The organism is Oscillibacter sp., assembly GCF_040505565.1.
Lineage (GTDB): Bacteria > Bacillota > Clostridia > Oscillospirales > Oscillospiraceae > Oscillibacter.
The window spans coordinates 57,672-115,342 of record NZ_JBEUWZ010000009.1 but is presented as its reverse complement, the minus strand read 5'-3'; the positions used below and the strand labels follow the sequence as shown (position 1 = coordinate 115,342).

Below are 57,671 nucleotides of genomic sequence, written 5' to 3'. Positions count from 1 at the left end.
CGGCGCCCGCAATTCGTCCCCGCCACTTCTCGTCCATTTTCATTCTCCTCCGTCCTTATATGTATTCCCGGAGGCGACCCTCCGGGAATTTTGCGATTGGAGCCGCAAAGGCCCTGATCCGCGCTTGGCGGAGCTTTGTTATGACTTCAGCTTGAAGCTCTCGCAGTCCACGCATTTGCACTCGGTGGGATTGGACTCATGGGTCCCCACGGAGATGGTGTTCAGACCGCAGTACTGCTTGTCCTGGCAATGATGGGCGCAGTTGTTGACCGAGCACTTAACACTGGCATTGGGAGTGCATTCACAGCCGCCATTGGTACAGTCATTCGTCATAAAAAGGCCTCCTGATTAAAAAAAATTTGAAAGAACGCCGTTTTTGATCGCGGTTATCGATGAAACCGGCAATTCTTTGGCTTTCGCCGCAAATAGTCTGTGCGCTAACGGACCTTTTATGCGAAAAAGCAAAAATTGCGACATAGACGAACAGAGGAAAACGCCCGAAGGCGTTTTCCTCTGTCTAAATACCGGCATCAGCGGACGCTTTTTTCACTTTTCATTTCGCCCAGAGCGGAAAGCACCCCTTCCACCGCGCTGTTGACCAGACGGTCCGCCAGCTGAACCAAATCCTCTCTGGGAATGACCATATCCTGATCAAACCACGTTTTAATGAGGCCGATTAGCCCATACCCGATGAAGTTGATTAAAAAATCCATCTGGGATGAGGCGACCCCATGAATCTTCGCCTGTACAAGACTGACGCCATTGCGGTGGATCAGATCCTGTAATCGGTCGGTAAAATTGCTGGTCGAATTGGTTGCAAACAGTGCCTCGAATTCCGGACGGTGCTCCACGATATAGTCCAGAATCGGCTTAAACACTGGACGCAGGGAACCGCCTGCCTCAAATTCCGCCAAATGCTCGTCAATCAGAATTTGTGCCTCCGCCAGCATGTCCGTCTCCACACTCTGAAGCAGCGAGGTGGTGTCCGGATAATGAAGATAAAAAGTTCCGCGGTTCATGTCGGCTCGCTCCGTCACGTCCCGCACCGAGATCGCGGAAAACTTTTTTTCCCGCATCAGCTCCAGCAGCCCCTTCTTCAGCAATTTTTGAGAGCGCCGCGACCGCCGGTCCTCCCCTTTTTCCGTCATGTTTATGCCCCTTTCACAGAAGACGGAACCGCGGCTGGTTTTCACCGCAGGTGTCCGTACAAGCCTGAGTCACCAAACCTGTGCCGCGGCAGCTGCCTGAGATTCAGGCAACCTTTGCGCAAAATGCGCCGCAGTACCGTACAATGACCGTTTGCGGTTATTATATTCCGGTTGTGTTTAAAAATCAACAAAAATTTATTATTAGAAAAATGTTCATTAAATTTCGGGAATGCTATTGCATTTTTACATAGGCCGTATTATAATCCTCTCTGACATAAAAATTGACATAAATTCATTATTGGACAAACGTCTATAATTGAGAGGAGCATTTTCATGGTTCAGAAACCCCATTTCCGCGCCCCCCGGCATACTCGCGCGTTTGCGCTGCTATTGGCAGCAGCGTTGCCGGTAACTCTTGTTCCCGTCGGGGCGGCGGAAAAGATTGGCGACGGCGTAACCCCTACTTATGACGAGGCGTATTATGCAACGCTCGACTACTATGGCAACCTGACGGAGGGCAGTGTGGTCAAGAGCTACGCGCTCAACGGCGCCACGGCCCTGACAGATTACGGTACATATGACGAAGTGGTAAATTTAACAGACGGCACCGTTCCCGCTACGAAAAACGGCACCACCACCTTTGATTTCAGCGGAGAGGACGCGCCGTCCCACTTTTATTTTGAGGGAAAGACCGCCGCGCCCTTTACCGCTCTGCCCTGGACGATCACCATGTCCTATACCCTGAACGGCGTCCCCACGAAGGCGGAGGACCTGGCGGGGAAGACGGGTACGGTGGACATCAACCTGAATATCCTCCCCAATAAGGACGCCAGCGACTACGCGAAAAACAACTATACGCTGGAGGCCATGGCCATGTTCAATCAGGACGACATCCTCTCCTTGAAGGCGGAGGGCGCGCAGGTCCAACTGGTAGGCAACCTGCGGACGGTGCTGTTTCTGGCTCTGCCGGGAGAGGAACAGCACTTCACCATCGAGGTGGGCGCTGAGGATTTCACCTTTGGCGGAATGACGTTTTTGATGGTCCCGGCGACTTTGGCCCAGCTGGACCAGATCGCGGAACTAGGCGACCGCAAGAACGAACTGGAAAACGACTACGAAAAGCTGAACAACAGTCTCGACACCACGCTGGACGCCCTGAACAATATGACCGGCAGTCTCAATGCCAGCGCCAAAGGGCTCGACGAGCTGAACAAAGCCCGCGGTACCATCTCCGCCGGAAAGGGGTCCATCTACGACGGGATTGACACCTCCAAGCTGGACATGGAGAGCATCGCGGCCCTGCTGGACCCGGTGGCGGCGCAGGTGCAGGCCGCCAGCGAAACGCTGAAGGATTCCAAGGACATTCTGCAAACCATGAACGACGTGACCGTCTCCCTGCGGACGGAGTTGTCCCAGACCCGGAACGCATTGAAAAGTCTGGAAGACAACAGTGATGACCTCAAGGACATAGCCTTCGAGACGGAAAGGCTCAAGGGCAGCCTGAGCAGCTTGGAGAGCGCGCTGAATGGAATCAGCGATGTTTCCACCGGCAGTTCCGGAAGTGGAGATTCTCTTAAAACGGTAGTCGGCCTTCACAACGCATTTACAGGCGCAGCGGGAGACTCATCTGCGACCTCTTTGGACGACGCTCATTTTGTAGCCGCCCTTGCGCTTGCCGGCGGTGAAAATTCCACCACGGCTACGGCATTGGCAACCGCGCTTGCAACCAATGATTCCACCAGCCCTTATTATGAAAAAGCAATGCAGCTCCATGCTCTGCACCAGCAAGCAGGCAGTGATGGCAGTTTTGAAACTTTTTGCAAAGCTGTTCTGCTCTCTCAGAAAAAATCTACCGACCTTGCCTCCCAAATGAATAAAATTTGGATTGCATACAGCACAGGCGATCCAAACGACCAAGCCACTCTAGACCTGCTTCTTTCCACTATGGATAGCACTTTAGCGGAATTGAATACCACCACCACTGGCGTCAACGACACACTGGGCAAGATCAAGGCCCCCACTGCCGATGTCATGCATCATCTGGCCACCATCTGTGGCGATATGAACGCCCTGAGCAATCTTATTGACGACGGCCAGACTCTGGCCCATACCGGACAGTCCGTCACGCAGAAAGCAGACGTGATCCTCAGCGACCTGAACGGACTGGAAAACCTTCTGAACGCCTATGAACCCAAGGCGCAGGAGAGCCTGAAAACGCTGGAAGATCTAAGCACCACCGCCGCCGGTTCCATCCGCAACGCGGAAAAGCTGATTACCGACACGGAAAATTTGGCCCGAACCTCCGGCGCGCAGCTGGACGCCGGAACCAAGCAGACTCTGGAAGGCCTTGCCTCCACCCTGCGCCGGACCGCCACCGCCCTTGCCACCAGCAAGGACATCAAGGTCACGAAAGACAACCTGGACAGCATCATCACCGACACTTGGAACGAACACACCGGCGACGTGGACAATCTGCTGAACATGGATTCCACCGCCCCGGCGGAGTCGCTGACCTCCGACCAAAACCCCACGCCCCAGAGTGTACAGGTCCTTATCCGCTCACAGGAGATCAAGGTCCCTGACAAGGATGAGGACGAGACGGCTGCCGCCGCCGCGGACAAGGGCAGCTTTTGGAGCCGGGTGGGCCAGATGTTTAAGGATTTCTGGTCCTCAATCACCGGGATTTTCCACTGAGGGAGTGCCGGTATGAAAAAGGAAGGTGACTCCCTGTGATTCAGAAAATTGCCCACGGGCTGACCCGGAAGCCCAAGCTCATCGCGCTGATCGCCGTTTTACTGCTGATTCCATCCGTGCTGGGATTTGTGGCTACCCGCATCAACTATGATATTTTGTCGTATCTGCCGCAGGACGCGGAGTCCTCTCAGGGAGAAAAGCTGCTGGAGGAGCCGTTTAAGATGGCGGCAACCAGCATGCTGATCGTGGAGGATATGCCCGCCGGATACAGCAATCAGCTGATTCAGGAGATTCAGGACATTCCCGGCGTCAGCAATGCCATTTGGGTCAGCAATATGGTGGGTGTTCAGATTCCCACCGATTTTATCCCCGCCGACCTGAGAGAAATGTTTTTCTCCGGGGACGCCACGATGATGATCATTCAGTACAGCCACCCCGGTGCTTCCGATGAAACCATGGAGGCCATCGATCAAGTGCGGTCGGTATGCAACAACAAGTGCTTTCTGGCGGGCTTCTCCGTGGTCATCAAGGACACCCGTGACGTGATGGACAGCGAGCTTCCGCTCTTCGTAGGTCTGGCTGTTCTACTGGCGCTGGTGGCCATGTCCGTGACGCTGGAATCCACGGTGCTGCCCTTTATATTTCTCGCCAGCATTGGACTTGCCATCATTTATAATTTCGGTTCCAATATTTTCTTAGGGGAAATCTCCTACTTAACAAAAGCGATTGCAGCCGTATTGCAGTTGGGTGTTACGATGGATTACTCCATCTTCCTCTACCGCCGTTACGAGGAGGAGCGCGAGAATCACGAGGATAAGCGCGATGCCATGGCAAGCGCCATTGTGTCCGCGTTCACTTCCCTATCCGGCAGCAGCCTGACCACCATTGCCGGCTTTCTGGCCCTGTGCTTCATGCGTCTGACGCTGGGCCGCGACATTGGTATCGTCATGGCCAAGGGCGTGGTGCTGGGCATTGCCACGGTCATTCTGGTACTGCCGTCTCTGGTGCTGATTTTCGACAAGCAGATCGACAAGCACAAGCATAGGACGCTGATTCCCAGCTTTGACAAAATCAACGTCCGCATCCTGAAGCATCGCTGGGTCTTTGTGGGGCTGACTCTGCTGCTGTTCCTGCCCGCCATCTATGCGCAGAATCACGCGGGAATCTACTACAAGCTGGATGAGTCCCTGCCTCAGGACCTGCCCTCCATCGTAGCCAATGAAAAGCTCAAGGACGACTTTGATATGGCAACGTCTCACTTTGTGCTTTTGCGGGACGATGTCTCCGCCACGGACATGAACAAACTGGAAAACGCGCTCAAGGATTTGCCCGGTATCACCTCAGTGCTGTCCTATCATTCCATGCTGGGGGCGGGCATTCCGGAATTCTTTGTTCCCGATGAGGTCCGCACCATGCTCAAGCAGGGCGGCTGGCAGATGATGATGGTGAACTCCAAGTACGCCACCGCGTCTGATGCCGTATCCAACCAGCTGCAGCAGATGCGGAGCATCATCAAACAGTACGACCCGAACGGCCTGATTACCGGTGAGGCGGCCATGACGAACGATTTGATCGAGACCTCCGCCGTGGACTTCAAAGTCACGAATTACATCTCCATCGCGGCGATCTTTCTTATCATCGCCGCTGTGTTTCAGTCCATCTCCATTCCTGTGGTACTGGTGGGCACCATTGAGCTTGCCATCTTTATCAATCAGGGCGTACCCTATTTTACCGGGACGGACATTCCGTTTATCGCTCCCACCATCATTGGCTGTGTGCAGTTAGGCGCCACGGTCGACTACGCCATCCTGATGACCACCCGCTTTCAGGAGGAGCTGCGTGGGGGAAAGAGCCGAGATGAGGCCATCCATATAGCCGCCACCTCCTCTGACCCCTCCATCATCACCAGTTCCCTGGTGCTCTTCTGTGCCACGCTGGGCGTGTCCTTTGTCTCCAGCATCGACCTGATCGGCACGATCTGCGTGATGCTGGCCCGGGGCGCATTGATTTCCGCCGCAATCAGCATCTTTATTATGCCCTCAATGCTCAGCGTGTGTGAGCCGCTGTTCAACAAGACCACCCGGTACTGGCGGACCATGCCCCCGGTGAAGCCCTCCCGTGTCGCAAAGGCGCTGCAATCCGCTGCGAAAAAGCTCCCCGCCGGAAAGAAGCCAGGCAAAGACGGCGACGCCGTTTTGGCCCATGGCGAAGAGGATACGCAATGGGAAGAAGCGAGCGCACCGGAGAACTCGGGCGCAGGAGATACACCCGAAAAGGAACCCGCGCAGACGCATTAACCGGAATACAGCTACTTCAACACCTGGGCCGCGCTTTTTTCTGCGATATATGGCGGTGAAACGACAAATGCTCTTGAATTTACGAAAAGATACGCAAACTAAAAGAAATTTTTGTTGCCTTTTTTACCTGTTTTTCTAAACTTTTAGTTGACCGTCTTTTTGAGATGTGTATAATGAGAGAGGTATGGAAATCGTGCAGAATTCGCCGTTTCAGTAATTTATTGGAGGAAAAAAGCATGTTTGAATTTCTAATTAACAAACTGAAGGCTCGTCCCCGCAAAATCATCTTCACCGAAGGCACCGATGCCCGCATTCTGGAGGCGTCCGCCCGTCTGCTGTCCGGTACGTTCCTGACTCCCGTTCTGGTGGGCAATCCCGATACCGTATCCGCCGCTGCCGAGGAAGCCGGTTTCAATATCCGGGGCGCTGAAATCATCGACCCGGAGAATTTTGCCGAGATGGACAAGATGGTCGCCACCCTGTTTGATCTGCGCAAGGGCAAGATGGATGAGGCAGCGTGCCGCAAGGCCCTGAAGCAGGGCAACTACTTTGGCACCATGCTGGTGAAGATGGGCTATGCCGACGCTCTGCTGGGCGGCGCCACCTACTCCACCGCCGACACCGTCCGTCCCGCGCTGCAGATCATCAAAACCAAGCCGGGCAGCAAGATCGTGTCCTCCTGCTTCATTTTGGTCCGTCCCTCCGCGACCGGCGACCGTGAGGTCCTGGCCATGGGCGACTGCGCCATCAACATCAAGCCCACCGAGGACGAACTGGTAGAGATTGCGCTGGAGACCGCCAGTACCGCCCGCAAGTTTGGTATGGACCCGAAGGTAGCATTTTTGAGTTATTCCACCATGGGTTCCGGCAAAGGCGAGGACGTGGACAAGATGCGCAATGCGTTCACCAAGGCTCACGCCGCCGCGCCCGAGCTTGCCATGGAGGGCGAACTGCAATTCGACGCCGCCGTCTCTCCCCGCGTGGCCCACACCAAGTGCCCCGATTCCGAAGTGGCCGGCCATGCCAACACCTTCATCTTCCCCGACATCAACGCCGGCAACATCGGCTATAAGATCTGCCAGCGCATGGGCTCCTTCGATGCATACGGCCCCATTCTCCAGGGTCTGAACGCTCCCATCAACGACCTCTCCCGTGGCTGCAACGCCCAGGAGGTCTATTCCATGGCCATCATTACCGCAGGCCTTGTGGAAGACTGATTCTATAAAAAAGGAACGCGGACACCATGTGTGTCCGCGTTCCTTTTTATATTACAGGATTATCAGATTCTTGGGTGCAAGGGTGATATCCGTACAGCCGTCGTCTTTCAAAATTATGACGTCCTCGATGCGCACGCCCAGCTTTCCCGGCAGATAAATGCCCGGCTCCGCCGAAATCACGGCCCCGGCGGGCAAGGGCGTTTCATTCTGGGGCGAGGCGTTGGGGGATTCGTGAATCTCCACGCCTACGCCATGGCCGAAGCTGTGACCGAAATAGTCGCCATAGCCCGCGTCCTCAATGACCTTGCGCGCCGCACTGTCCACAGCTCTGCCCGTCACACCTGCGGCCGCGGCGGTGATGCCTGCCTTCTGGGCGGCAAGGACAGTCTCATACACCCGGCGCATCTCGTCTGTCGCGGAGCCCACCGCCACGGTTCGGGTCATGTCGGAACAGTATCCCCGATAAATGCACCCAAAATCCATCGTGACAAATTCGCCGCTTTGAATCGTCTTTTCACTGGGTACGCCGTGGGGCAGGCTCCCGTTTGGACCGGACACCACAATGGGATCGAAGGACATGTTTTCCGCTCCGAAGTGCAGCATTAAATACTGAAGTCGGGCGGCGATCTCCTTTTCCGTCACACCGGGACGAATCTCTTTTAAAATATTCTCCAGTGCCTGCTCCGCAATGCGCTGGGCGGCGATCATTGTCTCCTGCTCCTCGGCGTCCTTCACGGTTCGCAGCTCCATCAAAAGCTTCGCGGCGGGGACCAGCTCACAGTTCAGGCTCTTCCGATACAGCTCGTAGTCCGCCACAGTCATATAGGTGTCTTCAAAGCCCACCCTTTTTGCGTCCTGCTCTGCCAGGGCCTCGTTGATCAGGGTCACATAGCCCCGGCCCGGCTTCGCCTCGTCGATCCTGGCATTTTGAACGTGCCGCGCGGCGGCCTCCGTGTAACGAGAATCCGTAAAATAGTAATTTTTGGCCTTGGTCACAATCGCCACGCCGTCCGTTTCGGAGGAGTGGAATCCGGAGGCGTAAAAGCGGTTGGCCTCCTGGGTCAGCAGCATCGCGTCCAGATTCTGAGACTCCAGCGCTTGTGCAATCGGATTGAAATGATTCATGAAAATCTCCCTTTCACGCCTGCATTCCCGGTCAAAGCCCGGCCCGCAGGCGGGCCGGGCTTTGAAATGGGCAATCAGCCCTGCTTTTCAACGGCAGCCTTTACGAACCCGTAAAACAGCGGATGCGGCCGGTTGGGACGGCTCTTGAACTCAGGATGGAACTGGACGCCCACAAACCACGGATGCTCCGGCAGCTCCACGATCTCCACCAGATTTCCGCTGGGGGACAGGCCCGCCAGATTGAGGCCGCCGGCCTGCATCTCCGCCCGATAGTCGTTGTTGAACTCGAACCGATGCCGGTGACGTTCCGTAATTTCGGGGACGCCGTATAGTTCCCGGCTGCGGGTTTCGTCAATGAGCACGCAGGGATACTTGCCCAGACGCATGGTGCCGCCCTTGTCCGTGATATTCACCTGATCGGGCATCAGCGCGATGATGGGGTACCCGGTGGTCTCGGAGAACTCGGCGGAGTTGGCGTCCGCCTTGCCCAAAACGTGACGGGCAAACTCGATCACCGCCATCTGCATACCCAGACAAATTCCAAAAAACGGAATGGCATTCTCCCGGGCGTACTGTACGGCGGCAATCATTCCCTCGATGCCCCGGTCGCCAAAGCCGCCGGGTACCAAAATCCCGGAACAGCCCTTCAGGTTCTCCTTCAGGTTTTTCTCATTCAGCGTCTCGGAGTTAATCCACCGGATATCCACAACTGCGTCGTTGGAAATGCCCGCGTGACACAGGGCCTCCACCACGGAGAGATATGCATCATGCAGCTGGGTATATTTTCCAACCAGTGCAATCTCCACATGTTTTTTTGCGTTCTTCGCCCGCCGAACCATGGCTGCCCACTCCCGCAGGTCGGGCTGAGGAGTGATGAGACCCAGACGGCGGCAAACCACCTCGTCCAGCCCCTCCTTCTGCAGCAGCAGGGGAACCTCATACAGCGTCTCGGCGGTGGTGTTCTGAATGACGCAGTCGGGCTGAACGCTGCAGAACAGGGCAATTTTCCGGCGCACGTCATCACTAATGGGGGCATCGCACCGGCAGACCAGAATATCGGGCTGGATGCCCAGGGACAGCAATTCCTTTACCGAGTGCTGGGTGGGCTTGCTCTTCAGCTCGCCGCTGCCGGGGATCTGAACGATGAGCGGCACATGGATAAAGACCACGCTGCCCTGTGGCTGCTCCGCGCCCACCTGGCGGATGGCCTCCAGAAAGGGCTGGGATTCAATATCGCCCACGGTGCCGCCGATTTCGCTGATGACCACGTCCACGTCATCGCCCGCCATAGCGTACACCCGGCTTTTGATTTCGTTGGTGATGTGGGGGATAATCTGGACGGTGGCTCCCAGATAGTCGCCCCGGCGCTCCCGATTGAGAACGGACCAGTAAATCTTTCCGGAGGAGACGGAGGAATTTCCAGTGAGGGTCTCGTCCACAAACCGCTCGTAGTGGCCCAGATCCAAGTCTGTTTCGGCCCCGTCGTCGGTGACGAAGACCTCTCCGTGCTGATAGGGGCTCATGGTGCCGGGGTCTACATTGATATAAGGGTCAAACTTCTGATTGCGCACCCGCAGGCCCCTCTGCTTCAAAAGGCGTCCCAAGGACGCTGCGCAGATGCCCTTGCCCAGGCCCGACACCACGCCGCCGGTCACAAATACAAATTTTGTCGCCATAACCATCCACCTTATCCTTTACTTTTTCTCCGTCTTACCATTCTTCCCGCCTGGAAAAATAAAAACGCCGCGGACATTTTGCGGTGAAAAGTCCCCGGGTAACAGGAGCTTTCAGCGCGATCCACGGCCTGCGGTGTTCGATTTTCAGAGCGGGTCAACCTGCGTCTTCCCGCCGCAGATCACTGCCGCGCGGCAGCAGAGCACACAGGCGCTCACCTGCCGGGGCATACTGAACAAATACCTTATATTTATATCGCATTCCAACGGAATTGTCAACGATGCAACCCAATTTTGCCTCGCTTTTTTGAATTCATGCGAAACTTCAAAATTGGCCAGACTGAATTTATGCAAAATGACGGTTGACTTTAGCTGTTTAAAGCTATATACTAAAAAAGTACTCAGATTACTAGGCCGGTAAACGGCGGAAAGGAGCGCTCCAGCATGCGTAACAATTTATCTGCGTCCGCCCCCTTCTATTACTTTACCGAGGTCCGCTTTGCGGGCCGTTATTACCGTGCGCAGAAGTTGGAAGAACGCCTGAAAGACTGAGTTTTGCTTTTTTGTTATGAAAAGCGGCTCCGTCCTTTGGACGGGGCCGCTTTTTATAGTTTTGAAACCGCTCCGAGCTTTAAATTGATTTGTTTTGAGATGAAAGGAAGTTGTTGTTATGAAAAAGAAGCTGCTCTGTCTGGCTCTGGCCTCCGCCATGGCCCTGAGCCTGGCCGCCTGCGGTCAGACCGCTCCCACTGCGTCCTCCGCTGCATCCGCCTCCGGTTCCTCCGCCGCATCCGGGTCCGCCTCCGGCAAGACCTACAATGTGGGCATCATTCAGCTGGTACAGCATCCGGCTCTGGACGCCGCTACCAAGGGCTTTCAGGATGCCCTGACCGATGCGCTGGGCGACGCCGTCCACTTTGACCTGCAAAACGCCGCAGGCGATTCCGCCACCTGCTCCACCATGGCCACGCAGATGGTCTCCTCCGGCGTGGATCTCATTCTGGCCAACGCCACGCCCGCCCTGCAGGCCGCTGCGGCCGCCACCAGTGACATCCCCATTTTGGGCACCTCCGTCACCGAGTACGGCGTGGCTCTGAGTATTGACGGGTTCAACGGCACCGTGGGTGGAAACATCTCCGGCACCTCCGACCTGGCGCCTCTGGACCAGCAGGCCGCGATGTTCGCCGAGCTGCTGCCCAACGCCAAGACGGTTGGCATTCTGTACTGCTCCGGCGAGGCCAACTCGGTCTATCAGGCAGACAAGGTAAAGACCGCTCTGGAAGCCGCGGGCGTGACCGTGAAGGTCTACACCTTTGCCGACTCCAACGACGTGGCCGCCGTCACCACCACCGCCTGCGGTGAGTGCGACGCGCTCTACATCCCCACTGACAACACCGCTGCCAGCTGCACCGAGGCCATCAACAACGTGGCTCAGCCTGCCGGTATCCCCATCATCTGCGGCGAAGAGGGCATCTGCAAGGGCTGCGGCATCGCCACCTTGTCCATCGACTACTATGAACTGGGCCGCACCACCGGCGAAATGGCCGCCAAGATTCTCACCGGAGAGGCGGATATCTCCACCATGCCCATCGAATACTACACCAACCCCGTGAAAGAGTATGACGCCGACCGTGCCGCCGCTCTGAACATCACCATTCCCAGCGGCTATACCGCCATTAAGGCCTAAACTGTCCTGTGTTTGCCGGTTTCCCCGCCCGGACGCGGAGACCTTCGCGTCCGGGCGCGGAATCGACGATGGAGGAATGGGGTGTCGACGCCCCATTCCCCTGTTGCCGAACAAAATGACTAAAAAGGGGGAAGAACCATGCAGATCGCGGCATATTTTGCCTCGCTGGATCCGATCAATCTTATGAAAAGCCTGCCCGGCGGCATCGCTCAGGGTGTTGTCTGGGGCATCATGGCTTTGGGCGTATACATTACCTTCCGTCTGCTGGACATCGCCGATCTGACGGTGGACGGCTCCTTCACCACTGGGGGTGCGGTGACCGCCATGCTGATTCTGGCAGGCTGGCCCGCGTGGGCGGCGATTCTGGCGGCCATCTTTGCGGGCGTGCTGGCGGGTCTGTGTACCGGGCTGCTGCACACCAGGCTGGGTATCCCGGCAATTCTGGCGGGAATCCTGACCCAATTTGCGCTGTACTCCATCAATCTGCACATCATGGGCATGGCGGCCAACAAGTCTGTGAATCCAGACAAATTTCCGGTATTCATCACCTCCCGCCATGTGCCCGCGGCGATATTTACCGGTGTCCTCATCGCCGCGGTGATCGTGGCGGCGCTGTACTGGTACTTCGGCACCGAGGAGGGCAGCGCGGTTCGGGCCACCGGCTCCAATCCCGCCATGAGCCGGGCGCTGGGCATCAACATCGACTCCATGAAAGTTTTGGGTCTTGGCCTTTCCAACGGGCTGGTGGCTCTGGCCGGCGGCCTGATGACCCAGTATCAGGGCTTTGCGGACATCAACATGGGCCGTGGCTCCATCGTCATCGGTCTGGCCGCCGTTATCATCGGTGAAGTGGTATGCGGTGCCTTCTTTCGCAAGGGGTCAAATTTCGCCGTGCGGCTGGGCTTTATCATTGTCGGCGGCATCCTGTATTACATCGTCATGACGCTGATCCTCTGGCTGAAGCTGAATTCCAACGACCTGAAGCTGTTCACCGCGGTAATCGTGGCGGTGTTCCTGGCGGTGCCGTACCTGCAGGCCCAGTCCAGAAGCTCCTTCAAACTGGCAGGCAAGCGCGGCAGGGCTGCGGAGAAGGGAGAGAGCAGAAATGCTTGACATCAATCATATCTCCAAGACGTTCAACCCCGGTACCATCAATGAGAAAAAGGCTTTGCAGAGGCTGGATCTCCACCTCAGCGAGGGTGATTTCGTCACCGTGATCGGCGGCAATGGCGCGGGTAAATCCACCATGCTCAACGCCGTGGCGGGCGTCTGGCCTGTGGACGAGGGAAGCATTTTAATTGACGGAACGGAGGTCACAGGCCTGCCGGAGTTTCGCCGCGCGCCCTATATCGGGCGGGTGTTTCAGGATCCCATGATGGGAACCGCCCCCAACATGCAGATCGAGGAGAATCTGGCTCTGGCCTATCGCCGGGGGAAGAAACGGGGCCTTCGATGGGGCGTGACGAAGAATGAGCGGGAGTTCTACCATGAGCGGCTGAAAATTCTGGGCCTGGGCCTTGAGGACCGCATGACTGTTAAGGCGGGCCTGCTCTCTGGTGGACAGCGTCAGGCGCTGACGCTGCTGATGGCCGCCCTTCAAAAACCGAAGCTGCTGCTGCTGGACGAACACACGGCGGCTCTGGACCCCGCCACGGCGGCAAAGGTTCTGGAACTCTCTGACCGAATTGTTCAGGAAAACGGATTGACGGCTTTGATGATCACCCATAACATGAAGGACGCTATCCGCCATGGCAACCGTATCATTATGATGAACGAGGGCCGCATTATTCTGGACATCTCCGGCGAGGAGAAAAAGAAACTGACAAAGGCCGATCTGCTGCAAAAGTTTGCTGAGGTAGCCGGCGTGCAGGAGGAGACAGATCAGGTATTGCTTTCGTAACACGTTTTTCCGGCGGGGCGGGAAACCGTCCCGCCCCGGATTTTTCAATCTTAAATTTGTAAAAATTGACGCTTGACAAAAGGCCGATGCCCGCATATAATGCAGAATAATCAAGTAAAACCTGTGAGGCAGAGAAGTAGGCCAGAGGGCAACCCTCCAAGAGAGCCGCGGGCGGTGAGATCGCGGCAGGGGACCTGGGACTGAATGGACTGTCGAGGGCAGAGCGAAAGCGTGAGCGAGTAGCGACTGACGGGAACCGCACCCGTTATCAGCGCGGCACGTATGGTAAGTACGTGAAACGAGCGGGCGCTTTGCGTCAACTTGGGTGGTACCGCAGGATGGAAGTCTTGTCCCAATAGAGATTGGGGCAGGGCTTTTTTTGTTTGCAGATAAAGGAGTGGTTCAGATGAAGATGAAACGATGGCGGCGATGGCGCACTTTAAAAACCACCGTCCCAAAACAAAATTGCATCACATAAATATTAATTTGAATGAAAAGATTGGAGATACTGATTATGAAAAAGGTTTTGACGTTTGCTCTGGCCGCCGCCATGACACTGAGCCTTGCCGCCTGCGGAAATACCGGTGCTTCCTCTTCCGCATCAACTTCCTCCGCCGCTTCCTCTGCCGGAAAACCCTATAAGATCGGTCTGCTGCAATACGGTCAGCACGCTTCTCTGGATAACTGCCGGGAAGGCTTCCTTCAGGGGCTTGAGGAAGCCGGGCTGGTGGAAGGCACAGATTACGTGGTGGATTATCAGAACGCCGGTTTCGACGACGCAATGGATACCCAGATTGCCGGTAAGTTTTCCTCTGACGGCGTGGATATGATGGTTGGCGTGGCCACACCCTCTGCCGTGGCCTGCTACAACGCAGCCGAGGAAAAGGATATTCCCGTGGTATATGTCGCCGTCAGCGACCCCGCCGCCGCCGGGCTGGACTCCGGCAACATCACCGGCACGTCGGACGCGCTGCCGGTAGACGCCCAGCTCCAGCTGATTCGGGCCATGCAGCCCCAGGCCAAGACCATCGGCATCCTGTATACCACCAGCGAACCCAACTCCGTATCCACCATTGCCGCGTATAAGGAGAAGGCCGGGAACTACGGCTTCACCATTGACGCGGTGGGCGTCACCACTCCGGCAGAGGTCCCTCAGGGCGCGGACACGCTGATCTCCCACAAGGTGGACTGCTTCTCCAACCTGACCGACAATAACGTGGTGGGCGTTTTGTCCTCCGTGCTGGAAAAGACCAACGAGGCGGGCATCCCGGTGTACGGCTCTGAAATCGAGCAGGTGAAAATTGGCTGCGTCGCAGCCGCCGGTATCGATTACGTGCAATTGGGCAAGCAGACCGGTACCATGGCTGCCAAGGTTATCCGGGGTGAGGCCACCTGTGACCAGATTCCCTTTGAGACCATTGACTCTTACAGCACCTATATCAACTCCGACGCGCTGGACGCCATGGGCATTACCGTTCCCGCCGACATCGCCGCAAACGCCGTGGAGGCCAATCAGGCGGCTTGATTTTCAATTGCGAAGACACCGCTCTCCGCCGCTTCTGCGGCGGAGAGCCGCGTCCTGTTATCCATCTTTTTTACCTGAAAGGAGGGGCCGCCCATGTTAGACCTGCTGGTCAGCACCCTAATTCAAGGGCTGATCTACGCGCTGGTCTCTTTCGGCGTGTACATCACCTATTCCATTCTGGACTTCCCCGATCTGAGTGTGGACGGCAGCTTTCCTCTGGGAGCGGCGGTCACCGCCGTGCTGCTGACCCGGGGCTGCAATCCGTATCTGACGCTGCTGGCGGCAATCTGTGTGGGGGCCCTGGCCGGACTGTGCACCGGCGTCATCCATGTGAAGCTTCATGTCCGGAATTTGCTGGCGGGCATCATCACCATGACCGCGCTGTTTTCCATCAATTTGCAGATTGCCGGGTCCAACCTGACGGTGGAACGGTCGGTGGACACCATTTTCACCGCCGGACCCACCATGGCCCTTTTCGGCGGTCTGAGCCTGACGAACCGTAAACTGGTGGTGACTTTTCTCATCGCGGTGGCCGTTAAACTGCTGCTGGACACGTTTTTTGCTACAAAGGCAGGCCTGCTGCTCCGGGCAGTGGGGGACAACGCTTTTCTTGTCACATCCCTTGCCAAGGATAAGGGCAACGTAACGCTGGCGGGACTGGTGATTTCCAATGCGCTGGTGGCTCTGGGCGGCGCGCTTGTTTGCCATGAGACCCGCAGCTTTTCCGCCACCATGGGCACCGGGCAGGTGGTCTTCGGACTGGCGACGGTCATTATCGGCGTGGCGCTGTTCCGCCGTCTCAGCTTTGTAAAGGGCACCACCGCCGTGATTGTGGGCAGCATCCTCTACAAGCTCTGCATCGCGGTGGCACTGGACCTGGGACTGCCTCCCAATATGATGAAGCTCATCACCGCCGTGCTGTTTTTGCTGGTGCTGGTGGCGTCCGGACGGAAAGGAGAGGAGATCATCCATGCTTGAGATACGGGAAGTTTCCAAAACCTATAACTCCGGTACCGTGACGGAGCAGTGCCTGTTCGATAAGTTCTCCCTCTGCGTGGAGGACGGCCAGTTTGTCTCCATTGTGGGCAGCAACGGCTCAGGCAAAACCTCTTTGCTGAACATCATCTGCGGTTCCATTCCTGTGGAAAGCGGCGACGTGCTGGTGGGCGGCGAGAGCATTTCCCGGAAAAAGGATTTTCAGCGTTATATCACCATGGGCCGTGTGTACCAAAACCCGGCGATGGGAACCTGTCCTCACCTGACGATGCTGGAAAATCTGTCTCTTGCGGACAACAAGGGCAAGGCCTTCGGCTTCACCCGGGGGGTAAATAAAAAGCGCATTGATTTCTATCGCCGCGAGCTGGAAAGCCTGGGTCTGGGATTAGAGGATAAGCTGAGCGTAAAAATGGGTTCTCTCTCCGGCGGACAGCGCCAGGCCGTGGCGTTGCTGATGGCGACCATGACGCCGCTGAACTTTCTGATTCTGGATGAGCATACGGCGGCTTTGGACCCCAAAACCGCAGAGGTCATCATGCAGCTCACTGACAAGGTCATTCGGGAAAAACGGCTCACTGCCATGATGGTGACCCACAATCTGCGTTACGCCGTTGAATACGGCGACCGGCTGATGATGATGGACCGGGGACATGTGGTATTGGACCGGGTAGGAGCGGAAAAACAGAGCACCTCGATGGACGATCTTCTCACGCTGTTCAACAAGATCTCCATTGAATGCGGAAATTGAGGAGGGCGCTATGGCAAACTATATTGGAGCGGGCGGCGAGCAGGCCGATGAAGATCAGCTGCTGCAGGCGTTTGCGGCGCTCACTCCGGCGGACGACCCCGCCTGCCCGGAGGCCCGGGAGCTGGTAAAACAGTGGCAGGCCCACATCGCCAGATACCACGACGGATGCGACCGGGAAAAGCTCCTGCGGATGGGACGGCTATACGCAGCGGACGACCGGTTTGCCGAAATGCTGGACAGCTACGGTGATGGCACCGCCCATTATATCGGCGAGGCGATTTTAAGCTTTCTGAGCCAGTAAACGCGGGCGGCACAGCGGCCCTATACAAGCAAAGCACGTACCCAAGGACGTAAATGCGCCTTTGGGTGCGTGCTTTATTATTGCGGCTGCTGCACCATTCCGTTATTATATGTCTATTTCAGGAGAATTTTCCCGAATCCTCCATAGGAGCACATAATTGCCCGCAAATGCTGCAAAACGGGAACCTCCTCATATACAGGGCACCTTTTTCATAAACTTGGAATATCCTAAATCAAATGGGCGGGCGCCGGCATTAAATCTCACTCAGCCGGAGCCCAACCCTGAATATCGGAGGGTACGGTATGCGGAAAATGCCAGCCACAAGGCCGCCCAATACGGTCCCGAAATACTGCCAGGCCATGAAGGGAACCGGCCCGAACTTTATCGGGCAATACATCGGCTTTCTCGTCTATGTTTGGACCGTTTACGGCAACGGCTTCTGGGTCTATCCCACGACAATCAGCAGCGGAATTTTATACGGATATGTATGGAGAACCTCTCATTATGAATATTCGCAGTTCCGAGTATCCATGATTGACTGTCTCTATTGATACAGGCAGCATGCTTTTGTTTTACGGAAGACCAGCGTTCCGAAGCCGGTCCGCCTCCCATAAAAGCAACTGGCACTGTGATAAAGGAGGAATTTTATGCCTGACCTGCCGGTGAATTTGGAAAAGCTAACCCGGTTTGAATCCACCCAGCTCACGGAAAATGGCCTGTTGGAAGTCATTGTGAAATATAACGGAGATCTTTGGAATATCGGCACACAGTTGGGTGCCGATATTGAACTGTTAAGCCCCGATTACGCCATTATCACCATCGGCCTTAACCGTCTGCCGGAGCTTTACACATTTCCGCAGATTGAGTACATTGAGCTGCCCAAAACGCTGACGTTCATGCTGCGAGACAGTCTTGAGAGCGCTTGTATCCCATCTGTCCAGCGCTTAGGCGAGTTCGGGCTGACTGGCAGCGGCGTGATCGTGGGGATTATCGACTCCGGGATTGACTATACGCACCCCGATTTTCGAAATGCGGACGGTACCAGCAGGATTTTATTCCTATGGGACCAGACCGCCGCCGGTCCGCCGCCGCAGGGTTTCCGGAACGGTACGGAATACACGCAGGCCCGAATCAATGAGGCCTTGCTGGACCCGGACCCTATGACTTCCCTACCGTTTACCGACACCGCCGGACACGGAACGGCCGTCGCAGGAATTGCCGCCGGAAACGGCGCTTCCAGCAGCGGAACAGAAAAGGGCGTCGCACCAAATGCGGGATTGATTGTGGTAAAGCTTGGGCATACCGGAAACGAGTCCTTTGCGCGGACCACAGAAATCATGCGTGCGGTCAAATATCTGTCGGACAAAGCAATTTTGCTTAATATGCCCCTGAGCATCAATCTCAGTTACGGCACCAACAACGGCTCGCACACCGGCGACTCCCTTTTCGAGCGCTACCTGAACAGCATGTGTGAGCGCTGGAAGACCGTTATGTCGGTTGCAACGGGAAACGAGGGCGCCGCATCCCACCACTACCACGCAAAATTGGCACAGAAGGAAACCTCACCCATTGAATTCTCAGTTACCGGAAACCCGAGAAGGCTCTATATGACCCTATGGAAAAACTTTGCGGATACCATCACATTCGAGCTGATTGCGCCCAACGGCCGGTCCACAGGGGTCATTCAGCCTCTGCAAAGCATCACGAGGGCAACGCTCGGCGGTACCAACGTCTCCATTATCTACGCGCAGCCGAACCACTACACCATCATGCAGGAGGTTTACTTTTTCTTTTCCACGCAGGGTGCCGGCGTCGCCCCCGGCGTCTGGAAGCTGATCGCGCGGGGTGAACAGATTGTAGACGGCGAGTTCAATATCTGGCTCCCCACCGTGGAAGATGTGACACAGAACACGTCCTTCCTGCGTGCCGATGTCAATCTGACGCTGACGCTGCCCTCCACCGTGCAGAACGTCATCTCTGTGGGAGGCTATAACTCCATGCTCGGAATTGCCACCGTGTTTTCGGGCAGAGGACCCGCCAACGGCTCTCCATTCATGAAGCCCGATCTGGTCGCCCCCAGCGTCAGTATCCTGACAACAAAGGCCGGAGGCGGATATGACTCATATACCGGCACCAGCATGGCGGCCCCCTTTGTCACTGGAGCAGCCGCGCTGATGATGGAGTGGGGGATCGTTCGGGGAAACGACCCGTTTTTGTATGGTCAGCGTGTTAAGGCATTCCTGCGCAGGGGCGCGAACAGAGAGTTTTCAGCCCAGATTCCAAATAATCAATGGGGTTATGGGGCTCTGAGACTCTGCGACGCCATGAATGAACTTGTGGAATACACAAGGACGGGAGGCGCTTTTTCGTGAACGTACCGACATCTGTTGAGCAGATTATCTACTCCTCTGATACGGTGGATTTCGTTTTGAGACAGAATGCGTTCGTGGATCAGCTCCTAAAAAACAACCCCTCCGTATTTACCACGCAGCTGCTCGCCGGAAGGTATATTGTCTGCTATACGGATACGAAAACCTTCAACAGTCTGATCGACCGGTTCGGATCCAGCTTCATCAGCTATATCTCCCTTGTCCTGGGTTTGCTGGATCGCACAAGCCTGGCGGTGACCGGAATCATGCAGGTACATCAACAGCCGTATCTGGACCTGCGCGGCAAGGGGGTTCTGCTGGGCTTTGTCGATACCGGCATTGATTATACACAAAGCGCATTCCGCTATGAAGACGGCTCCAGCCGAATTCAGTTCATCTATGATCAGACAGTCACCGGACCTCCGCCCGCGGGTTTTTATGTCGGCACGGAATATACGAACGAACAGATCAACCAGGCGCTGCGGGCGGAGGACCCCTATCAGACCGTCCCCCAGAGGGACGAAAACGGGCACGGCACCTTTCTGGCCTCCGTCGCTGCAGGAAACGACTCCGGGGATCTTTTGGGGGCCGCGCCGGACGCAGAGCTGATTATTGTAAAGCTGCGAGAAGCCCGCCCCTTTTACCGCAACTGGTTCGCCGTTCCGCCGGAACAGAAATATGCTTACGAATCAACCGCCATCATGGTAGGCGTGGAATACATCATTAAAAAAGCACGCCAGCTGAACCGCCCGGTAGTGATCTGCATCGGGGCCGGAACAACCTTCGGAGCACATGACGGCTTTTCAATTTTTGAGGAATATCTAAGCAACATTGCAAACTTAAGGGGCGTGTGCGTCTGCACGGCGGCGGGGAACGAGAGCCAGGCGCGGCATCATATGCAGGGTCTGATTGCGGAGAAAGGCGCAACACAGAACATTGACCTGAAGGTGGGAGAGAACGCAGGAAACGTTATCCTGGGGATCTGGAGCACAATCTCAGATAAAATTTCTCTGTCCGTGCGGTCGCCCACGGGCGAGCTGATGGCACGGGTCCCCTCCAAACCCGGAGCCACCAGCCGCTCCAATCTGGTTTTGGAAAAGTCCTCCGTTCAGGTGGAGTACTACTTTCCCTATGAGAGCACGGGAAGCCAGCTGTCCTCCGTGAACATCAACAACGCCACACCCGGGATCTGGACAATTACCGTCTATGGGGACATCATTCTCAACGGTACGTTCCACGCGTGGCTTCCCCTCACCGGCTTTGTCTCCCCTACGGTAGAATTTTTGTCGGCGACACCCTACTACACCGTGGTCTGCCCCTCCACAATGTTCGGGTCCATCAGCTGCGGCGCGTATGACAGTACGACCGGCAGCCTGTTCTCCGACTCCTCTTGGGGACCCACCCGCCTGGATCGGATGGCACCGGACCTGGTGGCCCCCGGGGTAGATGTCGGCGGGGTTTATCCCAGCGGGCCCGGGATCATGAGCGGGACCAGCGTGGCCTCTGCGATCACCGCAGGCGCCTGCGCGCTGATGATGCAATGGGGCATTGTTGAAAAAAATGACGTGGCTCTAAGCACCTATCAGATCCGCGCTTATCTGATCCGCGGCTGTAACCGCAGCCCCACCATGACCTATCCCAATACGCAGTGGGGGTACGGCTCCTTGAATCTGTTTCAAACGTTTAATCTTATGCGGGAGCTGTGAAATAAGCGGCAATTGATTTTTAAAGGGGTACTGCATTGTGGCGGACTTTCAGTCTATACAGAAATTTCTTGACTCGGCGGACACGGTGGGCTTCGTCGTGCGGGGCAGCGACGAAATCGACCGGTTGATCTCAGAAAATCCGGAAATTATCGCAACCCAGACGCTGGCGGGAAGATATGTCGTCTGCTACACGACCGTCCAGACCTATCCACACGTTCTCGACCAGCTGGGGACCAGCTATCTCAGCTCCATCGCGCTGATGATGGGCCCGCTGGGCCGACCGGGCCTTGAAGCGGCTGGAATTCTTCCCATACAGCAGCAGCCGTACCTAAGCCTGCGGGGACGAGGCGTGCTGATCGGTTTTGTGGACACCGGCATCGATTATACGCAGCAGGTCTTCCGCTACGAAGACGGGACCAGTAAAATCCGTTATCTTTATGACCAATCGATTACCGGCGCGCCGCCGGAGGGGTTTTTCATCGGCACAGACTACACCAACGAACAGATCAATCAGGCGCTCAAGTCGGAGAATCCTTACAATGTCGTACCCTCCAGGGACATGGCCGGGCACGGTACGTTTCTGGCCTCTGTCGCAGCGGGGCGGGAAGTTGGTGACTTCATCGGAGCCGCACCGGAAGCCGAGCTGATCGTCGTGAAGCTGAAAAAGGCACGTCCGTATGGCCTGCGCCTGTTTGCGGTGCCCGAGGAGCAGGAGAACGCGTTTTCCTCGATTGCCGTGATGATCGGAGTGGAGTACGTTCTCCAAAAAGCCCAGGAGCTGAACCGCCCAGTCGTGATCTGTCTCGGAATCGGAACGAACTTAGGAAGTCACGACGGCTTTTCAATTTTTGAGGAATATCTGAGCGAAGTTGCCAATCTTTCGGGCGTATGCATGTGTATCGCCGCCGGCAACGAGAGTCAGGCCAGACACCATACAAAGGGGATCGTCGCAGCAACAGGAGAAACACAGAATATCGACGTGAAGGTAGACAACCAGCCGGCGGATTTCTTTATTTCCATCTGGAACTCGGTATCCGACAAGATGTCGGTCTCCGTCACGTCGCCTACTGGGGAATACATCGCCAGAATTCCTCCGAAAACCGGAAACATTCAGATGACTGATCTGATCCTGGAACGCTCGCATGTCCGCGTAGGCAACTATTTCCCCCTTGAGGGAAGCGGCGGCCAGCTGACCTCCGTGCGGGTACTGAGCGCGACGCCGGGGATCTGGACGATCACGATGCACGGCGACATCATTCTTGACGGCACCTTCAACGCGTGGCTCCCGATGACCGGCTTCGTCTCCCCAGACGTGGAATTTCTTGCGGCGAATCCCTATTACACGGTGACTGTCCCTTCGACCGCCACCGGCACCATCAGCTGCGGAGCTTATAACAGCGAAAACGACAGCCTGTACCTCAATACCTCCTGGGGACCCACGCGAATCGAAATAATGGCCCCGGATCTGGTGGCGCCGGGCGTTGGAATTCAGGGGATCTATCCCACCGGAAGCGGTACCATGAGCGGCACCAGCGCGGCTGCGGCGATCACCGCGGGGGCCTGTGCCCTGATGATGCAGTGGGGCATCGTACAGGGCAACGACGTCTCTATCAGCACACATCAGATCCGCGCCTACCTGATCCGGGGCTGCAACCGTATGCAAACCGTGTCCTATCCAAATCCGCAGTGGGGCTACGGAACTCTGAATCTGTTCCAATCCTTTAATCTTATGCGTGAAATATAAGCATGCACCACGCGACAGGAGGTGTTTCTCTTGACCGAAGAGCAGCTGAAAGAATTTATCAATTCACCGGACACGGTGGATTTTATTCTCCGGGGAAGCGATGATCTGGACATTTTTCTGCGGGAAAACCCAAACGTAATCTCAACGCAGACGCTGGCCGGGAGATATGTGGTCTGCTATGCAAGCACGAGCGATTTCGCGACGATCATCGACCGGCTGGGAACCAGCTATGTAAGCTCGCTGTCAATCGTTTTGGGGCTGCTGGACCGGCCGGAACTGGAAGCCTCCGGCATTACCGGGATCCAGAGCCAACCCTATCTGGATCTGCGGGGGCAAGGGGTCCTGGTCGGCATTGTAGACACAGGAATCGATTATACACAGCAGGTGTTCCGCTATGAAGACGGAACCAGCAAAATTCAGGCTATCTATGACCAATCGATTCCCGGCTCAGCGCCAAAGGGCTTTTTTATCGGCACCGAGTATACAAAAGAACAGATCAATCAGGCGCTGAAAGCGGAAAATCCCTACGAAATTGTTCCGCAGCGGGACACCGATGGGCACGGCACGTTTCTGGCTTCCGTGGCGGCGGGCCGCAAAACCGACAACTTCCTCGGGGCCGCGCCGGACGCCGAGCTGGTCGTGGTAAAGTTAAAAAAAGCGCGGCCGTTCTATCTGGACCTCTTTGCCGTGCCGAAGACGCAGCAAAACGTCTTCGGCTCTACCGCGGTCATGATCGGTGTGGAATATATTCTCAAAAAAGCACGGGAATTGAATCGCCCCGTGGTCATCTGCCTGGGAATCGGTACGAACCTCGGAAGCCACGACGGGTTCAGCGTTTTCGAGGAGTATCTGAGCGAGATCTCCAATCTGGGAGGAGTTTGCCTGTGCATCGCGGCGGGAAATGAAAGTCAGGCAAGGCACCACACGCAGGGAAAAATCGCAGCCAAAGGTCAATCCCGTAGCATCGACGTCTCCGTCGTCAACGAATCGTCGGTTGTTTACGTATCGATCTGGAGCTCCATCTCGGATAGGCTCTCCGTTTCCATCCGCTCTCCCACCGGCGAGCTGACTGCCAGGCTCCCTCCGAAATCCGGCAGTATCACCACCAATAATCTTGTTTTTGAACAGGCCGCCATCCGGGTCGTCTATTACTTTCCGCTGGAGGGAAGCGGCGGTCAGGTGACGGTCGTCCGGGTAACGAACGCCACTCCGGGCATTTGGACCATCACCGTATACGGTGACCTGATTCTGGACGGCACTTTCCACGCCTGGCTCCCCATTACCGGTTTAGCCTCCCCTGGTGTGGAGTTTCTCGCTGCAACCCCCAATTATACGGTGACCGTTCCGTCCACAGCCATCAGCGTAATCAACTGCGGCGCGTATAATATAGTTGACAACAGCCTGTACTCCAATTCATCGTGGGGGCCGACACGGATCGATCTGATGGCGCCCGATCTGGTCGCCCCGGGCGTCAACGTCGGCGGAATCTATCCCACAGGCAGCGGAACCATGAGCGGCACCAGTGTGGCCGCAGCGATCACGGCGGGCGCCTGCGCGCTGATGCTGCAATGGGGCATCGTTCAGGGAAATGATGTAGGAATGAGCACCTATCAGATCCGCGCCTATCTGATCCGCGGATGCAAACGAAGCCCGACTCTGTTGTATCCGAACACGCAGTGGGGGTATGGCGCGCTGGACCTGATGCAGACCTTCAACCTCATGCGGGAAACCAAATAGAGGGGTAGCCGAAGCAGGCGTTAAACGGAGCCCCGTTGCTCTCCCTGCAAAACAAATCAGGGCCTGTTTGTAAGGATCTTACAAACAGGCCCTGATTAACGGTCAGGCGGCAAAAAGCGCTCATTCGTCCTCGTCCAGCTTGAGAACGGCCAGAAACGCCTCCGTCGGCACCTGAACGGTTCCCAGAGAGCGCATTTTTTTCTTGCCCTCCTTTTGCTTTTCCAGCAGCTTTTTTTTGCGGGTAATATCGCCGCCATAGCACTTGGCCAGCACGTCCTTACGCATGGCCTTGACGGTCTCCCGGGCAATGACGCGGCCGCCGATGGCCGCCTGAATCGGGATTTCAAAAAGCTGGCGGGGGATGTTGTCCTTCAGCTTTTCGCAAAGCCGCCGGGCGCGGGGATATGCCTTGTCCCTGTGGGCGATAAACGAGAGGGCGTCCACCTGATCGCCGTTGAGCAGCAGATCCACCTTTACCAACTCACTGGGCCGGTAGTCGGACAACTCATAGTCCAGCGAGGCGTATCCCTTGGTATTGGCCTTAAGGGTATCGAAAAAGTCATAGATAATCTCGTTGAGGGGCATCTGGTAGTGCAGCTCCACCAAGTTTGTGTCCAGATACTGCATGTCCTTGAACTCTCCCCGGCGGTTCTGGCACATGGGCATGATGTTCCCCACATACTCGTTGGGGCTGATAATGGAGACCTTTACATACGGTTCCTCCGCGCGCTCAATGGACGCCGGGTCGGGGTAGTTGTGGGGGTTATCCACGGTCACCACTTTACCGTCCGTCTTGGTGACGTGGTAGATGACGGAGGGGAGCGTGGTAACAAGGTCAAGATCGAATTCCCGCTCCAGTCGCTCCTGAATGACCTCCATGTGGAGCATCCCCAAAAAGCCGCAGCGGAAGCCAAACCCCAGCGCGGCGGAGGACTCCGGTTCAAAGGAGAGGGACGCGTCGTTCAGCTGGAGCTTTTCCAGCGCATCCCGCAGATCGGGGTACTTGGACCCGTCCTCCGTGTAAATGCCGCAATAGACCATGGCCTGGGCGGGACGATAGCCGGGCAGCGGCTCCGCCGCAGGTCTTTCCGCACCGGTAACGGTATCTCCCACCCGGGTATCCTGCACATTTTTGATACTGGCGGTGAAGTAGCCCACTTCGCCGGCCTCCAGCTCCTGACAAGGCTCCAGACCCAGCGGCAGCAGGTGTCCGCATTCCACCACGCCGTACACCGCGCCGGAGGCCATCATCTTTACCTGCATCCCCGGACGGACGAAGCCATCCATCAATCGCAGGTAGACGACGACGCCTCGATACGCGTCGTACTGGCTGTCAAAGATCAGGGCTTTCAGCGGCGCGGTCCGGTCTCCCTTTGGAGCGGGGATATTCTTCACCACGCTCTCCAGAACCGCGTCGATGTTGATTCCCATTTTTGCCGAGATCTCCGGCGCGTCCATGGCGGGCAGACCGATAATGTCCTCCACCTCGTGCTTGGCTTTCTGCGGATCGGCGGCTGGCAAATCAATTTTGTTGAACACGGGTAAAATTTCCAGGTCGTGTTCCATGGCAAGGTAGGTGTTGGCCAGTGTCTGGGCCTCCACACCCTGTGTGGAATCCACCACCAGCACCGCCCCCTCGCAGGCGGCAAGGGAACGGGAGACCTCGTAATTGAAGTCCACATGGCCCGGAGTGTCAATGAGGTTCAGCTCATAGACCTCCCCGTCGGCGGCTTTATAATTCAGCTTGACGGCGCGAGCCTTGATGGTGATGCCCCGCTCCCGCTCCAAATCCATGTTGTCCAGAATCTGGTTCTCCATCTCCCGGGCGGAGACGGCTTCGCATTTTTCAAGCAGACGGTCGGCCAGCGTGGATTTGCCGTGGTCGATATGGGCAATGATGGAAAAATTGCGGATATGGGATTGATCGGTCATATATTTAAAACCTCCCTGGCAAATTCACAAAGGACCCCTCTGCGGGTTTGTCACGCAAAAATTTTTTCGTAGTCGTAGTTTACCACAAACTTATGGAGCGCGTCCAGCCTTTGCCGGTAATTCTCTTCCGTGAGACGATACTCTCCGCCGGGCATGGCCTGAGCCATGGCGTAGGTCACCCGGCCGGCCATGTGAATATGGTCGGCATAGTTGTCCAAGTCGGTAATGACGTCCGTATCCGTCAAAAAGCACTGCAGGTCTACGTTCTCATAGGGCAGCAGTTCCTCCGCCGTGCGGCGCAGCAGGGCGAACATGGCGTCCGTCTCCCCCAGCCGCTGCATTTTGTCCCAATAGAGAATGCTGTACGGCGAGAGAAAGAAAATAAACTGCGTATCCGGGTGCCCTTCGACCCAGCTTTTCACCACAGAAAGATTTTCGTCGCAATCGTCCAGAAACGCGTCCGCGGGCAGCGGCTCCGCCGCAATCTCAGGCCGCTGATAGCTCGCGAGGGCCAGCTCCTTGCTGAAATAAATCGTTCCGTCCCACAAAAAGGCGTCCTGCAGCTTCTGCGTCTGACCCTGCGCCTTTTTCCAGACGGAGTAGGCCGAACGGATCAGCACGTCCTTGCTGAGCAGATACCGCCCGTCGTTCCACGGATTGTTGTCATAGAGGTAACCTGGCAGCTGGTCAGGCGCGTCCGCCGTGGGCCGGGCCAAAATGTTGGGGTCAAGGCCGAAGATCACCCGCTTTACATCCTGCTCTTCAAAGGCGTAGTCCAGCGCCTGGGTAAATTCGTGGAACCCGCCGTTGGGAAAGGTCACCTTTACGGTGGAGGTGTCATAAAACACGTCAAACCAGAAGGGACGGTAGTTGGCCGCCAGCGACGTTCCCATCAGCACCGTCTCATAGCTCTGGCTGCGAAGCAGTCCGGCGTTTTGATACCGTTCGTCAAACCAGACTTCCCCGTTCGGGTCTGGGTGCCGGTAGTGAAAAAACGGATCAATCGCCCGGACCGTCCCGGCGCACAGGGACAAAATTGCCAGAAAGCCCGCCAGAAGCCCCACGGCCCAGCGTTTTTTCGTCTTGTTCAAAGTGTCCTCCTCAGAAATTCGCATAGATAAACGTGGCAACCCCGGAAAACGACAGCGTCGCCCCGGCCAGCAGCATACCGCACACCGCACACCGTCCGACAGTCGAACGGAAGGTATCCATCCGGCGAATCGTATTTCCCGGCTTCAAAGCCGCAGCCAGCGCAATGAGATATACCGCCGCCAGAAGTAAAAACCCAGCCCTTCCGTTGAGGCCCAACACGTTCAGCGCCTCCGCCTCCGAGGAAAGCAGCCCCTCTGTCATCCAGAGAGGAACACCCCCGCCGCCGGTAAATGCCGCCTGCAAGACCGTCCCTGCCGCCGTCAGAGACGGTGACCGGAAAAGCACCCACGCCAGATTGACAAACAGGAACGTTCCCGCCCAGCGAAGCGCGGCAGGCAGACGGGTCAGCCGTGTTCCCGCGGCCCGCTCTCCCACCTGCGCAAGGCCGTGGAGCAGTCCCCACGCAAGAAACGTCCAGCCCGCGCCGTGCCAAAAGCCGCTGATCAGGAATACCAGCAGGATATTCCGATACGTCCGAATCTGGCCCTGTCTGCTGCCCCCCAGCGGAAAGTACAGGCACTCCCGCAAAAATGTGGTCAGGGTGATGTGCCATCGCTTCCAGAACTCCCCCACGCTCAGTGAGCGGTAAGGTGAATCAAAGTTGACCGGAAGACGGACGCCCAGAAGACGGGCGACACCCGTCGCAATGTCACAGTAACCCGAAAAATCAAAGTACAATTGCAGGGTATAGCCCAAAATCACCAGCCACGCCGCCGGAGCGGTGAGCTGGTCCAAATGCCGGTAGCCATTGTTCACCACCGCGCCCAAGGAGTCCGCCAGCAGCACTTTTTTTGCCATACCGAAGGAAATGGCATACAGTCCCGCCGCCCGGTCGTCCCAGTCGGGGTGCAGGAACTTCTCGCCCTTTATTTGAGGAAAAAACGCACCGGGGCGCAGGATAGGGCCGGAGGACACCGTGGGGAAAAACAGGCAGAACAGCGTGAAGGTATCCCCGTCGATCCGCTCCAGCGCCGCCGGGGACAGCTCTCCGGTCCGGATTTCCTTCAAAAACCAGAGCTGCTGAAAGGTAAAAAAGCTCAGGCCCAAAGGCGCCCATCCCGGCGACACGGCCCCGCCGGTAAAAAAGCCCAGATACTTGAAACACAGCAGCACCGCAATGTGCCACGCCGCCACCAGGTTCAGCGCCATCCGCCGCCGGGACTCCCTTTTTCCGGAGAGCCAATACCGCGCGGCGCCGAACGTAACGCCCCCGCCCGCCAGCAGAACGCTAAAGCCCCACCGGGCATACTCCCCCAGCCCCCACAGGTAAAATACCGCGGAAGCCAATATCAGCAGCGCGATTCCGGTGCTGCGGCTTTTCGCCAGGGGACAGAGGACCGCTGTCAGCGTCAAAAACAGCAGAAATGCCAGAGACTGAAATCCCATTCCTTTTACTCTTTCATGAGGCCCGCGGTCTTTGCGTCCGCACTATGGAGCACCTGGGTGATGCATTGGCCACTGCCGGGATAGTTTTTGCCCAGTGCCTCGCCGGTGATCTCCGGGAACGGGTTTCCCTGCGCCCGCAGAGTTTCCAGAACGCGAACGTACCGAGCCTCGGCCAGCTTCATCGCGGCGGCGGGAAGCCCCATAGAAACCAGCTCCGCCGGAGTGGAGAACATGGCCTCGTTCCCGCCGCCGGCGCGATACAAACGGCGGAACAGAACGTAGATCGCCCCATTCAGCATTTGGGCCGCCTCGTTGACGGCGGCCTTGTCGTTCAGCTTTCCCAGAAGGTCAAACAGGACGCTCACCGCGCCGGAGATCAGCTTGGACTGAAGCGTTGCCAGCACGCTGCCCCGCAGAATATTTCCCTGATCCGCCATATTCAAAATATCATTGTCGGTCAGCGCACCCCCCTCACGGGACAGGGTTCGACCCAAAATAAAATCCGCCGACACGTGATAGTACTCGCAGGCCCGGACCACAAACGCCAGCCCCGGCTCTCGGATGCCGTTTTCATAATGGCTCAGCAGCGCTTGGGAGATGCCCAGATCTCCCGCCGCCGTCCGCTGGGAGACTCCCCGCTCCTGCCGCAGGAGGGACAGCGTCCTTGAAAATTCCGTATTCATTGTTTCTCTCTCCTTCGCGTTGTTTCGTGCAAAATTACACGCTGTATAGTTTATCAGAAACTATACAGCGTGTAAAGCGATTCCGCAAAAATTCTTCCTTAAAACAAACTGGACTGATCCGGCAACTCACTGCGTCCAACCGCGTGCAGCTGCTGCGCGTTCTCCTCTGTCAGCCGATCTGTGATGGCCATGCGGCGCAGAATATTCTTCACCGTCTCGTCCAGTGCCGTTCCCCGGGAGTAATCCGCTGGGAAGATGAAGTCCACCCGACCCTTGGCCAACAGGTCCTCCACTCCGGCGCGATTGGATTCCTGATACACGGCGATGGCCTGTCCGCCGTAGGCCCGCATCATCTTCATACAGGGTACGTCCGAAAGGCCGTCCCCCATGTAGATCATGCTGGTAAAAGGGACACGCTTACTGTCGTCGGGCATGGAGGCATTCAGGTCCCGGTCATTGGATACATCCAGAACGCCCTTGTTGATGCGGTAGACGAACTGGGTCTTGGCGGTAAAATTAACCGCCAGCTTGGGCCAGACAGGCTTTCCCGTCTCGTCATAGTAAAACTCGCTGGCGTAAATCTCCTTAAACTCCCGGCTGATGGCGCTGCCCTCGATGATCTCTCGCAGGCCGGAGGAAATCACATAGTGCTCCACCTGAACGCCTTGCTCCTCACCATATGCGTTTACCCGGGCAAACCAGTCCCGTACGCCTGGAAACAGCACAATTCCCCTGCCCTTTTCCACCAAATCCGCCCGGGAGAAGGGCAGGTTCTTCCGCTCCGCCTCCCGGAGCATGGTATACATATAAGCCAGAATGCCGTCAATACGGTTTTCCCGTCCGAAGCCGTTGGCCTCCGCCCAAAACTCCGCCGGGGTCATGCCGAGACTGGGGATGAAGGCGTAATCCTGCATATCGGTGGTGCAGAGAGTCTTGTCAAAGTCGTAAAGAAACGCCACAATGGGCGGGTCGTTCCGATTCATGGAGATTCCTCCCTTCCGCAGACGCGGAGAGTAAAAAAGCGGCCCTGACGGGCCGCTTCAGACGGTCAAAATGTCCCGCGGACTTTTTGACCGTCTCCTTAACGCCGTGGTTTTGCTCTCAGAGGCTTCAATTGGGCCGATTGTAGTTTCGTCCAAATTTCAGCTCGTCCAGCTCAATCTTCCGGGTGGGCTCGTCCGCCATAGGAACAAAGGGATTTCCCTCAGGATAGGGAAATTCGTCGCTCTGTTTGGGTGCCACCGTGGGCTGGGAGGGTTGTTTCTCCTGCTGAGGAGAGCTCTCCGCCGCAGGCTGGACCGGCGGGGGCTGGCCTTCCGCAGCCTGAGCCGGGTCGGACTCGGGGGCAAACGCTGCCACCGCAGCGGGGACCTCCTGCCGGAAGGAACTCAGTATCTTTGCCTCAATCTCCTTGGCGGGGACATCCGGCCCCGGCGCTGTCGGGGCATCCACGGGTGCCTGAGGGAGCTGGTCCAAAAACTGCATCTCCTGCTGGCAGACGGCGCGCACCTTTTCCGCAAAGGACGCTATCTCCCGCTGACCCATGCGCAGGCGGTCCTGGGCATCCTCCGCCTCCCGGCGCAGGGCGCCGATCTTCTCCTGAGCCTGTACTTCCGCGTCGTGCAGCAGCTGGTCCCGCTTGGCCTCCGCCTCCCGGACAATGGAATCCGCCATCTTCTGGGCGGTCAGAAGCGTGGCCCGCATGGAATCCTCGGTGGCGCGATAATCCTCCACCTTCTCCACCAAGACCTTCATCTTCGCCTTCAACGCCGCGTTTTCCTTATAGAGCGCGGTATAATCGTCGGTCAGCTCGTCCAGAAATTCGTCCACCATGGCCATATTGTAGCCGCCCATGACGGCCTTTGTAAACGCGTGGCCGGAGACCTCCTGCGGTGTCAGCAATGCAAATACCCCCTCCGCGTCCACGGGGGACGCCGGTTTCAAAAAATTTTCTCTCCCGGCGGATGCCGGGCGGCCTTAGAAATAGAGGCCGTTGTTTTCCAACTCGTCGATCAGATCGCCCTCGATATCTACGTGATAGGGCGTAATAATGTATGTATTTGCGGCAACTTTTTTGATTTTGCCCTCTCCGGCATAGGCAACACCGGACAGAAAGTCGATTAGTCTCCGCGCCACATCCTTGTTGGTGGACTCCAGATTCAGCACCACGGTCCGCTTGTCCTTCAGGTGATCCGCAATCTCAGAGGCGTTTTCAAACCGTTCCGGCTTCACCAAAACGACCTTCAGCTGGGTGGTGGCGTGGATGTTCACCACCTTGTTGTGGCGATCCTCCGCGCGGGCGGGTTTGCGGTCGTCAAACAAGCTCTCCTTCCGGGTCGGCTCTTCAAAATCGTCGTATTCCTCATCCTCATCCTCGTAGGGGTGGGTCCACTTTTTCAGTTCATCCAAAAGGCTCATACTGTTCCCTCCTGATTTGCGGCGGGGTACGCCCGGTGTCCGAAAATGGCCGTTCCCACACGGACCATAGTGGCTCCGGCACGGATGGCGTCGGGATAGTCGCCGCTCATTCCCATCGACAATATATCGAATTTATTATCATACAGTTTTTGGTTTATGTCAACATAAAGCCTGCTTACTTTTTGAAAATTTGTAAGATTTCCCCCAGGGGCCGTCTCAATGGGAGGCACGGTCATCAGTCCCCGGAGACGGACATGGGTCAGTGTCTTTGCCCGGGCGGCAGCGGCGAACACCTCCTCGGGAGTATAGCCGCTCTTGGCATCCTCTCCGCCCACGTTCACCTCCAGCAGAATGTCCTGAACGATACCCAGCTTTTCCGCCTGCTTTTCAATCTCGTCCAGCAGCGGGTCGGACCCCACGGACTGAATCAGCGCCGCCTTTCCCACCACCTGCTTGACCTTGTTGCGCTGCAAGTGACCGATGAAGTAAAGCGGCGCGCCGTCATAGGCGTTTTCAGCCAGCTTCTCCGTCATTTCCTGAACACGGTTTTCCCCCAGAGCGTCAACTCCGGCGGCAATGGCCTCCCGGCAGGCGGCGGCGTCGTTCATCTTGCTGGCACCTACCAGTGTGATCTCCGCCGGGTCCCGCCCGGCGGCCTTTGCCGCCTCCGCAATTTTCACCCGAACGGCCTCAATATTCTCCCTGATCGGCATAACAACTGACTTCCTTTCTCCTTATCCGGCATAGCTAACCACCGCGCCGTCCGTCAGTCCTCCCGCGGACAAAATGACCTCGTCGCCGGGGCGGAGCGTGGTCTCTCCCGTCCCCTGAGCACGCACCAGCGCGTATTCGCCGTCGGCGGACCATAGCACCTTCACCGGTTTGAACCGGGCCTCCACACCCACGATGCAGTAGACTCCTGCGCTGCCGTTTTCGTCCACCCGGATGGCCTGCTGGGGTACCCGAATTCCGGAGACGGAGGACCGGACGATATCAGCGGACTGCTGACGCAGAAGCGTCAGCTGGGCCAGATACGTGCGCCCGCGGAACACCACGACCACTCTTCCGTTTTCCTCCGCACCGACAGACTGGACGGTCACGCTCAGATCCCGGTCCACCCCCTTGGCAAATCGGAGCTTTTCCGACGCCCCCTCGGTGAACGACTTTGCGTCGTCGGCGGAGAGACTAACCACAAAATACCACGTGTCTCCCAACACCAGCTTTCCAAGGTCGCTGGAAGCGCCGGAGGGCTGCAGGCTGCTGAGGTCAGAGGGAGTCAGAGTATCCACCGTGTCCGGCGTCAGTACTGTTTCATACCCGTCCACCACGGCGGAATACAGGCCCGCCTTTGGCGCTGTGACCGTCCGGGTGGAACCGGCGGACTGGGCTTTCAGCGTGCTCAGCTGACTTTGGATATTTGCCGTCTGCGCTTTCAGATCCTCCGCATCCGTATAAGTATAGTCCCGGCGAAGCACCAGCGCCTCCAGATCCGCCACGCTGTCCGACGCCGTATCCAACCGATCCGACGCCACGGCCCGGCGCATCGCGACCAGTTTTTCCGCAATCTGGCTGTCCATCTTGAGCGCCGCCTCGCTGGCGGAGGCGGCCTCCGACGCGTAGTTCAGCTGATCCAGCTGGGTCTGGAGCTTGTCAATCTCCGTCTGACGGTCCAAGGATGCCTGATCGGAATAAATCTGCGCCACCTTGCCGCCTGCGGAGACCCGTTCCCCCTCCGACCGGTTCAGCCGCAGGAGCTTGCCGCCGGAATCTTCCATTACCAGCTCGTTGCGCACTACGAAACCGGTGACGGAAATCGTATCCTCCACCTGATAGGTATAAGCCACCGCGGAAATCAGCGGGTCTGCATAAGAGGTGTAGACCTGGATGCCAAAATAGGTCAGCACCGCAAGGCAGATAAGGGCCGTCAGAGCCTTGGTCCCCAGGGACCCGTTTTTCTTCTTCGGGTCTTCTTGAGCGGGAACGCCCTCCGGTATTGCATCCCGGGCGGATTCAATTTTCGGAGCGTTTCTTTTCTTCATAAGTACCTTCTGCGTTTCGCGCCTTTGCGTGCGGCGGGGCGATGTGCTTCCGCCCCGCCGCGGTTTTACCGTAAGCTTATTCTTCGTTCAGGTCCACCGCCCGCACGGGCGCGATGGTGGAGATCGCGTGTTTGTAAATAATCTGCTGTTTTCCCTCAGAGTCCAGCACCACCACAAAGGAGTCGAACCCCGTGATAATACCCCGCATTTGGAAGCCGTTCATCAAAAACAATGTGGCGGGGACCCGATCCCGCCGGGCCTTGGTGAGAAAAACATCCTGAAGATTTGCCTTGCTCTGCATATGTATCCGCTCCTTTTCTTTTTTGAAGCGGACGCGAATCTCTCTGTCCGCTTTGGACTTAGGATAAGCCCTCCGCAGAGAGGATTTCAGTCGAAATCTGCAAGGCCCGGGCAAAATCCCGGTTTTTTTCCCATTCGATCCAATGGATGTCAGAATCCCGCCGCAGCCAGGTCAACTGCCGCTTGGCGTACTGCCGGGAGCGGAGCTTTACCTCCTCCACGGCCTCCGCCTCAGTCTTCTCCCCCGCCAGCACACCGGCAAATTCCTTGTATCCGATGGCCTGCAAGGCCGTGGCTCCTTGGGGAAGGTCCCGGTTCAAAAGCGAGCGCACCTCGTCCAAAAGACCCGCCGCCACCATGGCGTCCACCCGGCGGTCAATCAGGGCCTTCATATCCTCCCGGTTCGCAAACTGCAATCCGATTTTCACCGAGGCAAATTTAGGCGGCAGCGCCCGCTCCGCCGCGTCGTGGGCGGAGATGGTCTGTCCCGTCTCCCGGAAAACCTCCAGCGCCCGGAGAATGCGCTTTACGTCGGCGGGGTGTAGTTTTTCGGCGGCGACCGGGTCCACCCGGCGCAGCTCCTCCAAAAGAGGGCCGATGCCGTCTTGCTCCAACCGGGCCTCCAGTTCCGTCCGGACAGCGCCCCCCGCCATGCCGGGGGCAAAGCCGTGTCCCCGCAGGAGGAAATCCAGCCACAGTCCGGTGCCTCCCACCAGAACAGGACGTCTGCCCCGGGCCAAAATATCCTCTACTACCGGCGTGGCAACGGAGACGTACCGGGCGGCGGACCAGTTCTCCGCCGGGTCCGCCACCGCCAGCATGTGGTGTGGAACCCCCTCCATCTCCGCCGGTGTGGCGGCGGCGGTGCCGATGTCCATGCCCCGATAGATCTGCATGGAGTCGCAGGAAACTACTTCCCCGTTGTATGTTTGGGCCAGCAGAACGCCCAGTCTCGTTTTTCCGCAGGCCGTGGGGCCCACGACGCAGACAATTTTCGGAGCCATGTTTCCTCCCGGATTCTTCAAATGTTATAGTCCTTGAAAAAATATCCGGCAATCACCGCCACCAGGCCGAAAATGCCGACTACGAAGCCAATAAAGTTATTCAGTGAAAGCACGATGCCGCACAGCAGAATCCCAATCCCCAGCAACTGCGTCTTGATTCCCCTCACCGGTCCATCCCCCTTTGATTGGTAAGTCTAAAGCAAGTGATGCCAGCACCGATGTCACGCCCGCTTAAACATCTTCTCCAATTCGTACTTGGATAGTTTCACCTTCACGGGCCGTCCGTGGGGGCAGTATTGAACCTCACCGGACTGCACCTTATCCACCAGCGCCCTCAGCTCGCTCTCGTCACTGTCCCAGCCCGCCTTGATGGCGGCCTTGCAGGCAATGGTGTGCAGCAGGTTCTGGCGCTTTTCCGTTAGGCTGCGGCCAGCTCGCAGATTTTCCGCCAGCTCCTCCAGCGTGGCGGCAATGTCCGAAGCATCCAGATCCGCCGGGACCTCACGCACCAGCACCGCGTCCCCAAAGTCTTCGCAGGCAAAGCCCAAAGAGTCCAGCAGGGGCAGATTCTCCAGCAGTAGGGCACAATCCTCCCGTGAAAGCTCGGCTGCCGCAGGACGCAGCAATGTCTGCCGCATGGGCGGCTGGGTCTCGGACATCAAACGGTCGAAGTTGATCCGTTCGTGGGCGGCGTGCTTGTCGATGAGCCAGACGTTCTGGTTCTCGTCTTCGCAGATGATATAGGTCTTCAGCACCTCTCCCGCGATGCGCCAGGGGGCCGCGCGGCCCGACTCCGTCACCCGCTCGCCCGGCAGCGTCAGGGATGCCTGCTCCATGGGGATGGCCGGTACAAAGGGCTTTCCCGCCGGAGGCGGCGTCTCCGCAGTCATTGGAATGGGTGGAGCCTCCACGGGCCACTCTGCTTCGGCAGAGCGCGGGGGCTCCGGTTCCGCAGCCCGGGGCGTTTCCCAAAAATCAATCCGGGTCTCAGGCGCGGGGACTTGCACCGTATGAGACGGCGCGTACGCAAACGTCTGCCGTACGCCGTCCGCTACCCGCGCGGCGGCGGGCCGCTCCGTATTCCATCCGGCGGGGGCGGCAGGCTCCGCCGCCGGTTTCCAAGCCGGGACTGCGGAGGGGGGCAAGGGCTTGCAATCCCTCTGATACTTTTCACTGCCGGATAATGCACTTTGGCGGAAGGTCTTGGCGTCCATGGTCTGATAGAAGTCCTGCCGGGGATTTTTCACCGTCTCCGGCTTCGGCGTCTCCGCCTGCGGCAGACCATCTGCGGCCAAGCTGTCCAGCACGGTGTGGTACACCGCATCGAACACCTCCCGTTCCCGGGCAAACTTTACCGTGGTCTTGGCCGGATGGACATTCACATCCACCTCCGTCACCGGCAGATCCAGCTTCAGCACACAGCCCGGAAATTTCCCCTTCATCAGCTGGTTGCGGTAGCCCTCCTCCAGGGCGGCGGTCAGCAGCTGGGACTTGATAAACCTTCCGTTGACAAAAAATATCTGCATTCCCCGGGACCCCCGGCCACAGAGGGGTTTTGTCACAAAACCGGAAACGCCGGCGTCGCCGCCCCGACCATCCACCGGCGTCAAGGTCCGGGCAAAGTCCCGGCCAAGCGCGGCGTAGATTGCGGACTCCAGTTTCCCGTCGCCTGGAGTGTGGAGTGCCTCAGCGCCGTCTTTGATCAATTTGAAGGAGATTTCAGGATGACTCAGAGCCAGATGCTGCATGAGCCCATTCACCGCCGCCGTCTCCGCGCTGTCTTTCTTCATAAACTTGAGCCGGGCAGGCGTGTTATAAAACAGGTCGCGGACACAGATCGTGGTCCCCTCCGGCACGCCCGCCGCCAGTACTTCCTCCGGCACGCCGCCCTCCAGATGAAGGCAGGCTCCAGTCTGACCCAGGCGGCAGGTGGAGATGTCCACCCGGCTGACTGCGGCGATGGCCGCTAGCGCCTCGCCTCGAAAGCCCAGCGTCCCAATCTTTCCCAGGTCCTCCGCGCAGCGCAGCTTGCTGGTTGCGTGGCGCAAAAACGCGGTGGGCAGTTCCTCGGGCACAATTCCGCAGCCGTCGTCCGTCACGCGGATGAGGCGCATCCCGCCGTTTTGAATCTCCACCGCCACGGCGGACGCGCCGGCGTCCACGGCATTTTCCACCAGTTCCTTGACAACGCTGGCAGGCCGCTCCACCACCTCGCCGGCGGCGATCAGGTCGGCCACGTGGGAATCCAGTTGTTGAATGTGGGGCATGGTCATATGGATCGCCTTTCTAAATTCCACTCAAAAATGCAGCGCCAGCACGCTCAGCGCATTAGCCGCCGCGTGAAGTCCGATGGAGGTCCACAGCGTCCCGGAATGGTCGTAAGCCCAGGCCAGAACCACCCCCGGCACCAGATACTGGACCATCAGCCAAAAATAAGTGACGTCGTGGCTCCCCCAGGCATACTGCCAGACATGAAGAAACGCAAATAAGAGGCAGCTGACAAGATATGCCACCGCCCGGCTGCGGCTCCGCAGGCCGCCAAAGACAAGGCCTCGGAACAGAACTTCCTCCACAAACGGGGCCAGCAGGAGCACAATGATCAGTGTGGTGCGGGGCGCGGCATCGATCTGGGCGCTGATAGACACGTCGTTCAGGTTTGTCTGATTGTCCATCAGCGCGTGGGTCAGGCGATACGCCAGTTCATTGAGTCCGTATAAAGCAATCAGGCCCGCGGCCAAAGTCTTCGCGGCCGAAAATAAATTGTCCGCAAGGCTTTTGGACGTACGGGCCAGCAGACCGTGAAAAATAATGACGGTGACGGCGAAAATTACGTAGTAGTAGATCGTGTTTTGCAGTCCGCTGCTGATATTCACATCCAAAAGGACGCTGATGAGCCGGAACAGCGGGTCCGTGGCAAAGGGAAGGACCAGAAGGTAAATCACAAAAAAAATCGTGCCGCCGACCAGCTCGCCGGAGGAGAGGTGCGCGCTCGTTCGCTGCTTTGCCATGCTCTTTCTCCTTTTCTTGTTCCGCGTCGGGCTTGTTCAGGACAGCTTCTGTTTCAGCTCATAAAGTAGGCCCATTGCCTCAATGGGCGTCAGCGTATCCGGCTGGCACCGCCGCAGCGCGTCCAGCACCTCGCCCTCCCGAACGGCGTCCAGAGAGACCTGCTCCCCCTCCCGCCGGGGCTGCACATACTGGACGCCGTTTTCATTTTCCAGCTGCTCCAGCACGGCCCGGGCCCGGGTCACCACCTTGTCCGGAAGGCCCGCAAGCTTTGCGACCTCAATGCCGTAGCTTCGGTCGGCGCCGCCGGGGACGATTTTACGCAGAAAGATGATATCCTCGCCCCGGGTCTTCACGGCAATATTATAGTTGACTGTCCCGGGCAGAGTGTTCTCCAGCTCCGTCAGTTCATGATAATGCGTTGCAAACAGCGTTTTGGCGCCAAGCTTTTTGGGGTCCGCGCAGTGCTCCACCACTGCCCGGGCGATGGACATGCCGTCAAAGGTGGAGGTGCCGCGCCCGATCTCATCCAGAATCAAAAGGCTCTTCTTTGTGGCGTGGCGGAGGATATCCGCAACCTCGGTCATCTCTACCATAAAGGTGGACTGTCCCGCCGCCAGATCGTCGCTGGCGCCGATCCGGGTAAAAATGCGGTCCACCACGCCGATATGGGCGGCGGCAGCGGGGACGAAGGAGCCGATCTGGGCCAGCAGCACAATCAGAGCCACCTGACGCATATAGGTGGATTTACCCGCCATGTTGGGGCCGGTGATGATGGCCACCCGCTGCTCCTTTTCGCCCATGAACGTGTCGTTGGGAACAAACAGGCTGTCCTTCAAAACCCGCTCCACCACCGGGTGCCGTCCTGCGGTGATTTCGATGACGCCGGACTCGTCCACATCGGGCCGGCAGTATCCGTCCCGCACGGCCACCGCCGCCAAAGACCCCAGCGCGTCGATCTCCGCCAGAGCGGAGGCGGTGCGCTGAATGCGGGGGGCCTGGGCCACGATTTTTTCCCGGATCTTGGTGAACAGCTGGTATTCCAGCGCCACGGCCCGTTCTGAGGCAGTCAGGATCTCGTGCTCCAGATCTTTCAGCTCCTGGGTGATGTACCGCTCGCCGTTCACTGTGGTCTGCTTGCGGACATAGCCCTCCGGGACCTTGTCGATCATGGACTTGCTGACCTCGATGTAGTATCCGAACACCTTGTTGAAGCCCACCTTCAGCGTCCGGATGCCGGTCTTTTCCTTCTCCTGAGCCTCGATGTCTGCAAGGAGGCCCTTGCCGCCGTCCATCACACTCCGGAGACGGTCCACCTCGGCGTCGTACCCCTCCTTGATGAAGCCGCCCTCCCGGACGGAAAACGGCGGCTCGTCGCAGACGGCGGAGGAGATCAGTTCCCCGACGTCCTGCAAAAGATCCATCTGGTCAGTCAGTTCCTTCATCCGCCGGTCGGAAAAAGCGGCCAGCTGGCCCGCAATGGCGGGCAGCTTTTCGATGGCGGACCGCAGCGCCGCCAGATCCCGGCCACCGGCAGTTCCGTAAGTAATCCGTCCAATGAGCCGCTCCAGATCGCCAAGTCCGCTCATGGCGGCGCTCAGCTCTTCGCGCCCAATCGTATTGTCCACCAGCGCCGCCACCGCGGAATTTCGCTTGTTGATGGCGGTGATAGAAAGAAGCGGCCGTTCCAGCCAGCCACGCAGACGCCGGCCTCCCATGGAGGTCTTTGTCTTGTCCAGCACCCATAAAAGGCTCCCCCGCCGCTCCTTATTCCGCAAAGTCTCCGTCAGCTCCAGATTTCTCCGCGCAGTCAGGTCCAGTTCCATAAACCGGCCCTGTTCATAGTAGTCCAGCTTATTGATGTGACTCAGATCCGTCTTCTGGGTCTCGTAGAGATACTTTAAAAGTCCGCCCAGTGCCATTCCCGCCGCCGGATTGTCCGCGGGAAGGCTCTCCCATCCCGCACCGCCGAACTGGGCGCGGATGCTTTTTTCCGCCTCAACCGGGAGAAAACGGCCCTCGCCGCCGTTTTCCATCCGGCAGTGAAATTTCTCCCGTAAGGCCTCCCTTAGCCGCTCCTCTGCGTCGGCTCCATCGTTCAACACCGCCTCGACGGGGGAGAACCGGCCCAGCTCGTTGATGATGTGCTCCAGCCGGTCCCGGCCGGAAAAGGAGGTGACATGGGTCTCGCCGGTGGACATATCGCAGAAGGCGGCCCCGGCGTTTTGGGAGTCGAGATAGATCCCGCACAGAAAGTTGCCCGACTTCTCGTCCAGGCACGCCGCGTCGATCACCGTCCCCGGCGTCACCACCCGGATAATGTCCCGGTCCACCAATCCCTTTGCCGTGGCGGGGTCTTCCATCTGCTCGCAGATGGCCACCTTATAGCCCTTGGCGATGAGGCGGGCAATATAGGCGTCACTGGAGTGGTAGGGAATGCCGCACATGGGCACCCGGTCCTCCGGGGCCTTGTTGGGGTCCTTGTCCCGGCTGGTCAGGGTCAGGTCCAGCTCCCTTGATGCCGTCCGCGCATCGGTATCAAACATCTCATAGAAGTCCCCCAGCCGGAAAAACAGGATGGAATCCGGGTTTTGCTCCTTGATTTTCAGATATTGCTTCATCATGGGGGTCAGTTCCGCCATGGGAGGGTCACCTCATTCTCTTTCTAGCTGGCAGCTTCCGCGCCCGGCATCAGATTTCTACGGTCCCACCGCCGGTCATATGGTGCAGCCGATCGCCCATCTGGGCTTTCAGGATAGCGAACGCATCCGGCCCGGTGCAGTGGCCGGTGTAGTAGACCGTGTCCCGACGCGCCAGCAGCTCGCGGCCAACGGCCTCCACCAACTCCCGAGGTTCCGTCTCCCCTGTACCGGGATTATGCAGGTGAAACCCTGCGAACACCGCGTCCGGCGCCCGTCCAAGCAGTTCCTCCGCCCGGCGCAGGATATTCACGATGCCCCGGTGGGAACAGCCCGCCAGCAAAACCGTCTTGTCACCCTCGCAGATCAGCAGATTCTGCTCGTGGCGGAATTCGTCCATGGGGTATTCCTCTCCCCGCTTTTCTTTCAGCTTATCGTTGGCATGGGAGCGGTAATCCGCCGTTTTGACATTGGAAAAGAGCCGCAGCTCCCCGTCGATCTTCAGCTCGTCCCCTGTGAGCGTCAGACGGTCTTCATAGGCCTTGACCTCCTCCGGAACGCCGATAAATACGGGCGTCTTCCCCGCGTCCATCGCGTAGTACGGCCCGAAGGCCAGACGGCTCAGGTAGACCTTCGCGGTTTTGTTGCAAGCAAGGAACGCGGCAAGGCCGCCGGAATGGTCGTCGTGCCCGTGAGACAGCACCGCGATGTCCACGGCGGCAAGGTCCACGCCCAGAGTCCGGGCGTTGTCCACAATTGCGGGACTGGGACCCATATCAAACAAAATTTTATGATTCTTCGTCTCAATGTACTGGCTTAGTCCATGGGCGTGAACCACGTCGGCGCGGCAGGAGGTATTCTCCAGCAAGGTCGTAATTTTCATAGGAATGGCTCCTTTCTATAATTGCGGTGTCCTTCCGCCTTGCAAAAGTCAGTCCGTGACCGCCTCGCCATACAGCGCCCATGTATTGCTGTGGGTAATCCGCACATTCGTGAACCGGCCGATCAGGGCCTTGTCCCCCTTCAGGCGGACCAGCCGGTTCCCCTCCGTCCGGGCAGACAGCGGCCAGTCGGAGTCGTCGCTCTCCCCGTCCACCAGCACCCGCTCCGTCTTGCCGACGTAAGCGGCATGGGCGGCGGCTGACCTGGCGTTTTGCACCTCCAGCAGTCGATCAAACCACTTTTGTTTTTCGGACCGGGGCGCCGGGTCCGGCAGCGCCGCCGCTTTTGTCCCGGGCCGGGGACTGTAAATAAACGTAAACAGAGCGGCGAACCCCACCTCATCCACCAAAGACACTGTGTCCATGGCCTCCGCCTCCGTTTCTCCGGGAAAGCCGATGATGACGTCGCTGGTGATCACCAGTCCCGGCATTTTGGCTTTGGCGTAATTGATCTCCTCCAAATACTGCGCCCGGGTGTAGTGCCGGTTCATCTCTCCCAGCACCCGGTCGTTGCCGGACTGGAAGGGAAGATGAAGCTGCTTTGCCACATGCCCACACCGGGCCATGGTGTCAAACAGCTTGTGCGTCGCGTCCTTGGGGTGGCTGGACATAAATCGGATGAGATAGTCCCCGGGAATCAGGTCGATATCGCTGAGCAAATCCGCAAAATCGTATCCGCCGCCCAGATCGTTTCCATAGGAATTCACGTTCTGGCCCAGCAGGGTAATATCCTTGTACCCGGAATCCACCAGCTCCCGGACCTCCGCCAGCACCGCATCACGATCCCGGCTGCGCTCCCGGCCCCGGACATAGGGCACAATGCAGTACGAACAGAAGTTGTTGCACCCGTACATGATGGAGACCCAGGCCTTCACGCCCGCCTCCCGCACGGTGGGAATGCCCTCAGCGATGCTGCCGTGCTCGTCGGCCACGGAGAAGACCCGCTTGTGGGACTCGTACACCTGCCATAAAAGCTCCGGGAATTTCCACAGGGCATGAGGGCCGAACACCAGATCCACATGGCGATAGGATTCCTTCACCCGGCTGGAGACCCGCTCCTCCTGCGCCATGCAGCCGCACAGACAGATCACCTGCTCCGGATTCTCTTTTTTCGTGTGGGTCAGCGCTCCAAGGTTGCCGAACACCCGCTGCTCCGCATGTTCCCGGACGGCACAAGTGTTGAGAATAACCAGATCGGCCTCCTTCGGTTCCTGCGTAAAGGAAAAGCCCATTTCCTGAAGCATTCCCATCAGCCTTTGCCCGTCGGCCACGTTTTGCTGGCACCCAAAGGTGTCCACACAGGCCACGGGATGGGCCTGCCGCGCGGCAAACATGGTGCGAACCCGTTGCGTAAAGTCCCGCTGTCGGGCAATATTCTCCGGGGCAATCAAGACGTCTTTGCGTTCCAAGAGCAAATCCTCCAAAACCTGATAAATATCAACATTTAACTAAAGCAGTTTATCACAAAAGCTAAAAAAGCACAAGGCGGAAGTTGCTTTTTCAACGGATATGGGGTAGGATAAGAAAAACATATTTAAAAGAATTTAGCGCAAAATGTGTACGGAGGTCCTTATGCTCTATCTGATCGTCGGCGTCGGACTGCTGGCCGCGGACCAGTGGGTAAAATACTGGGTGGTGACTCATCTGGAGCCGGGCGGCTTCACGCCGTTGATTCCCGGCTTTGTTGAGCTGTTCCGCGTCCACAATTACGGTGCGGCATGGTCCAGCTTTTCCGGTATGCGGTGGCTGCTGCTGGCGGTCACCTGCGCGATCGTCTTGGCGGTGTCCTATGCCGTGGTGAAGAAAATCGTCCGCCACCCAATGGGTCTGGCCGCCGCCACACTGATTATCTCCGGCGGACTTGGCAACATCATCGACCGGGCGCGGCTGGGATATGTGGTGGACATGTTTAATTTTCAGTTTATGAGCTATCCTGTATTCAATGTGGCGGATATGTGCATCGTTTCGGGAGCGATTCTGGGCGCGATCTATTACCTCTGGTTCTATGAAAAGTACGACAAAAGGGGAACTGCCCATGGAAACGCTGACATTACGGGCAAGTCCTGAAAATGCCGCCCGGCTGGACGCGTTCCTTGCCGCGCAGGCGGAGGGCCTGACCCGTTCCGCCGCCGCCCGCCTCATTGAGGAGGGCCGGGTGCTGGTAGACGGCAGACGGCCCGTTAAAAGCCACCGTCTCACTGGCGGTGAGACCGTGGCGGTGGAGCTTCCCGATCCTGAGCCCACCGAGGTCTGTCCGCAGGACATCCCGTTGGACGTGGTGTACGAGGACGACGACGTGATCGTGGTAAACAAGCCCAAGGGACTGGTGGTTCATCCGGCGCCCGGCCATCCCGACGGCACACTGGTAAACGCCCTTCTGCACCACTGCGGGAGCTCCCTCTCCGGCATTGGCGGGGTCCTGCGCCCCGGCATTGTTCACCGCATCGATCGGGACACCTCCGGACTCATCATTGCGGCAAAAAACGATTTCGCCCACCAGAAGCTGGCGGCGCAGCTTCTGGACCACACGCTGGCACGGACCTACGAGTGCATCGTGGCGGGAAATCTCAAAGAGGGTTCCGGTACGGTGGATGCCCCCATCGGCCGCTGCGCCGCAGACCGGAAGAAGCAGGCGGTGGTTCCGGATGGGCGCCGGGCGGTGACCCACTGGGAGGTCGTCGCCCGCTATCCGGGCTTTACCCATGTGCGCTGTCGTCTGGAGACAGGGCGTACGCATCAGATCCGTGTTCATATGGCCTACCTAGGCCATCCAATTTTAGGCGATACGGTATACGGCGCAAAAAAGCCCGTCCCCGGACTTCAGGGGCAGTGTCTCCACGCTGTGGGCCTGAGGTTCATTCATCCCCGTACCGGGAAACCTGTGGAGCTTTCCTGTCCGCTGCCGGAGGAGTTTTGCCGACAGCTGCACAGGCTTGGGACAGGACAGCAGCCGTTTTAAAAGTAAATTTGGAACATTGGGGAAGCGTCATGAAGGGCATGCTTGAAAACTTAAAAAGATGGTGCTACGGCGGGCAGGATCGCACCTTTTTCGCGGCGCAGCAGCAGGCGATCCACGCATACAATTGCAAAATGATAAACGGTCTGCTCCCGCTGATGACGGTCATCCTCGCCTGCTATCTGGTTCTCAGCGTGGCCATGCCGTCTTTATCTCCATATAGCCCTGTTTATTTGGTCTATTTCATCATCCTGATTCTTATGTCCGTTTTCTTTGAGATAAAGGGGCGCCGAAGCATTTCTTGTACCAGGTTTCTGATTTGGTTGTTTTTCGTGCTGATCTACAGCTTTGTCACTCTGATCGGCACGGCCTTTGGTCCCGATACCCCCGCGGTGATGTTTATCGTTTTTCTGCTGACCATGCCAATGCTGATCATCGCTCCCGTGCATCATACGTACACCCTTTTGTCTGTCGCTCTCGTTGCCTTTTCGATTGCCGCCGTCCGCTTCAAAACTCCGCTCTATGCACAAATGGACATGATCCACGGCATCACCTGCCTGGTCCTCGGCTTTTTTCTGTGTCAGCGCGTTCTTGAAAGCCGGATCTCCCTGCTTGCTTCCAACGAACAGCTCAGCAGGCTCAGCAAGTATGACGCGCTCACCGAGCTTCCCAACCGCCGCGGCCTGGATGAGTTTGTGCAGCAGGCTTATCCCGCATGCGAGGCCTTGACGCTGGCGATGATTGACGTTGACAACTTCAAGGAATACAATGATACCCTTGGGCATCAATGCGGGGATGCTGCACTGACAGCCGTGGCAAAAACCATCCAGCAGCACACTGCGGAAAGCGGGTTCTTTGCCGCAAGATTCGGCGGCGAAGAGTTCGTCCTGATCGGCACAGGGTGCTCAGCCGCCAATCTGGAGACGCAGCTTGAGACGATTCGCGCCGACATATGCAGTCAGAAGTTCCTCTGTCAAAACCACCTCGCCGACCGCCTCACCGTCAGCATCGGTTTTGCTCGAAAAAAGCCCGGAGAGGAATTCAGCGATCTTTTTAAGCGGGCGGACGATGCGCTTTACCTTGCAAAGGATGCGGGAAAAAACTGCGTGAGAACCAGTCCCGATTCTCCTCCGCAGGAGTGAGCGCCTCGCGCGGTATCTTTTGCGGCCGCTGCATACCGGTACAGTCTGTTTTACCAGCAAAACAACAAAAGGTGAAAGCTCCCGAATCGGGAGCTTTCACCTTTTTACTTCTCTTTGAATATGCGGGGCTACAAGCCGGTTTTTCCGCGCTTTGTCCCGCATTTCCAGCTAACCCGGCATTTTAAACCAAAAACCGGGTCAAAACTGAGGCAGCTTGGAAACGACATCGGCGCAGCGGGGGCAAAGAGTGGGATGGTTGGGGTCCTCTCCCACCTTGGGAGATTGCATCCAGCACCGTTCGCATTTGGCTCCATTAGCCTCGCTGACCTCAACGGTCAATCCCGGGAAATTGCTTCCCTTTCCAACGGTGGACTCCGCCGCGGGTTCGGCGGTAGTTATATTGCAGTCGGATACGATAAACACCTCGGCAAGGCTGACGCCGATCGTGGAAAGCAGCGCCTGTGCCGCCGCGTCGTCGTCGGCGTGGAGAGAGACATGGGCCTCCAGTGCCTTACCGATTTTCTTGTCGGCCCGAGCGGCTTCCAAAACCGCGTTCACATCGTCCCGCATCCGGATAATCGTATCCCACTTCTCCATAGCCTTGTCATTCAAAGCATAATCTGCGTAGGGCCGGTTCATTTCGTTGAGAAGCACGTTGCGGCCATCGTCCCCGGAGCGATGGGTCATGGCCTGCCAGATCTCGTCGCAAGTAAAAGCCAAAATAGGAGCCATCAGCTTCGTCATCGTATCCAGAATCAGGAACAGCGCGGTCTGAGCGCTGCGGCGGCGTCTTCCGTCCGCCTCCTCGCAGTACAGCCGATCCTTGATAATGTCCAGATAGAAATTGGAGAGCTCCACCACGCAGAAGTCGTTGACGGCGTGGGTCACCACCAGAAACTCATAGTCGTCATAGGCCTTCAGGCACTTTTCCGCCAGTGCGTTCAGCCGGGTGACAGCCCAGCGGTCCAACTCCTCCATCTCGCCCGCAGGGACCAGATCGTCGGGGTTGAAGCCGTCCAGATTGCCCAGGCAGTACCGGGCGGTATTGCGGAACTTCAGATAATTCTGGCTCAACTGCTTGAAAATCTCGTCGGAGCAGCGGACGTCCACATGGTAGTCGGCGGAAGCCGCCCACAAGCGCAGCAGGTCCGCGCCGTATTTATTGAAGATCTCGGCGGGATCCATGCCGTTGCCCAGAGATTTGTGCATGGCCTTGCCCTCGCCGTCCACGGTCCAGCCGTGGGTAACACACTCCTTGAAGGGCGCGCCCCGGCCCAGAGCGCCCACACCCACCAGCAGCGAGGACTGGAACCAGCCGCGATACTGATCGAGACCCTCCAGATACATGGTGGCGGGCCAGAAGTTCTGGGTCCGCTGCATGGAGGCAAAATGGGTGGAGCCGGAGTCAAACCAGCCGTCCAGGGTGTCCTCCTCCTTGGTGTAGCCCTCTGCCGCACCGCAGTGGGGGCACTTGAACCCGGTGGGCAGCAGTTCCTCAGCCTCCTTGGCGAACCATGCGTTGGAGCCCTCCTTCTCAAAAACAGAGGCGATGGACTCAATGGACTCGTCCGTCACGACGGGCTTGCCGCAGTGCTTGCAGTACACCACCGGAATGGGCAGGCCCCACTTTCTCTGGCGGGAGATACACCAGTCGGTGCGCTCGCGGACCATGGACTTGATGCGCTCCAGACCCCACTCCGGCACCCAGCGCACATCCTCGCAGGCGGCGCAGGCCTCATCCTTGAAGGAGTCCACGGAGCAGAACCACTGAGGGGTGGCACGGAAGATGATGGGTCCCTTGCAGCGCCAGCAGTGGGGATAGCTGTGGACGATGTTCTCGCTGGCGAAGAGGCTTCCCGCCTCTTTCATGTCATTGAGGATGACGGGGTTGGACTCATCCGTTTTCATGCCGGCATATTTTCCGGCATAATCCGTGTGGCGGCCCTGGTCGTCCACAGGCACCACCATGTCCATGCCGTACCGGCGGCAGGTCTCATAGTCGTCCGCGCCGAAGCCGGGGGCCGTGTGGACGCAGCCGGTACCGGAATCCATGGTGACATAGTCCGCCAGCAGCAGACGGCTGGTCTTATCCAGGAAGGGATGCTGAGCCAGCATGTTTTCAAAAAACGCGCCGGGGTGGGTCTCCACGATCTCATATTCGCCAAAGCCGCCGATCTTCATGACCTTGTCGGTCAGGGCCTCAGCCATGATATAGACCTCGCCGTTGGGGGCTTTTACAAGGGCATAGCTCTCCTCAGGGTGCAAAGCGATGGCAAGGTTTCCCGGCAGCGTCCAGATGGTGGTGGTCCAGATCACGAAAAAGAGCTTGCTGTGGTCAAAATTGCCCAGCTTGCCGCCGTCGTCCTTCATGGGGAATTTCACATACACGGTGGTGCAGGGGTCATCCTGATACTCGATCTCCGCCTCAGCCAAAGCCGTCTCGTCGCGGGGGCACCAGTACACGGGCTTGAGGCCCTTGTAGATATAGCCCTTCTTATACATTTTGCCAAAAACGCGTACCTCCCCGGCTTCAAATTCGGGGTCCATGGTCTTGTAGGGGTGCTCCCAGTCGCCGACAACGCCCATACGCTTGAATCCATTGCGCTGCACGTCGATATAATGGTCCGCGAACTCATGGCAGGCGGAGCGGAACTCGGGGACGCTCATGGACTTGCGGTCCAGTTTGTTCTGCTTGATGATAGCGGACTCGATGGGCATACCATGGTTATCCCAGCCGGGGATATAGGGGGTATAGTAGCCCCGCATGGCGTAGGACCTGGTAATAAAGTCCTTGAGCGCCTTGTTCAGCGCGTGGCCCATATGGAGATCACCGTTGGAAAACGGAGGGCCGTCGTGGAGGTTGAACAGAGGTTTGCCTTCATTCTTTTTCAAAAGCTCGTTGTAAAGGTCCTGGTCCTCCCAGCGCTTGAGCATCTCCGGCTCCCGCTTGGGCAGTCCCGCCCGCATAGGGAAGTCGGTCTTAGGCAGATTGATCGTTTTGTTATAATCCATAATTTCAAGTCCTCCTAAATATCTAAATAGTCAGTTGAAAAACAGTAGTTTTGCCGTATCTGTGGGTCCATAATCGCGTGCTCTTTCAAACAAAATAAAAAACGCTTTGTCTCCTAAGAGACAAAGCGTTTTTGTAAACACTCTGCGGTACCACTCTCGTTGCCTTTCCCTCGCGAGGAAAAGCCGCTCACAGCCTGCGATCACAGGCCGACGGGATAACGTCCGTCACTCGTCCACGCTTACTCGCGTCGTCTTTCAGCAGGAGGCTCCAAGGTGATTTTCAGGTCCCCTCCGCTGACCGCCCTTCCACCAAAACGGGCCGCTCTCTGTGCAGGGGTCGGGTCTTACTCGTCCTTTTCCACGCCGGATATTGAATTTCTTATTATCCTATACCCGGATAAGCCGGTTTGTCAAGATGGAAATTTTCGCCGTTATCCGAAAGCAGTCCTTCCGTTGAGAAAGGCAGTGCAATGCGCGCGCTTTGGCCTTCCGGGCCGAAGCGCGGGATATGGAGTTTGTCCCTGCGCTATTGGTAACGGTAGTGCTGTCCCGTATATTCGTCCACACAAGACAAAAACATCTCCCGGCTGCGAAATTCGATGGGCCGGAAGCCCTCCGCCTCGTGAAAAGAGACGATGCGGTTCACAGTATCGACCCAGACGCGCCAGAGCGCAGCATTTCTTGTGGTTTCCATAGGAGAACTCCCCTCTTGCTATTTACGGCAGCACCCCGCAATCGCGGCCACCGCCCTGCACACACAAATTTTCCCGGCGGAATTCCCACTTTGCCGCCGTTATTCCACTAAGACGTTTTTGGATGAAAAAAAGTTTCCATCCCTCTCTAATTTTTTTGCGCCGCTTGTGCCTTCTGAGCCGTTATGGCCTCGTCCACATCCTTCAGCAGCTGCTGCCACGCGTCCTCGTGCTCCACGTAATATTTCGGACAATCCTTGCCGGACACATCGTAATGCCTCATAACGTCGGCAGTGGTCAGATTGAAGGTATCACACAGCCACGCCGTCAGCTCCACCACCCGGTCATAGGTCACGGGGGAAAACTGCCCCGTCTCGTCTGGATGACAAACCTCAATGGAGACCGTATCCACGTTGCGGCTGTTCGAGGCATAGGCCCACTCCGTCAGTGGAATGCACTGAATCACCTCGCCATCAAGACCCACGATAAAGTGGGCGCTGGCGTAGATCCCTTCCGTCCCGTCCTGCAGGCTCTCAAAATAATTGCGGTTGGCCTCCGCGGTGGTTCCGGGGTTCCCCACGTAGTGAATCACCACACCCTTGATGCTTTCCAATTCCGTGCCAGGGCGGGACCAGGGGTTCTTAGTCAGCAGGTCCTTCGTCACATAGTCCGGCAGTTTCACGTTTTCTCCGGGCAGACCGCAGAAAAGCATCCTCCAGACGCAAAAGCCCCCGGCGGCGATCACAAGGACCGCCGCCAGACACAACCCGATGAAACGGGGATTCATGCGCCGTTTTTTCTCTTTGTAAGCCATGTTTTCAGGGCTCCTGCGTGTCGGCGATGGCAGGCTGCGATGTCACCAAAATTTCCGTGGGACCGTCGGCTCCGCCGATGATGGCGGCGGAGCCGTCAGCCGGGTTTTCGTACTCTCCGCTCCCGACTTCGTCCGGAATCCGGCCCTCCTGCTGCGTATATGCGTAAGCATCCTTGGCCATTATCGTGTTGCCGCCCGCGTCGTTCATCTGCTGGTTGGTCGTCAGCGAACCCGTATCCACCCCCGCGTGTTCCAGCGCCGCAAGAAGGAACGTATCGTGCTTTGAAAACTGCAGATCGAACGAAGCGCTGTCGTCCCTCCGGGGGCGGGCCGGATCCGGCTTTACCCGGTAATAGAATGTCAAGCTGTTATCAAATGTATTCGCATACCACGCATCTTGGTCAAGGGCGTCCGCGCCCAAATGCCCCGCGTCAATATCCTTTTCCAGCGCATCCAGCAGCGTCTGGGCGGTATCCGCATCAAAATTCAGCGTCTGGCCCCTTCCGCCCGGCTGAGCCGGATAGAGGGTGATCTCCGCAGCGGTAAGACGATCCACATCGTTCAGGAACTGAGCGGACAAGTCCGCCCGCCGTACAACCGGGTCGCTCATCAGGGCCGCCATCTGAGAAAGCACCGAGCCGTCTTCCCTCACTTCTCCGGGCCCGTAGGTAAACCCGTAATCCCGGGACAGTTTCTTCCCGTTTTTCAGGGTATAGTCCAGCCGCAGGCCGGTGTAGTCGGAACTATCCGAGTTCCAGTCGTTTTCCGGTTTTTCCTCCACCAGCGCCTGATGCAGGGAGATAAAACGCCCGATGGTCTCCGGATCGGTAATGTTGCCATTGATATAATTTACGCCATAGATGTCAAAGTCCAGGCTCTGTATGTCGTCCGCTTTGGGAACGTACTTCTCGATCCCCAAAAGGTCCACCGAGAAGCCCGCACACACCAGAACCAGAACCGCCGCCAAAGCCGCTCCGCCCTTCCAGCTCTGCTTCAGAACACGGAAGGACTTTTGCAGCAGCATCTCCGCCGCAAAATAGCCCACAAGCCCCAGAGCGATCATGCAGGCCGCCAGTCCGGGCACGGAGGCGGCTCCGCCGCCGTACCCGCCAACCGCGTCCCGAAGGATGGTGAACAGCAGCTGCCCGAAGCTGAGGGCAGCGCACACGCCCACACCGTAACGGAAGACGGGCCGCGCCCAGCCAATGGCCACGGTGTCGCCGGTGGCTTCGCTGCGGCGCCGGTTATATACCAGCAGCGCCGCCGCCGTCAGTGCCACGCCGGCCAGCGCATAGACGCCCACGGCGCCAAGGCTGCTGTAAAGTTCGCCCCAATCCGTGCCGCTCCAGTTGCCCAGTTTATCGTAAATCCACGGATTCTGAAAAATCTTTGATAGCTTATAAGCTGGCGTAAGCCAGACCACCAACATCGGAATATCGGAATTGCTCCAGCCGTAAAAAAGCAGCTGACAAAGTGATTGGAACAGATAGGTCAGCCCATAAACCAGCACGTTGAGCACCCCATAAAACACCGGAATCGCCAGTAACTGCCCGGCAAACATGGCGCAAAAAACCGCAAAGCCGTAAAAAAGCAGCATCTGCCCCGTGGCAGATAAAAACCAGATGCCGATCAGCCAGAACTCCCGCACTCCGGCGGTTGCCCATACAGCCATAGTCAGCAGTGCCGTGACAGCATGGACGGTAAGAAACACCGCCGCGCCGGATATGTAATGCGTCAGGAACAAACCCTCTCTCCGAACGGGTAGGGCATGGGTGAAGCCCACGGCGCGGGCGTTGGTCAGATAGGAAAACAGCGCCATGGCAAACAGGCATCCGAAGGCCACGGACACAATAAGCGCGCCGCTGGAGGCCATTTCGGTCACACCGCACAGGGCGTTGGAATGCAGATCCGACGGGTCCATCCACTGGTGGTTGCGGCCAAACAGCTCAAAAAGCTGCACCGCCGGCATAGCCAGGAGCCAGGCCGCAAAGTACAGCGCCCAAAGCGGCCAAAAACGGCTCAGATCGTTGCGGAACAGAGCAGGACTGAACAGCCCCTTAAAGGACGATGTCTTTGACTGCATAATCCGCACCTCCCAACTCGTAAATAAAAATCTCCTCCAGTGTCAGCGGCACGGCGTCTACCAGCAAGGGGCTGTACTGTGCCAGAAGCTCGGTGGCCCTCTGGGCATTCATGCGCAGGATGAGGGTATGGATGCGGCCCAGCTTCGACGCGTGGAGCGCCGGAATTTCCGGGGGCACCTCCGTCATCCCGTCGGGGAACACAACCTGAAGCTTCACCATATTGTCCTGAAGCTGCGCCAAAGACCGCTCCAAAAGCACCTTTCCGTGATCCAGAATGCCCACCTGGTCGCACACATCCTCCAACTCCCGCAGGTTGTGGCTGGAGACCAGTACCGTAGTGCCCCGCTCGGCAACGTCGTCCAGCACCAGGGACCAGACCTGCCGCCGCATCACCGGATCCAGCCCGTCCACCGGCTCGTCCAGCATCAGGTATTCCGGCATGCAGCTCATGGTCAGCCAGAAGGCTGCCTGCTTCTGCATGCCTTTGGACAGATGCCGGATGGGCTTTTTGGGGTCAATGGGAAACGCCGCCGCCAGCTTTTTATAGCGCTCCATGGAAAAGCTGGGATAGATCCCCCGATAAAGCCTCATCATATCCTGTGTGCTGGACTGCAAAAAGTAGTACCAGTCGTCCGGAATGGAGTTAACCCGCGCTTTCAGCGCCGGATTCTCCCAAACCGACTCACCTTCAATGGTCATTGTGCCGCTCTCCGTCTTGTACACGCCGTTCAGGCACCGCAAAAGCGTGGATTTTCCCGCACCGTTGGGTCCAACCAGACCATATACCGCGCCCCTTGGCACGGTCAGCGTTACGCCGTTCAGCGCCGTAAAGCCGTCAAACCTTTTTACCGCGTCTCGAACCTCAATCATGTCGTTCCCCCCTCTTTCAGCAGCGCTGCCAGATCCGCCTGCGTGACGCCCAGCACCCTCAGCTCCCGCAGCAGCTCCCTCACCTTGTCCTTCAACAGGTCCCGCCGGGCTGTGTCCGCGTCTCCCCGGTCGCTGGCAAAGCTGCCCTTGCCCGGCACGGAATAAATGTATCCCTCTGCCTCCATGTCGTTATAAGCCCGCTGGATCGTATTTGGGTTGATGCTGAGCTGTGTAGCCAATGCGCGTACCGACGGCAGCTTTTCTCCCGCCGCCAGCGCGCCGGTGACGATCAGTTTTCGCAGTTCGTCCTTAATCTGCTCGTAAATGGGCCGCGAATCCCGATAATTCAGGCTGATCATCTCTCCACCTCCGTTTTGTCCGCCGTAAGGCGAACTGTATTATCCGTATTAGTACAGTTAGATTAGCATGGTTTTTGCCGCCTGTCAAGCGGCGAAAGAAGATTCTTTATGCAGCGCCCGCACAATTTTCCACGCATGGTTTTACCGTCATTCAGATCGCATAAAAATGACACGGGCATGCCGACGCCCATTAAGGTGTTTCTGTGCAGGATGGCACAAACTATGCGTGCGGGGCATTATAGGCATCAGACATTTTAACTGCTCCGGGACACCTGTGTCCGTATGCCGCTTATTGCGGTATTTTTATTTAAAAGAAACAGGAAAAAGTGAAAATTTTCTTTACAATTGGGAATCCTTATGATATAGTGACTAAGCACGCAAACCTGCGGCGCCCCAGCGCTTCGTTTCGCGGCTCTCACCGGCCCGATGCGCAGTCCTGCGGGTAATTTTTAAAAAGGTGGATACAATTATGTTGCGCAAAGAACAAAAGACCGCTATTATCGACGCCAACCGCACCCATGCCACGGACACCGGCTCTCCCGAGGTCCAGATCGCCATTTTGACCCAGCGGATCAATGTGCTCACTGAGCACATGAAGGCGAACCCTCAGGATAAGCACTCCAACCGCGGCCTCATTATGATGGTCGGTAAGCGCCGCAACCTGCTGGACTACCTCATGAAGAAGGACATCGAGCGTTACCGCACACTGATCGCAAAGCTCGGCATCCGTAAGTAAGTTGAAACGTGGGCGGTGTAGTTTTTTCTGCACCGCCCCCTTTTCATAGATTTTACGCCGCCAAAAACGCCTTTAGCAGTTGAAAATGTGCCCCCATACAGACCGAACAGTTTGCCCGGGAAAAAGATGGGCTGCGAAACAAACGAGCTTGTGGTTTCAGCCGGAAACGATATGGAGCTTGCGAGGACGCGTTTTCAAGTGCTAAATGGCCGGTTGGCGTAAAAAATCCATTCTAAAAAGGAGAAACAACATGTCAACCATTATTAACAAGCGCCAATTTCCCAGCTACCATAAGTACGAGATGGAGCTGGCCGGCCGGCCCCTCACGCTGGAGGTCGGTAAGCTGGCGGAGCTGGCTAACGCCGCCGTCATGGTGGGCTACGGTGATACCCGCGTGCTGGTGTGCGCCACCGCCTCTGCCCGTCCCCGGGACGGGATCGATTTCTTCCCCCTGAGCGTGGACTTTGAGGAAAAGATGTACTCCGTGGGCCGTATCCCCGGCTCCTTTAACCGCCGCGAGGGCCGTCCCGGTGAAAAGGGTGTTTTGACCTCCCGCGTCATCGACCGGCCCATCCGGCCCCTGTTCCCCTATGATTTCCGCAACGACGTGTCCATCATGGCCACCGTCATGAGCGTGGACCACGATTGCTCCCCCGAGATTGCGGCCCTGATTGGCACCTCCGCCGCCCTTGCCATCTCCGACATCCCCTGGAACGGCCCCGTGGCCACGCTGAAGGTGGGCCTTGTGGACGGCAAGTTGGTCTTCAACCCCACGACCGAGCAGCGCAAAGTCTCCGATCTGGACGTGACCGTGGTCTCCACCGGCAAAAAGGTCGTCATGATCGAAGCCGGCGCCAACGAGGTAACCAACGACACCATGTATGAGGCCATCCGGCAGGCTCACGAGGAAAACCAGAAGCAGATCGCTTTGATTAACCGGATGGTCAGCGAGATCGGCAAGTCCAAGTTCGATTATCCCCACGCTGATTTCAATCAGGAGCTGTTCGACAAGATTGTCGCGGCTACTACGGACGACGCGAAAGCCGCCATGGACACCGACGACAAGAATGTCCGGGAGAGCCGCTGGAACCAGCTCATCGAAAAGTGGCATGAGCTGTTCCTTACGGACTATCCCAACATGGACCAGTACCTGGACGAGATCACCTATAAGTTCCAAAAGAAGATCGTCAAGGCATGGCTGCTGGAGGGTCACCGCGTGGATGGCCGCCAGAGCAACGAGATCCGCCCTCTCTCCGCCGAGGTGGGCGTGCTGCCCCGGGTTCACGGCTCCGGCCTGTTTACCCGCGGTCAGACGCAGGTCCTCTCCGCTTGCACGCTGGATACTCTCTCCGCCAACCAGAAGCTGGACACCATCTGGGAGGAGACGGAGAAGCGCTATATGCACCACTATAACTTCCCCGGCTACTCCGTGGGCGAGGCCAAGCCCGCCCGCTCCCCCGGCCGCCGCGAGATCGGCCACGGCGCTCTCGCCGAGCGGGCGCTGGTTCCGGTGCTGCCCTCTGTGGAGGAATTCCCCTATGCCATCCGCGTGGTGAGCGAAGTGGTTTCCTCCAACGGCTCCACCTCTCAGGGTTCTATCTGCGGCTCCACCCTCGCCTTGATGGACGCGGGCGTGCCCATCAAGGCCCCCGTGGCAGGCATTTCCTGCGGCCTCATTCAGGATGACAACGGCGCCTTCACCACATTCATCGACATTCAGGGCGTGGAGGATTTCCACGGCGAGATGGATTTCAAGGTGGCCGGCACCAAGAAGGGCATCACCGCCATTCAGATGGACCTGAAGAACGACGGCCTCACCATGGAGATTATCAAAAACGCACTGGACACCACTTATGACGCCCGCTGCGAGATCCTTGACCAGATCATGCTGCCCTGCATCGCCGCCCCTCGCAGCGAGGTCTCCAGGTATGCGCCCAAGATGATCACCATGCACATCGACCCCGACCGCATCCGCGAGGTCATCGGCAAGGGCGGCTCCGTCATCCAGAAGATCGTGGCCGACACCGGCGCAAAGGTGGACATCAACGACGACGGCTCTATCTTTATTGCCGCCGCGGATGCCTCCGCCTGCGACGCCGCCAAGAAGTGCATCGACGATATCGTGTTCGTCCCCGAGGTTGGCAAGCTTTACTACGGCCGCGTGGTGCGGATGATGACGTTCGGTGTGTTCATTGAAATCGCCCCGGGCAAGGACGGCCTGTGCCATATCTCCAAACTGTCCGACCACCGCATCGAAAAGGTGGAGGACGCCTGCAAGGTGGGCGACATGATGTGGGTCAAGTTCATGGAGATCGACGAGAAGGGCCGCTGGAACCTCTCTCACAAGGACGCCATGAAGGAAATTGAGGCCAAGAAGGCCAATGGCGAGCCCATTCAGTAATTCCCTTTGATTTTACCTGAAATACGGGGCGGGGCCTGCGCCCCGCCCCGTATTCTTTGCGTTGGGGCGCGATGCAAATTGCCCGCGCCGTCTCACAGAAAGGAGCCAGCCATGGATACCATTGCCGCCGTCGCCACAGGGAGAGTTCCAACCGCCATCGGCGTCATCCGGATTTCCGGTCCGGAGACTGACGCGGTATTGGACCGGGTCTTTCGTTCAAACTGCAAAAAAAACTTTG

The 57,671-nt window shown here is 57.6% G+C and carries 49 protein-coding genes (2 of these 49 cut by a window edge); 21 read left to right on the top strand and 28 right to left on the bottom strand.

Features of this window, described 5'->3' with window-relative positions:
• The 3 genes from ABWQ15_RS03545 to ABWQ15_RS03535 all read right to left on the bottom strand — a co-directional run.
• Window positions 1-37, bottom strand: partial view of a TSUP family transporter gene (locus tag ABWQ15_RS03545; protein ID WP_353907450.1) — the start only. 314 nt of this gene lie to the left of the window's left edge; only the first 37 of its 351 coding nucleotides appear in the window; it begins with the start codon at window positions 35-37; the stop codon falls past the left edge of the window.
• A 101-nt stretch (window positions 38-138) separates the two neighbouring features.
• Window positions 139-333 (bottom strand): DUF1540 domain-containing protein, encoded by a 195-nt coding sequence (locus tag ABWQ15_RS03540; protein WP_353907449.1) that lies wholly within the window; start codon window positions 331-333, stop codon window positions 139-141.
• 197 nt (window positions 334-530) lie between these two features.
• Window positions 531-1,148, bottom strand: coding sequence for a TetR/AcrR family transcriptional regulator (locus ABWQ15_RS03535; RefSeq protein ID WP_353907448.1), 618 nt, complete (start codon window positions 1,146-1,148; stop codon window positions 531-533).
• Window positions 1,149-1,481: 333 nt separating this feature from the next.
• Here ABWQ15_RS03535 and ABWQ15_RS03530 point away from each other — a divergent pair, with 333 nt between their 5' ends.
• The 3 genes from ABWQ15_RS03530 to pta all read left to right on the top strand — a co-directional run bounded on the left by ABWQ15_RS03530 (window position 1,482) and on the right by pta (window position 7,356).
• Window positions 1,482-3,842 carry a methyl-accepting chemotaxis protein gene (locus tag ABWQ15_RS03530; protein ID WP_353907447.1) on the top strand — a complete coding sequence of 787 codons (2,361 nt, stop codon included), beginning with the start codon at window positions 1,482-1,484 and terminating at the stop codon, window positions 3,840-3,842.
• A 35-nt stretch (window positions 3,843-3,877) separates the two neighbouring features.
• A complete protein-coding gene (locus ABWQ15_RS03525; RefSeq protein ID WP_353907446.1) occupies window positions 3,878-6,139 on the top strand; it encodes an efflux RND transporter permease subunit in 2,262 nt (753 codons plus the stop codon).
• A 236-nt stretch (window positions 6,140-6,375) separates the two neighbouring features.
• Entirely contained in the window at window positions 6,376-7,356 is a 981-nt protein-coding gene (gene pta / locus ABWQ15_RS03520; protein ID WP_353907445.1) for a phosphate acetyltransferase, read from the top strand.
• Window positions 7,357-7,407: 51 nt separating this feature from the next.
• Here pta and ABWQ15_RS03515 read toward each other — a convergent pair whose 3' ends face one another.
• Together ABWQ15_RS03515 and pyrG are read right to left on the bottom strand one after the other, a co-directional pair.
• Window positions 7,408-8,481 (bottom strand): M24 family metallopeptidase, encoded by a 1,074-nt coding sequence (locus ABWQ15_RS03515; protein WP_353907444.1) that lies wholly within the window; start codon window positions 8,479-8,481, stop codon window positions 7,408-7,410.
• A 74-nt stretch (window positions 8,482-8,555) separates the two neighbouring features.
• Window positions 8,556-10,157 carry a CTP synthase gene (pyrG, locus tag ABWQ15_RS03510; protein WP_353907443.1) on the bottom strand — a complete coding sequence of 534 codons (1,602 nt, stop codon included), beginning with the start codon at window positions 10,155-10,157 and terminating at the stop codon, window positions 8,556-8,558.
• 667 nt (window positions 10,158-10,824) lie between these two features.
• On the opposite strand from pyrG, the gene ABWQ15_RS03505 reads away from it, so the two are divergent.
• From ABWQ15_RS03505 to ABWQ15_RS03450, 12 genes are all read left to right on the top strand, one after another.
• On the top strand, window positions 10,825-11,841 hold the full coding sequence (locus ABWQ15_RS03505; protein WP_353907442.1) for an ABC transporter substrate-binding protein: 1,017 nt from the start codon (window positions 10,825-10,827) through the stop codon (window positions 11,839-11,841).
• A gap of 138 nt (window positions 11,842-11,979) precedes the next feature.
• On the top strand, window positions 11,980-12,954 hold the full coding sequence (locus tag ABWQ15_RS03500; protein WP_353907441.1) for an ABC transporter permease: 975 nt from the start codon (window positions 11,980-11,982) through the stop codon (window positions 12,952-12,954).
• Entirely contained in the window at window positions 12,947-13,741 is a 795-nt protein-coding gene (locus ABWQ15_RS03495) for an ABC transporter ATP-binding protein (protein WP_353907440.1), read from the top strand. The genes ABWQ15_RS03500 and ABWQ15_RS03495 overlap by 8 nt, the downstream gene beginning before the upstream one ends.
• A gap of 514 nt (window positions 13,742-14,255) precedes the next feature.
• The gene (locus tag ABWQ15_RS03490; RefSeq protein WP_353907439.1) at window positions 14,256-15,266 is read left to right on the top strand and encodes an ABC transporter substrate-binding protein; all 1,011 of its coding nucleotides are present in this window, start codon (window positions 14,256-14,258) and stop codon (window positions 15,264-15,266) included.
• Between the two features lie 93 nt (window positions 15,267-15,359).
• Complete coding sequence (locus ABWQ15_RS03485; RefSeq protein WP_353907438.1) at window positions 15,360-16,244, top strand: ABC transporter permease; 885 nt, start codon at window positions 15,360-15,362, stop codon at window positions 16,242-16,244.
• The gene (locus ABWQ15_RS03480; RefSeq protein WP_353907437.1) at window positions 16,237-17,010 is read left to right on the top strand and encodes an ABC transporter ATP-binding protein; all 774 of its coding nucleotides are present in this window, start codon (window positions 16,237-16,239) and stop codon (window positions 17,008-17,010) included. Before ABWQ15_RS03485 ends, ABWQ15_RS03480 begins: the two co-directional genes overlap by 8 nt.
• Before the next feature lie 10 nt (window positions 17,011-17,020).
• Entirely contained in the window at window positions 17,021-17,311 is a 291-nt protein-coding gene (locus ABWQ15_RS03475) for a TipAS antibiotic-recognition domain-containing protein (protein WP_353907436.1), read from the top strand.
• Between the two features lie 302 nt (window positions 17,312-17,613).
• Window positions 17,614-17,862, top strand: coding sequence for a hypothetical protein (locus ABWQ15_RS03470; protein WP_353907435.1), 249 nt, complete (start codon window positions 17,614-17,616; stop codon window positions 17,860-17,862).
• Window positions 17,863-17,958: 96 nt separating this feature from the next.
• Window positions 17,959-19,683: a S8 family peptidase gene (locus ABWQ15_RS03465; RefSeq protein ID WP_353907434.1), complete on the top strand. Its 1,725-nt coding sequence runs from the start codon at window positions 17,959-17,961 to the stop codon at window positions 19,681-19,683.
• On the top strand, window positions 19,680-21,386 hold the full coding sequence (locus ABWQ15_RS03460; RefSeq protein WP_353907433.1) for a S8 family peptidase: 1,707 nt from the start codon (window positions 19,680-19,682) through the stop codon (window positions 21,384-21,386). The genes ABWQ15_RS03465 and ABWQ15_RS03460 overlap by 4 nt, the downstream gene beginning before the upstream one ends.
• A gap of 37 nt (window positions 21,387-21,423) precedes the next feature.
• A complete protein-coding gene (locus tag ABWQ15_RS03455; protein WP_353907432.1) occupies window positions 21,424-23,130 on the top strand; it encodes a S8 family peptidase in 1,707 nt (568 codons plus the stop codon).
• Between the two features lie 30 nt (window positions 23,131-23,160).
• Window positions 23,161-24,867, top strand: coding sequence for a S8 family peptidase (locus ABWQ15_RS03450; RefSeq protein WP_502919105.1), 1,707 nt, complete (start codon window positions 23,161-23,163; stop codon window positions 24,865-24,867).
• A gap of 120 nt (window positions 24,868-24,987) precedes the next feature.
• Here ABWQ15_RS03450 and lepA read toward each other — a convergent pair whose 3' ends face one another.
• The 17 genes from lepA to miaB form a co-directional block, all read right to left on the bottom strand.
• Window positions 24,988-26,799, bottom strand: coding sequence for a translation elongation factor 4 (lepA, locus tag ABWQ15_RS03445; RefSeq protein ID WP_353907430.1), 1,812 nt, complete (start codon window positions 26,797-26,799; stop codon window positions 24,988-24,990).
• 50 nt (window positions 26,800-26,849) lie between these two features.
• Window positions 26,850-27,890, bottom strand: coding sequence for a hypothetical protein (locus ABWQ15_RS03440; RefSeq protein ID WP_353907429.1), 1,041 nt, complete (start codon window positions 27,888-27,890; stop codon window positions 26,850-26,852).
• A 10-nt stretch (window positions 27,891-27,900) separates the two neighbouring features.
• Window positions 27,901-29,337, bottom strand: coding sequence for an MBOAT family O-acyltransferase (locus ABWQ15_RS03435; protein WP_353907428.1), 1,437 nt, complete (start codon window positions 29,335-29,337; stop codon window positions 27,901-27,903).
• A 5-nt stretch (window positions 29,338-29,342) separates the two neighbouring features.
• Entirely contained in the window at window positions 29,343-30,020 is a 678-nt protein-coding gene (locus tag ABWQ15_RS03430; protein ID WP_353907427.1) for a helix-turn-helix domain-containing protein, read from the bottom strand.
• 98 nt (window positions 30,021-30,118) lie between these two features.
• Window positions 30,119-31,003 (bottom strand): HAD family hydrolase, encoded by an 885-nt coding sequence (locus ABWQ15_RS03425; RefSeq protein WP_353907426.1) that lies wholly within the window; start codon window positions 31,001-31,003, stop codon window positions 30,119-30,121.
• Window positions 31,004-31,130: 127 nt separating this feature from the next.
• Window positions 31,131-31,964, bottom strand: coding sequence for a DivIVA domain-containing protein (locus ABWQ15_RS03420; RefSeq protein ID WP_353907425.1), 834 nt, complete (start codon window positions 31,962-31,964; stop codon window positions 31,131-31,133).
• A gap of 33 nt (window positions 31,965-31,997) precedes the next feature.
• On the bottom strand, window positions 31,998-32,438 hold the full coding sequence (locus ABWQ15_RS03415; RefSeq protein ID WP_353907424.1) for a cell division protein SepF: 441 nt from the start codon (window positions 32,436-32,438) through the stop codon (window positions 31,998-32,000).
• Entirely contained in the window at window positions 32,435-33,151 is a 717-nt protein-coding gene (locus ABWQ15_RS03410) for a YggS family pyridoxal phosphate-dependent enzyme (protein WP_353907423.1), read from the bottom strand. The genes ABWQ15_RS03415 and ABWQ15_RS03410 overlap by 4 nt, the downstream gene beginning before the upstream one ends.
• A 21-nt stretch (window positions 33,152-33,172) precedes the next feature.
• Window positions 33,173-34,477, bottom strand: a complete 1,305-nt coding sequence (locus tag ABWQ15_RS03405; RefSeq protein ID WP_353907422.1) for a biotin/lipoyl attachment domain-containing protein — start codon at window positions 34,475-34,477, stop codon at window positions 33,173-33,175.
• A gap of 76 nt (window positions 34,478-34,553) precedes the next feature.
• On the bottom strand, window positions 34,554-34,778 hold the full coding sequence (hfq, locus tag ABWQ15_RS03400; protein WP_353907421.1) for an RNA chaperone Hfq: 225 nt from the start codon (window positions 34,776-34,778) through the stop codon (window positions 34,554-34,556).
• Between the two features lie 58 nt (window positions 34,779-34,836).
• Complete coding sequence (gene miaA / locus ABWQ15_RS03395) at window positions 34,837-35,781, bottom strand: tRNA (adenosine(37)-N6)-dimethylallyltransferase MiaA (RefSeq protein ID WP_353907420.1); 945 nt, start codon at window positions 35,779-35,781, stop codon at window positions 34,837-34,839.
• Window positions 35,782-35,798: 17 nt separating this feature from the next.
• The gene (locus tag ABWQ15_RS03390; RefSeq protein WP_353907419.1) at window positions 35,799-35,948 is read right to left on the bottom strand and encodes a hypothetical protein; all 150 of its coding nucleotides are present in this window, start codon (window positions 35,946-35,948) and stop codon (window positions 35,799-35,801) included.
• 54 nt (window positions 35,949-36,002) lie between these two features.
• On the bottom strand, window positions 36,003-38,078 hold the full coding sequence (mutL, locus tag ABWQ15_RS03385) for a DNA mismatch repair endonuclease MutL (RefSeq protein ID WP_353907418.1): 2,076 nt from the start codon (window positions 38,076-38,078) through the stop codon (window positions 36,003-36,005).
• The gene (locus tag ABWQ15_RS03380; RefSeq protein WP_353907417.1) at window positions 38,079-38,789 is read right to left on the bottom strand and encodes a CPBP family intramembrane glutamic endopeptidase; all 711 of its coding nucleotides are present in this window, start codon (window positions 38,787-38,789) and stop codon (window positions 38,079-38,081) included.
• 36 nt (window positions 38,790-38,825) lie between these two features.
• Window positions 38,826-41,429 carry a DNA mismatch repair protein MutS gene (mutS, locus tag ABWQ15_RS03375; protein ID WP_353907416.1) on the bottom strand — a complete coding sequence of 868 codons (2,604 nt, stop codon included), beginning with the start codon at window positions 41,427-41,429 and terminating at the stop codon, window positions 38,826-38,828.
• A gap of 49 nt (window positions 41,430-41,478) precedes the next feature.
• Complete coding sequence (locus ABWQ15_RS03370; RefSeq protein ID WP_353907415.1) at window positions 41,479-42,309, bottom strand: MBL fold metallo-hydrolase; 831 nt, start codon at window positions 42,307-42,309, stop codon at window positions 41,479-41,481.
• Between the two features lie 48 nt (window positions 42,310-42,357).
• On the bottom strand, window positions 42,358-43,776 hold the full coding sequence (gene miaB / locus ABWQ15_RS03365) for a tRNA (N6-isopentenyl adenosine(37)-C2)-methylthiotransferase MiaB (RefSeq protein ID WP_353907414.1): 1,419 nt from the start codon (window positions 43,774-43,776) through the stop codon (window positions 42,358-42,360).
• A 163-nt stretch (window positions 43,777-43,939) separates the two neighbouring features.
• Between miaB and lspA the strand changes: the two genes are divergently transcribed.
• From lspA to ABWQ15_RS03350, 3 genes are read left to right on the top strand one after another with little or no spacing between them, the layout of a single operon-like run.
• Window positions 43,940-44,434 (top strand): signal peptidase II, encoded by a 495-nt coding sequence (gene lspA / locus ABWQ15_RS03360; RefSeq protein WP_353907413.1) that lies wholly within the window; start codon window positions 43,940-43,942, stop codon window positions 44,432-44,434.
• A complete protein-coding gene (locus tag ABWQ15_RS03355) occupies window positions 44,403-45,326 on the top strand; it encodes an RluA family pseudouridine synthase (RefSeq protein WP_353907412.1) in 924 nt (307 codons plus the stop codon). The genes lspA and ABWQ15_RS03355 overlap by 32 nt, the downstream gene beginning before the upstream one ends.
• Window positions 45,327-45,355: 29 nt before the next feature.
• Entirely contained in the window at window positions 45,356-46,465 is a 1,110-nt protein-coding gene (locus tag ABWQ15_RS03350) for a GGDEF domain-containing protein (RefSeq protein ID WP_353907411.1), read from the top strand.
• A 198-nt stretch (window positions 46,466-46,663) separates the two neighbouring features.
• Here ABWQ15_RS03350 and ileS read toward each other — a convergent pair whose 3' ends face one another.
• The 6 genes from ileS to ABWQ15_RS03320 form a co-directional block, all read right to left on the bottom strand.
• Window positions 46,664-49,477 (bottom strand): isoleucine--tRNA ligase, encoded by a 2,814-nt coding sequence (ileS, locus tag ABWQ15_RS03345; protein ID WP_353907410.1) that lies wholly within the window; start codon window positions 49,475-49,477, stop codon window positions 46,664-46,666.
• Between the two features lie 526 nt (window positions 49,478-50,003).
• Window positions 50,004-50,171, bottom strand: coding sequence for a hypothetical protein (locus tag ABWQ15_RS03340; RefSeq protein ID WP_353907409.1), 168 nt, complete (start codon window positions 50,169-50,171; stop codon window positions 50,004-50,006).
• 146 nt (window positions 50,172-50,317) lie between these two features.
• The gene (locus ABWQ15_RS03335) at window positions 50,318-50,983 is read right to left on the bottom strand and encodes a peptidoglycan recognition protein family protein (RefSeq protein WP_353907408.1); all 666 of its coding nucleotides are present in this window, start codon (window positions 50,981-50,983) and stop codon (window positions 50,318-50,320) included.
• Window positions 50,984-50,987: 4 nt separating this feature from the next.
• Window positions 50,988-53,066 (bottom strand): hypothetical protein, encoded by a 2,079-nt coding sequence (locus tag ABWQ15_RS03330; protein ID WP_353907407.1) that lies wholly within the window; start codon window positions 53,064-53,066, stop codon window positions 50,988-50,990.
• Entirely contained in the window at window positions 53,041-53,937 is an 897-nt protein-coding gene (locus ABWQ15_RS03325) for an ABC transporter ATP-binding protein (protein ID WP_353907406.1), read from the bottom strand. Before ABWQ15_RS03325 ends, ABWQ15_RS03330 begins: the two co-directional genes overlap by 26 nt.
• Window positions 53,934-54,296 (bottom strand): GntR family transcriptional regulator, encoded by a 363-nt coding sequence (locus ABWQ15_RS03320; RefSeq protein ID WP_353907405.1) that lies wholly within the window; start codon window positions 54,294-54,296, stop codon window positions 53,934-53,936. The genes ABWQ15_RS03325 and ABWQ15_RS03320 overlap by 4 nt, the downstream gene beginning before the upstream one ends.
• Before the next feature lie 469 nt (window positions 54,297-54,765).
• Between ABWQ15_RS03320 and rpsO the strand changes: the two genes are divergently transcribed.
• The 3 genes from rpsO to mnmE form a co-directional block, all read left to right on the top strand.
• A complete protein-coding gene (rpsO, locus tag ABWQ15_RS03315; RefSeq protein WP_353907404.1) occupies window positions 54,766-55,032 on the top strand; it encodes a 30S ribosomal protein S15 in 267 nt (88 codons plus the stop codon).
• Between the two features lie 250 nt (window positions 55,033-55,282).
• Entirely contained in the window at window positions 55,283-57,433 is a 2,151-nt protein-coding gene (locus tag ABWQ15_RS03310) for a polyribonucleotide nucleotidyltransferase (RefSeq protein WP_353907403.1), read from the top strand.
• 111 nt (window positions 57,434-57,544) lie between these two features.
• A protein-coding gene (gene mnmE, locus ABWQ15_RS03305; RefSeq protein ID WP_353907402.1) for a tRNA uridine-5-carboxymethylaminomethyl(34) synthesis GTPase MnmE crosses the window boundary here: on the top strand, window positions 57,545-57,671 show its start. It continues 1,259 nt past the right edge of the window; only the first 127 of its 1,386 coding nucleotides appear in the window; the start codon lies at window positions 57,545-57,547; its stop codon lies off the right edge, out of view.

Excerpts from the sequence above, each read along its gene's own strand:
- ABWQ15_RS03470 (WP_353907435.1), top strand. The coding sequence starts at position 17,614 with ATGCGGAAAATGCCAGCCACAAGGCCGCCCAATACGGTCCCGAAATAC.
- pyrG (WP_353907443.1), bottom strand. The coding sequence starts at position 10,157 with ATGGCGACAAAATTTGTATTTGTGACCGGCGGCGTGGTGTCGGGCCTG.
- miaA (WP_353907420.1), bottom strand. The coding sequence starts at position 35,781 with ATGGCTCCGAAAATTGTCTGCGTCGTGGGCCCCACGGCCTGCGGAAAA.
- ABWQ15_RS03410 (WP_353907423.1), bottom strand. The coding sequence starts at position 33,151 with ATGCCGATCAGGGAGAATATTGAGGCCGTTCGGGTGAAAATTGCGGAG.
- ABWQ15_RS03475 (WP_353907436.1), top strand. The coding sequence starts at position 17,021 with ATGGCAAACTATATTGGAGCGGGCGGCGAGCAGGCCGATGAAGATCAG.
- ABWQ15_RS03335 (WP_353907408.1), bottom strand. The coding sequence starts at position 50,983 with ATGGCTTACAAAGAGAAAAAACGGCGCATGAATCCCCGTTTCATCGGG.
- ABWQ15_RS03485 (WP_353907438.1), top strand. The coding sequence starts at position 15,360 with ATGTTAGACCTGCTGGTCAGCACCCTAATTCAAGGGCTGATCTACGCG.
- ABWQ15_RS03490 (WP_353907439.1), top strand. The coding sequence starts at position 14,256 with ATGAAAAAGGTTTTGACGTTTGCTCTGGCCGCCGCCATGACACTGAGC.
- mutS (WP_353907416.1), bottom strand. The coding sequence starts at position 41,429 with ATGGCGGAACTGACCCCCATGATGAAGCAATATCTGAAAATCAAGGAG.
- ABWQ15_RS03340 (WP_353907409.1), bottom strand. The coding sequence starts at position 50,171 with ATGGAAACCACAAGAAATGCTGCGCTCTGGCGCGTCTGGGTCGATACT.
- ABWQ15_RS03350 (WP_353907411.1), top strand. The coding sequence starts at position 45,356 with ATGAAGGGCATGCTTGAAAACTTAAAAAGATGGTGCTACGGCGGGCAG.
- ABWQ15_RS03435 (WP_353907428.1), bottom strand. The coding sequence starts at position 29,337 with ATGGGATTTCAGTCTCTGGCATTTCTGCTGTTTTTGACGCTGACAGCG.
- ileS (WP_353907410.1), bottom strand. The coding sequence starts at position 49,477 with ATGGATTATAACAAAACGATCAATCTGCCTAAGACCGACTTCCCTATG.
- ABWQ15_RS03535 (WP_353907448.1), bottom strand. The coding sequence starts at position 1,148 with ATGACGGAAAAAGGGGAGGACCGGCGGTCGCGGCGCTCTCAAAAATTG.
- pta (WP_353907445.1), top strand. The coding sequence starts at position 6,376 with ATGTTTGAATTTCTAATTAACAAACTGAAGGCTCGTCCCCGCAAAATC.
- ABWQ15_RS03355 (WP_353907412.1), top strand. The coding sequence starts at position 44,403 with ATGGAAACGCTGACATTACGGGCAAGTCCTGAAAATGCCGCCCGGCTG.
- ABWQ15_RS03415 (WP_353907424.1), bottom strand. The coding sequence starts at position 32,438 with ATGAGCCTTTTGGATGAACTGAAAAAGTGGACCCACCCCTACGAGGAT.
- ABWQ15_RS03330 (WP_353907407.1), bottom strand. The coding sequence starts at position 53,066 with ATGCAGTCAAAGACATCGTCCTTTAAGGGGCTGTTCAGTCCTGCTCTG.
- hfq (WP_353907421.1), bottom strand. The coding sequence starts at position 34,778 with ATGCAGAGCAAGGCAAATCTTCAGGATGTTTTTCTCACCAAGGCCCGG.
- ABWQ15_RS03530 (WP_353907447.1), top strand. The coding sequence starts at position 1,482 with ATGGTTCAGAAACCCCATTTCCGCGCCCCCCGGCATACTCGCGCGTTT.
- ABWQ15_RS03425 (WP_353907426.1), bottom strand. The coding sequence starts at position 31,003 with ATGAATCGGAACGACCCGCCCATTGTGGCGTTTCTTTACGACTTTGAC.
- lepA (WP_353907430.1), bottom strand. The coding sequence starts at position 26,799 with ATGACCGATCAATCCCATATCCGCAATTTTTCCATCATTGCCCATATC.
- ABWQ15_RS03480 (WP_353907437.1), top strand. The coding sequence starts at position 16,237 with ATGCTTGAGATACGGGAAGTTTCCAAAACCTATAACTCCGGTACCGTG.
- ABWQ15_RS03405 (WP_353907422.1), bottom strand. The coding sequence starts at position 34,477 with ATGAAGAAAAGAAACGCTCCGAAAATTGAATCCGCCCGGGATGCAATA.
- ABWQ15_RS03505 (WP_353907442.1), top strand. The coding sequence starts at position 10,825 with ATGAAAAAGAAGCTGCTCTGTCTGGCTCTGGCCTCCGCCATGGCCCTG.
- ABWQ15_RS03515 (WP_353907444.1), bottom strand. The coding sequence starts at position 8,481 with ATGAATCATTTCAATCCGATTGCACAAGCGCTGGAGTCTCAGAATCTG.
- ABWQ15_RS03380 (WP_353907417.1), bottom strand. The coding sequence starts at position 38,789 with ATGGCAAAGCAGCGAACGAGCGCGCACCTCTCCTCCGGCGAGCTGGTC.
- ABWQ15_RS03310 (WP_353907403.1), top strand. The coding sequence starts at position 55,283 with ATGTCAACCATTATTAACAAGCGCCAATTTCCCAGCTACCATAAGTAC.
- lspA (WP_353907413.1), top strand. The coding sequence starts at position 43,940 with ATGCTCTATCTGATCGTCGGCGTCGGACTGCTGGCCGCGGACCAGTGG.
- ABWQ15_RS03465 (WP_353907434.1), top strand. The coding sequence starts at position 17,959 with ATGCCTGACCTGCCGGTGAATTTGGAAAAGCTAACCCGGTTTGAATCC.
- ABWQ15_RS03430 (WP_353907427.1), bottom strand. The coding sequence starts at position 30,020 with ATGAATACGGAATTTTCAAGGACGCTGTCCCTCCTGCGGCAGGAGCGG.
- ABWQ15_RS03500 (WP_353907441.1), top strand. The coding sequence starts at position 11,980 with ATGCAGATCGCGGCATATTTTGCCTCGCTGGATCCGATCAATCTTATG.
- ABWQ15_RS03320 (WP_353907405.1), bottom strand. The coding sequence starts at position 54,296 with ATGATCAGCCTGAATTATCGGGATTCGCGGCCCATTTACGAGCAGATT.
- ABWQ15_RS03370 (WP_353907415.1), bottom strand. The coding sequence starts at position 42,309 with ATGAAAATTACGACCTTGCTGGAGAATACCTCCTGCCGCGCCGACGTG.
- rpsO (WP_353907404.1), top strand. The coding sequence starts at position 54,766 with ATGTTGCGCAAAGAACAAAAGACCGCTATTATCGACGCCAACCGCACC.
- ABWQ15_RS03495 (WP_353907440.1), top strand. The coding sequence starts at position 12,947 with ATGCTTGACATCAATCATATCTCCAAGACGTTCAACCCCGGTACCATC.
- ABWQ15_RS03325 (WP_353907406.1), bottom strand. The coding sequence starts at position 53,937 with ATGATTGAGGTTCGAGACGCGGTAAAAAGGTTTGACGGCTTTACGGCG.
- ABWQ15_RS03540 (WP_353907449.1), bottom strand. The coding sequence starts at position 333 with ATGACGAATGACTGTACCAATGGCGGCTGTGAATGCACTCCCAATGCC.